Annotated in this window: 55 protein-coding genes (2 of these 55 running past the window's edge); 28 read left to right on the top strand and 27 right to left on the bottom strand. The window is 69.7% G+C overall.

Annotated features, from left to right (window positions below):
* Window positions 1-336, bottom strand: partial view of a DNA polymerase IV gene (locus tag ACWEIJ_RS19405; RefSeq protein WP_449838548.1) — the beginning only. The gene continues 726 nt to the left of window position 1, outside the view; only the first 336 of its 1,062 coding nucleotides appear in the window; it begins with the start codon at window positions 334-336; its stop codon lies beyond the left edge, outside the window.
* Between the two features lie 10 nt (window positions 337-346).
* Between ACWEIJ_RS19405 and ACWEIJ_RS19400 the strand changes: the two genes are divergently transcribed.
* Window positions 347-799: an NUDIX domain-containing protein gene (locus ACWEIJ_RS19400; RefSeq protein WP_449838547.1), complete on the top strand. Its 453-nt coding sequence runs from the start codon at window positions 347-349 to the stop codon at window positions 797-799.
* Here ACWEIJ_RS19400 and ACWEIJ_RS19395 read toward each other — a convergent pair.
* The 3 genes from ACWEIJ_RS19395 to ACWEIJ_RS19385 form a co-directional block, all read right to left on the bottom strand.
* Complete coding sequence (locus ACWEIJ_RS19395; protein ID WP_449838546.1) at window positions 780-1,913, bottom strand: endonuclease; 1,134 nt, start codon at window positions 1,911-1,913, stop codon at window positions 780-782. The genes ACWEIJ_RS19400 and ACWEIJ_RS19395 overlap by 20 nt on opposite strands.
* A 71-nt stretch (window positions 1,914-1,984) precedes the next feature.
* The gene (locus tag ACWEIJ_RS19390; protein WP_449838545.1) at window positions 1,985-2,896 is read right to left on the bottom strand and encodes an NADP-dependent oxidoreductase; all 912 of its coding nucleotides are present in this window, start codon (window positions 2,894-2,896) and stop codon (window positions 1,985-1,987) included.
* Window positions 2,897-2,978: 82 nt separating this feature from the next.
* Window positions 2,979-3,488: a DinB family protein gene (locus tag ACWEIJ_RS19385; protein WP_449838544.1), complete on the bottom strand. Its 510-nt coding sequence runs from the start codon at window positions 3,486-3,488 to the stop codon at window positions 2,979-2,981.
* 49 nt (window positions 3,489-3,537) lie between these two features.
* Here ACWEIJ_RS19385 and ACWEIJ_RS19380 point away from each other — a divergent pair, with 49 nt between their 5' ends.
* Entirely contained in the window at window positions 3,538-4,674 is a 1,137-nt protein-coding gene (locus ACWEIJ_RS19380) for a GNAT family N-acetyltransferase (protein WP_449838543.1), read from the top strand.
* Here the strand turns inward: ACWEIJ_RS19380 and ACWEIJ_RS19375 are convergent.
* The gene (locus tag ACWEIJ_RS19375) at window positions 4,671-6,890 is read right to left on the bottom strand and encodes a glycosyl hydrolase family 95 catalytic domain-containing protein (RefSeq protein WP_449838542.1); all 2,220 of its coding nucleotides are present in this window, start codon (window positions 6,888-6,890) and stop codon (window positions 4,671-4,673) included. The two genes, ACWEIJ_RS19380 and ACWEIJ_RS19375, sit on opposite strands and share 4 nt — an antisense overlap.
* Window positions 6,891-7,021: 131 nt before the next feature.
* On the opposite strand from ACWEIJ_RS19375, the gene ACWEIJ_RS19370 reads away from it, so the two are divergent.
* Window positions 7,022-8,164: a cysteine desulfurase-like protein gene (locus tag ACWEIJ_RS19370; RefSeq protein WP_449838541.1), complete on the top strand. Its 1,143-nt coding sequence runs from the start codon at window positions 7,022-7,024 to the stop codon at window positions 8,162-8,164.
* On the opposite strand, the gene ACWEIJ_RS19365 is transcribed toward ACWEIJ_RS19370, so the two are convergent.
* On the bottom strand, window positions 8,157-9,770 hold the full coding sequence (locus ACWEIJ_RS19365) for a hypothetical protein (protein WP_449838540.1): 1,614 nt from the start codon (window positions 9,768-9,770) through the stop codon (window positions 8,157-8,159). The two genes, ACWEIJ_RS19370 and ACWEIJ_RS19365, sit on opposite strands and share 8 nt — an antisense overlap.
* A gap of 80 nt (window positions 9,771-9,850) precedes the next feature.
* On the opposite strand from ACWEIJ_RS19365, the gene ACWEIJ_RS19360 reads away from it, so the two are divergent.
* Complete coding sequence (locus ACWEIJ_RS19360) at window positions 9,851-10,036, top strand: hypothetical protein (RefSeq protein ID WP_449838539.1); 186 nt, start codon at window positions 9,851-9,853, stop codon at window positions 10,034-10,036.
* Window positions 10,023-10,958, top strand: coding sequence for a YihY/virulence factor BrkB family protein (locus ACWEIJ_RS19355; RefSeq protein ID WP_449838538.1), 936 nt, complete (start codon window positions 10,023-10,025; stop codon window positions 10,956-10,958). Before ACWEIJ_RS19360 ends, ACWEIJ_RS19355 begins: the two co-directional genes overlap by 14 nt.
* Here ACWEIJ_RS19355 and ACWEIJ_RS19350 read toward each other — a convergent pair.
* Window positions 10,929-11,297: a hypothetical protein gene (locus ACWEIJ_RS19350; protein WP_449838537.1), complete on the bottom strand. Its 369-nt coding sequence runs from the start codon at window positions 11,295-11,297 to the stop codon at window positions 10,929-10,931. The two genes, ACWEIJ_RS19355 and ACWEIJ_RS19350, sit on opposite strands and share 30 nt — an antisense overlap.
* A complete protein-coding gene (locus ACWEIJ_RS19345; RefSeq protein WP_449838536.1) occupies window positions 11,294-11,731 on the bottom strand; it encodes a nitroreductase/quinone reductase family protein in 438 nt (145 codons plus the stop codon). Before ACWEIJ_RS19345 ends, ACWEIJ_RS19350 begins: the two co-directional genes overlap by 4 nt.
* A gap of 62 nt (window positions 11,732-11,793) precedes the next feature.
* On the opposite strand from ACWEIJ_RS19345, the gene ACWEIJ_RS19340 reads away from it, so the two are divergent.
* Window positions 11,794-12,516 (top strand): GNAT family N-acetyltransferase, encoded by a 723-nt coding sequence (locus tag ACWEIJ_RS19340; RefSeq protein WP_449838535.1) that lies wholly within the window; start codon window positions 11,794-11,796, stop codon window positions 12,514-12,516.
* On the opposite strand, the gene ACWEIJ_RS19335 is transcribed toward ACWEIJ_RS19340, so the two are convergent.
* The 3 genes from ACWEIJ_RS19335 to ACWEIJ_RS19325 all read right to left on the bottom strand — a co-directional run bounded on the left by ACWEIJ_RS19335 (window position 12,496) and on the right by ACWEIJ_RS19325 (window position 14,350).
* Entirely contained in the window at window positions 12,496-12,666 is a 171-nt protein-coding gene (locus ACWEIJ_RS19335; protein ID WP_449838534.1) for a hypothetical protein, read from the bottom strand. The genes ACWEIJ_RS19340 and ACWEIJ_RS19335 overlap by 21 nt on opposite strands.
* Window positions 12,667-12,761: 95 nt before the next feature.
* Window positions 12,762-12,923 carry a hypothetical protein gene (locus ACWEIJ_RS19330; RefSeq protein WP_449838533.1) on the bottom strand — a complete coding sequence of 54 codons (162 nt, stop codon included), beginning with the start codon at window positions 12,921-12,923 and terminating at the stop codon, window positions 12,762-12,764.
* An 83-nt stretch (window positions 12,924-13,006) separates the two neighbouring features.
* The gene (locus ACWEIJ_RS19325; protein ID WP_449838532.1) at window positions 13,007-14,350 is read right to left on the bottom strand and encodes a helix-turn-helix domain-containing protein; all 1,344 of its coding nucleotides are present in this window, start codon (window positions 14,348-14,350) and stop codon (window positions 13,007-13,009) included.
* A gap of 259 nt (window positions 14,351-14,609) precedes the next feature.
* Here ACWEIJ_RS19325 and ACWEIJ_RS19320 point away from each other — a divergent pair, with 259 nt between their 5' ends.
* Window positions 14,610-15,365, top strand: coding sequence for an EI24 domain-containing protein (locus ACWEIJ_RS19320; RefSeq protein WP_449838531.1), 756 nt, complete (start codon window positions 14,610-14,612; stop codon window positions 15,363-15,365).
* Here the strand turns inward: ACWEIJ_RS19320 and ACWEIJ_RS19315 are convergent.
* Both ACWEIJ_RS19315 and ACWEIJ_RS19310 read right to left on the bottom strand, forming a co-directional pair.
* Window positions 15,362-17,305, bottom strand: coding sequence for a beta-propeller domain-containing protein (locus ACWEIJ_RS19315; protein WP_449838530.1), 1,944 nt, complete (start codon window positions 17,303-17,305; stop codon window positions 15,362-15,364). The genes ACWEIJ_RS19320 and ACWEIJ_RS19315 overlap by 4 nt on opposite strands.
* Before the next feature lie 62 nt (window positions 17,306-17,367).
* On the bottom strand, window positions 17,368-18,174 hold the full coding sequence (locus tag ACWEIJ_RS19310) for a S1 family peptidase (protein WP_449838529.1): 807 nt from the start codon (window positions 18,172-18,174) through the stop codon (window positions 17,368-17,370).
* Between the two features lie 169 nt (window positions 18,175-18,343).
* Here ACWEIJ_RS19310 and ACWEIJ_RS19305 point away from each other — a divergent pair, with 169 nt between their 5' ends.
* The 7 genes from ACWEIJ_RS19305 to ACWEIJ_RS19275 all read left to right on the top strand — a co-directional run bounded on the left by ACWEIJ_RS19305 (window position 18,344) and on the right by ACWEIJ_RS19275 (window position 26,621).
* On the top strand, window positions 18,344-18,718 hold the full coding sequence (locus tag ACWEIJ_RS19305) for an FKBP-type peptidyl-prolyl cis-trans isomerase (RefSeq protein WP_355436317.1): 375 nt from the start codon (window positions 18,344-18,346) through the stop codon (window positions 18,716-18,718).
* Window positions 18,719-18,867: 149 nt separating this feature from the next.
* A complete protein-coding gene (locus ACWEIJ_RS19300; protein ID WP_449838528.1) occupies window positions 18,868-19,392 on the top strand; it encodes a YbaB/EbfC family nucleoid-associated protein in 525 nt (174 codons plus the stop codon).
* A gap of 34 nt (window positions 19,393-19,426) precedes the next feature.
* Window positions 19,427-19,732, top strand: coding sequence for a type VII secretion target (locus ACWEIJ_RS19295; protein ID WP_449838527.1), 306 nt, complete (start codon window positions 19,427-19,429; stop codon window positions 19,730-19,732).
* A complete protein-coding gene (locus tag ACWEIJ_RS19290) occupies window positions 19,732-24,132 on the top strand; it encodes a hypothetical protein (RefSeq protein ID WP_449838526.1) in 4,401 nt (1,466 codons plus the stop codon). The genes ACWEIJ_RS19295 and ACWEIJ_RS19290 overlap by 1 nt, the downstream gene beginning before the upstream one ends.
* Window positions 24,125-25,015, top strand: a complete 891-nt coding sequence (locus tag ACWEIJ_RS19285; RefSeq protein WP_449838525.1) for a hypothetical protein — start codon at window positions 24,125-24,127, stop codon at window positions 25,013-25,015. Before ACWEIJ_RS19290 ends, ACWEIJ_RS19285 begins: the two co-directional genes overlap by 8 nt.
* 78 nt (window positions 25,016-25,093) lie before the next feature.
* Window positions 25,094-25,996 carry a hypothetical protein gene (locus ACWEIJ_RS19280; RefSeq protein ID WP_449838524.1) on the top strand — a complete coding sequence of 301 codons (903 nt, stop codon included), beginning with the start codon at window positions 25,094-25,096 and terminating at the stop codon, window positions 25,994-25,996.
* 79 nt (window positions 25,997-26,075) lie between these two features.
* Window positions 26,076-26,621: an HdeD family acid-resistance protein gene (locus ACWEIJ_RS19275; RefSeq protein ID WP_449838523.1), complete on the top strand. Its 546-nt coding sequence runs from the start codon at window positions 26,076-26,078 to the stop codon at window positions 26,619-26,621.
* Here ACWEIJ_RS19275 and ACWEIJ_RS19270 read toward each other — a convergent pair.
* Window positions 26,563-27,732 (bottom strand): glycosyltransferase 87 family protein, encoded by a 1,170-nt coding sequence (locus ACWEIJ_RS19270; protein ID WP_449838522.1) that lies wholly within the window; start codon window positions 27,730-27,732, stop codon window positions 26,563-26,565. The two genes, ACWEIJ_RS19275 and ACWEIJ_RS19270, sit on opposite strands and share 59 nt — an antisense overlap.
* A gap of 156 nt (window positions 27,733-27,888) precedes the next feature.
* On the opposite strand from ACWEIJ_RS19270, the gene ACWEIJ_RS19265 reads away from it, so the two are divergent.
* From ACWEIJ_RS19265 to ACWEIJ_RS19250, 4 genes are read left to right on the top strand one after another with little or no spacing between them, the layout of a single operon-like run.
* The gene (locus tag ACWEIJ_RS19265) at window positions 27,889-28,473 is read left to right on the top strand and encodes a DNA-binding protein (protein ID WP_449838521.1); all 585 of its coding nucleotides are present in this window, start codon (window positions 27,889-27,891) and stop codon (window positions 28,471-28,473) included.
* Window positions 28,474-28,501: 28 nt separating this feature from the next.
* Window positions 28,502-29,158 carry an RES family NAD+ phosphorylase gene (locus tag ACWEIJ_RS19260; protein WP_355436287.1) on the top strand — a complete coding sequence of 219 codons (657 nt, stop codon included), beginning with the start codon at window positions 28,502-28,504 and terminating at the stop codon, window positions 29,156-29,158.
* A gap of 4 nt (window positions 29,159-29,162) precedes the next feature.
* Window positions 29,163-29,510 (top strand): hypothetical protein, encoded by a 348-nt coding sequence (locus ACWEIJ_RS19255; protein WP_449838520.1) that lies wholly within the window; start codon window positions 29,163-29,165, stop codon window positions 29,508-29,510.
* A 42-nt stretch (window positions 29,511-29,552) separates the two neighbouring features.
* Window positions 29,553-30,914: an NAD(P)/FAD-dependent oxidoreductase gene (locus ACWEIJ_RS19250; protein WP_449838519.1), complete on the top strand. Its 1,362-nt coding sequence runs from the start codon at window positions 29,553-29,555 to the stop codon at window positions 30,912-30,914.
* On the opposite strand, the gene ACWEIJ_RS19245 is transcribed toward ACWEIJ_RS19250, so the two are convergent.
* On the bottom strand, window positions 30,904-32,763 hold the full coding sequence (locus tag ACWEIJ_RS19245; RefSeq protein ID WP_449838518.1) for a S9 family peptidase: 1,860 nt from the start codon (window positions 32,761-32,763) through the stop codon (window positions 30,904-30,906). The two genes, ACWEIJ_RS19250 and ACWEIJ_RS19245, sit on opposite strands and share 11 nt — an antisense overlap.
* Window positions 32,764-32,852: 89 nt before the next feature.
* Here ACWEIJ_RS19245 and ACWEIJ_RS19240 point away from each other — a divergent pair, with 89 nt between their 5' ends.
* Complete coding sequence (locus ACWEIJ_RS19240; protein ID WP_449838517.1) at window positions 32,853-34,058, top strand: amidohydrolase family protein; 1,206 nt, start codon at window positions 32,853-32,855, stop codon at window positions 34,056-34,058.
* Here the strand turns inward: ACWEIJ_RS19240 and ACWEIJ_RS19235 are convergent.
* Window positions 34,055-35,056: a TerC family protein gene (locus tag ACWEIJ_RS19235; RefSeq protein ID WP_449838516.1), complete on the bottom strand. Its 1,002-nt coding sequence runs from the start codon at window positions 35,054-35,056 to the stop codon at window positions 34,055-34,057. The two genes, ACWEIJ_RS19240 and ACWEIJ_RS19235, sit on opposite strands and share 4 nt — an antisense overlap.
* A gap of 370 nt (window positions 35,057-35,426) precedes the next feature.
* On the opposite strand from ACWEIJ_RS19235, the gene ACWEIJ_RS19230 reads away from it, so the two are divergent.
* Window positions 35,427-38,249, top strand: coding sequence for an alpha/beta fold hydrolase (locus ACWEIJ_RS19230; RefSeq protein ID WP_449838515.1), 2,823 nt, complete (start codon window positions 35,427-35,429; stop codon window positions 38,247-38,249).
* Between the two features lie 374 nt (window positions 38,250-38,623).
* Complete coding sequence (locus ACWEIJ_RS19225) at window positions 38,624-39,550, top strand: ABC transporter permease (protein WP_449838514.1); 927 nt, start codon at window positions 38,624-38,626, stop codon at window positions 39,548-39,550.
* Here ACWEIJ_RS19225 and ACWEIJ_RS19220 read toward each other — a convergent pair.
* A complete protein-coding gene (locus ACWEIJ_RS19220) occupies window positions 39,547-39,939 on the bottom strand; it encodes a VOC family protein (protein ID WP_449838513.1) in 393 nt (130 codons plus the stop codon). The genes ACWEIJ_RS19225 and ACWEIJ_RS19220 overlap by 4 nt on opposite strands.
* A 56-nt stretch (window positions 39,940-39,995) precedes the next feature.
* Between ACWEIJ_RS19220 and ACWEIJ_RS19215 the strand changes: the two genes are divergently transcribed.
* Window positions 39,996-40,376 carry a VOC family protein gene (locus ACWEIJ_RS19215; RefSeq protein ID WP_449838512.1) on the top strand — a complete coding sequence of 127 codons (381 nt, stop codon included), beginning with the start codon at window positions 39,996-39,998 and terminating at the stop codon, window positions 40,374-40,376.
* Here the strand turns inward: ACWEIJ_RS19215 and ACWEIJ_RS19210 are convergent.
* The 7 genes from ACWEIJ_RS19210 to ACWEIJ_RS19180 all read right to left on the bottom strand — a co-directional run bounded on the left by ACWEIJ_RS19210 (window position 40,373) and on the right by ACWEIJ_RS19180 (window position 47,902).
* A complete protein-coding gene (locus tag ACWEIJ_RS19210; protein ID WP_449838511.1) occupies window positions 40,373-40,720 on the bottom strand; it encodes an MmcQ/YjbR family DNA-binding protein in 348 nt (115 codons plus the stop codon). The genes ACWEIJ_RS19215 and ACWEIJ_RS19210 overlap by 4 nt on opposite strands.
* A 7-nt stretch (window positions 40,721-40,727) precedes the next feature.
* Complete coding sequence (locus ACWEIJ_RS19205) at window positions 40,728-41,159, bottom strand: MarR family winged helix-turn-helix transcriptional regulator (protein ID WP_449838510.1); 432 nt, start codon at window positions 41,157-41,159, stop codon at window positions 40,728-40,730.
* Window positions 41,160-41,209: 50 nt separating this feature from the next.
* A complete protein-coding gene (locus tag ACWEIJ_RS19200; RefSeq protein WP_449838509.1) occupies window positions 41,210-41,644 on the bottom strand; it encodes a hypothetical protein in 435 nt (144 codons plus the stop codon).
* A gap of 177 nt (window positions 41,645-41,821) precedes the next feature.
* A complete protein-coding gene (locus tag ACWEIJ_RS19195) occupies window positions 41,822-42,442 on the bottom strand; it encodes a hypothetical protein (RefSeq protein WP_449838508.1) in 621 nt (206 codons plus the stop codon).
* A gap of 131 nt (window positions 42,443-42,573) precedes the next feature.
* On the bottom strand, window positions 42,574-43,809 hold the full coding sequence (locus ACWEIJ_RS19190) for a S8 family serine peptidase (RefSeq protein ID WP_449838507.1): 1,236 nt from the start codon (window positions 43,807-43,809) through the stop codon (window positions 42,574-42,576).
* A gap of 771 nt (window positions 43,810-44,580) precedes the next feature.
* The gene (gene uvrB / locus ACWEIJ_RS19185; RefSeq protein ID WP_449838506.1) at window positions 44,581-46,743 is read right to left on the bottom strand and encodes an excinuclease ABC subunit UvrB; all 2,163 of its coding nucleotides are present in this window, start codon (window positions 46,741-46,743) and stop codon (window positions 44,581-44,583) included.
* Window positions 46,744-46,798: 55 nt separating this feature from the next.
* Window positions 46,799-47,902 (bottom strand): DUF5685 family protein, encoded by a 1,104-nt coding sequence (locus tag ACWEIJ_RS19180; RefSeq protein ID WP_449838505.1) that lies wholly within the window; start codon window positions 47,900-47,902, stop codon window positions 46,799-46,801.
* A 14-nt stretch (window positions 47,903-47,916) separates the two neighbouring features.
* On the opposite strand from ACWEIJ_RS19180, the gene ACWEIJ_RS19175 reads away from it, so the two are divergent.
* Window positions 47,917-48,462: a DUF402 domain-containing protein gene (locus tag ACWEIJ_RS19175; RefSeq protein ID WP_449838504.1), complete on the top strand. Its 546-nt coding sequence runs from the start codon at window positions 47,917-47,919 to the stop codon at window positions 48,460-48,462.
* An 88-nt stretch (window positions 48,463-48,550) separates the two neighbouring features.
* Window positions 48,551-49,069, top strand: a complete 519-nt coding sequence (locus ACWEIJ_RS19170; RefSeq protein ID WP_449838503.1) for a DUF402 domain-containing protein — start codon at window positions 48,551-48,553, stop codon at window positions 49,067-49,069.
* Here ACWEIJ_RS19170 and coaE read toward each other — a convergent pair.
* The 3 genes from coaE to rpsA all read right to left on the bottom strand — a co-directional run bounded on the left by coaE (window position 49,045) and on the right by rpsA (window position 52,573).
* Window positions 49,045-50,193, bottom strand: a complete 1,149-nt coding sequence (gene coaE, locus ACWEIJ_RS19165; RefSeq protein ID WP_449838502.1) for a dephospho-CoA kinase — start codon at window positions 50,191-50,193, stop codon at window positions 49,045-49,047. The two genes, ACWEIJ_RS19170 and coaE, sit on opposite strands and share 25 nt — an antisense overlap.
* A gap of 10 nt (window positions 50,194-50,203) precedes the next feature.
* The gene (locus ACWEIJ_RS19160; protein WP_449838501.1) at window positions 50,204-50,821 is read right to left on the bottom strand and encodes a hypothetical protein; all 618 of its coding nucleotides are present in this window, start codon (window positions 50,819-50,821) and stop codon (window positions 50,204-50,206) included.
* 258 nt (window positions 50,822-51,079) lie between these two features.
* Entirely contained in the window at window positions 51,080-52,573 is a 1,494-nt protein-coding gene (rpsA, locus tag ACWEIJ_RS19155; protein WP_355436231.1) for a 30S ribosomal protein S1, read from the bottom strand.
* 179 nt (window positions 52,574-52,752) lie between these two features.
* On the opposite strand from rpsA, the gene ACWEIJ_RS19150 reads away from it, so the two are divergent.
* The 4 genes from ACWEIJ_RS19150 to ACWEIJ_RS19135 form a co-directional block, all read left to right on the top strand.
* Window positions 52,753-53,586 carry a class I SAM-dependent methyltransferase gene (locus ACWEIJ_RS19150; RefSeq protein ID WP_449838500.1) on the top strand — a complete coding sequence of 278 codons (834 nt, stop codon included), beginning with the start codon at window positions 52,753-52,755 and terminating at the stop codon, window positions 53,584-53,586.
* Between the two features lie 11 nt (window positions 53,587-53,597).
* The gene (locus ACWEIJ_RS19145) at window positions 53,598-54,521 is read left to right on the top strand and encodes an N-acetyltransferase family protein (RefSeq protein ID WP_449838499.1); all 924 of its coding nucleotides are present in this window, start codon (window positions 53,598-53,600) and stop codon (window positions 54,519-54,521) included.
* Window positions 54,522-54,599: 78 nt separating this feature from the next.
* The gene (locus tag ACWEIJ_RS19140) at window positions 54,600-55,232 is read left to right on the top strand and encodes a hypothetical protein (protein ID WP_449838498.1); all 633 of its coding nucleotides are present in this window, start codon (window positions 54,600-54,602) and stop codon (window positions 55,230-55,232) included.
* Window positions 55,229-56,642, top strand: partial view of a YhgE/Pip family protein gene (locus ACWEIJ_RS19135; protein WP_449838497.1) — the 5' portion only. Its footprint extends 512 nt past the window's final position; 1,414 of the gene's 1,926 nt are visible here — the first part of the coding sequence; the start codon lies at window positions 55,229-55,231; its stop codon lies beyond the right edge, outside the window. The genes ACWEIJ_RS19140 and ACWEIJ_RS19135 overlap by 4 nt, the downstream gene beginning before the upstream one ends.

The following is a 56,642-nucleotide window of genomic DNA, read 5'->3' as shown; positions in this document are numbered from 1 at the left end:
CGCCCCGACGAACGCCTCGTCCCAGCCCATCACCTCGACGACGACCGGGAACGACCGCAGCACGGCCATCACGTCGGAGGACGCCGCCTCGTACAACGCGTGATCGGCGGGCAGGAACACCGCGTCCGGCAGCTTCTTGAACGCGGTCCGCAACGGCATCCCCGAGTGCACGCCGAACTCGCGCGCCTCGTAGGACGCCGTGGCCACGACCGCGCGCTCCGTCGGATCGCCGTTGCCGCCCACCACCACGGCCTTGCCACGCAACGACGGGTCGCGGAGGACCTCCACGGCCGCGATGAACTGGTCGAGGTCCACGTGCAGGACCCAGTCCGCCATGCTGGACAGTATGAAACGCAGCGCCGGAATCCTGCTGTTCAGACGAACCACCCAGCTCGAAGTGCTGCTGGGGCACATGGGCGGCCCGTTCTGGGCCCGCAAGGACGCGGGTGCGTGGTCCGTGCCCAAGGGCGAGTACACCGACGACGAGACGCCCGAGGTGGCCGCGCGGCGCGAGTTCACCGAGGAGCTCGGGCTGCCGGTGCCCGACGGCGAGCTGATCCCGCTGGGCGAGGCCAAGGGCTCGGGCAAGGTCATCACGGTGTGGGCGCTCGAAGGCGACCTCGACCCCGAGACGGTCACGCCCGGCACGTTCGAGCTGGAGTGGCCGCCAAAGTCGGGGCAGAAGAAGACGTTCCCCGAGGTCGACCGCGTGCAGTGGTTCGGCGTGGAAGAGGCGAGCGCGAAGATCGTCTCCGCGCAACGCCCCTTCCTCGAACGACTCACGGCCAGATGGAGCTGACCCATTCCGGGTGGTCGATGAACGGGTTGCGGTTGTGCTGGTAGCTCTTGTAGATCACGTCGTTGCGCCGCTTCTCGAACGCGTCCGGCGGGTCCTGCAGGCTCCACTGCTTGAGCACTGACAGCTTGCCCATGTACGGCGCGGTGCCGTTGTTCACCACGTTGTCGAGCTCCAGGTTCGGGAAGCCGTCAGTGCCCTCGTAGCGCACGGCCATGTAGAAGATCATGCGCGCGACGTCGCCCTTCACGGCGTCGCGCGGCTCGAACGAGTCGCTGTCGCACTTGCTGCCCGGCGCCTCGGGAACGTCTGAACCACCCATGTCGAAGTCCAGGTTGCCGCGCTTCGCGTTGACGTTCACGTCCTCCGGCCGCAGGTGGTGCAGATCGGTACCGGGACCCGTGGCGGTGCCGAAGTCACCGTGCGACTTGGCCCAGACGTGCTCGCGGTTCCAGTCGTCGTTGCCACCGCCGTTCGCCGACTTCGCCCGCGACATGCCGCTGTACACCAGGATCACGTTGTTCGAGTTGTTCGGGTCCTCGTCGGTGTCCTTCAGCGCGTCCCAGACCGCGTCGTAGCTGATCTTGGTCTGGTTGCTGATGATGGTGTTCAACGCCGACTTCAACGCCGCACCGGACTTGCCGCAGGCAGCCGTGTAGTAGGTATCGCAGGTCGGCGGCGGTGTCGAGGTGGGCGGCGGTGTCGAACCGGCGAACGCGAAGGCCGTCGGCGAGATCAGACCGGGGTGCGAGAAGTACGCGCTCAACGTGCCCGTGACGTCGATCTGCTTGCCCAGCAACGACGGGTTCGACTGCATGCCCCACGAAGCGCGGAACGCCGACGGGATCTGCACGTAGAGCATGCTCGACGTGCTCGTCTGGGAGGCCGAGTCAGCCAGTGCCAGTGCGTAGTCGTTCGGGTAGTTCGAACGTATGACGGTGTTCGTGGCGGTGGGCTGACCGACGACGTAGCCGCGAACGGTCGCCGACGCCCCGGACTGCTGACTGATCGCCTGGGCCACGGTGAGCGGACCTGCTGCAACAGCGGCGGTCGACCCGTACAGGCCGACCGCCGCCAACAAACCGATGACTAACGCCAGTGGACTCCACCGCGCCATGTGCCCTCCCCGATCGTGTGAATGTTGCGCACACGATCGATGGACATGGTCAACGCGCGGTTAACGATCGATCACGGCACCAGGACGACCTTGCCCGTGGTCCTCCTCGACTCGACGAGCTCGTGCGCCTTCGCGACGTCCGCGAGCGGCACGATGTGGTCGAGCTGCACCCTGAGCTGCGGCAATGCCGCGAGGTCTGGCCCGGAGGCGGCGACGCTGCCGAAGAGCTCGAACCGGACGCCGAGGTCCACAGCTCGGTCAACGTCAAAACCCGGATTGCCCGGGATGATCGACACGAGCACGCCACCGGGCTTCAGCACCTTGGCGGAGCGCTCGGCGTACTCGCCGCCGATCAGGTCGAACACGACGTCGACCGGGTCGATCTCGGTGAAGTCCTGGTGCCGGTAGTCGATGACCTCGTCCGCGCCGAGGGAGCGCACGAAGTCGTGCTTGGCCGCCGACGCGGTGCCGATCACGTACGCACCGCGCGCCTTGGCGATCTGCACCGCGACGTGCCCGACGCCACCGGCCGCCGCGTGGATCAGCACGCGCTGACCAGCGGAGACACCGCCGCGCCCGACGAGCGCCTGCCACGCCGTCAGCGCCACCATCGGCACCGCGCCCGCCTCCTCGACGGTCAGGTGCTCCGGCCGCGCCGCCAGGTCGGCGGCGTTCGCGACGACGTACTCGGCGTAGGCACCGCCCGTGCCGGGGAACGGGAGCAGCCCGTACACCTCGTCACCGACCGCGAACCCCGCGCCCTCACCGGCCTGCTCGACCGTGCCCGCGACGTCCCAGCCCAGCGTGAACGGCGGCTCGCCGAGCGCGGGGAAGCCACCGGCGCGGATGTAGGTGTCGACCGGGTTCACACCCGCCGCACCCACCTTGACCAGCACCTGGCCTGGTCCGGGCACGGGCTTCGCGGCCTGGGCGACCTCCAGCACGGACGCGGCCCCGACGGTCTTCTGCGTGATGACTCGCATGATGGTGATCCCCTCCGATGTTCTCAATGGACACCATCTTGCAGTTAGCGCCAACTTCTGGAAAGTAGGCACTTGTTGGTAACTAACTCTCCCTCAGATACAGGTCGCGCAGCAGCGAGATCTCCGCACCGTGGTGGATGACCTCGCGGTTGATGTGCAGCACGAGGGTGGCCATCGGTTCTTCGGCGAACGGACCCTCCGCCGGACCGACCGCAAGAGAGAGGTCAGCCTTGCGCACACCCTCCATCCACGCCGCGTAGGCGTCGTCCAGCTGTTTCAACGCCTCGTCCGCAGTCACCGCGTACGGCCACGTCGTGTAGTCGGCCGGCGGTCCGCCGAAGTGCGAGGCCACCCGCATGCTCAGCACGCCCACGATGACGTGCGCCATCCGCCACGCGATCGTGGTGACCGGAGCCGGGACCGGCTGCGGGTACTCCCAGTCGATCGAGCCGTCCCGGCGCACGTTCCAAGCGCCGGGCACGGGCTCCCAGAAGTACTCGTCGTCGGTCATCCCCTCCAGCCGCGGCCGCAACTGCGCGTTCCAGTGGAAGTCGAGCTGGTCGGTCAACTGCTTGTTCCAGTCCATGCCCACGACGGTAAAACCCTTTGCGGACAACCACTGCCCTGGAAACACTCGGCCGGTGGAGATTCGCACCTCGCGGCCGGAGGACCTCGACCAGATCGAGAAGCTCGTCGTCTCACGCATGGACCCCAGCGACGGCGTCGACGCGCGCCTGCTGATGACGGACCCGGACGCGGGCTGCGAGTGGGTCGCGGTGGCGGCCGACGGTGACCGGATCGTCTCCACGGTCACGTTGATGGACGAGACCGTGACGCTGGCCGGCCTCGACATCCCGGCAGGCCAGGTCGAACAGGTCGCCACCGACGTCGAGTACGAGGGCCGCGGCCTGGTGCGGCAGCTGATGGGCTGGGCGCACGACCGGTCCGCCGACCGCGGTCACCTGGTCCAGGTGATGATCGGCATCCCGTACTTCTACCGGCAGTTCGGCTACACCTACTCGATCCCGGTCAAGCAGACCCGGCGGCTGGTCGCGAAGCCGGAACCCGTTGCGGGGCACGCGATCCGGCGCGCGACCGAGGCCGACGTCCCGGCGCTCGCCCGCCTTCAGGACGAGGCACAGCGGGGCGCCGAACTGCGCATGGGCCACTCCGCGCCGTGCTGGCGGTGGCTGATCAACCGCACCGGTTCGACCACGTGGGTCGTCGAACGCGACGGTGTCCCGGTCGCCACCGGCCGCAGCACGCCGCCCGAGGAGGGCGACGTCGTGCTGGGCGAGATCGCGGGCGACGACGACGCCGTCAAAGCGCTGGTGCACCTGGTGAACCCGGATCACGTCGTCGAGCGCCCGCCGGTGCTGGAGGAGCACCTGCAGCCGCGGCGCCCCGGCCTGGAGCAGTACCTGGTGCGGATCCCGGACGTGCCGAAGCTGTTCGAGCACCTCCGCCCGGTCTTCACGCAACGGCTGCGGGGCCAGGAACCCGCGGATGTGCTGCTCGGCTTCTTCCGCACCCACGTCCGCTTCCACTGGGACGGCACCGGGATCGGACCGTACCGGTGGGGCGGCACGATCAACCCGGCCGAGGAGGGCGGAGCGGGCATCGCCCCGGACCTCCTCGCACCGCTGCTGTTCGGCCCGCACGGGATCGACGGGCTGCGCCGCTGGTACACCGACGTCTTCCCCGGCCGGAACTTCGACCTGATGAACGCGTTGTTCCCGCCGGTGACCAGCGACCTGCTGACGTTCTACCTCCCTTAGGGCAGACCCCAGAACCGTTTCGCGTTCACCCCGGACGGCGCGATCACCAGCTCCGGCGACGTGCCGCGCGTCGTGATCACCACGTCGTCGTTGCGCGCCAACGTGATCGTCAGCGTCCCGTCGGCGTTGGCCTGGAACGGCACCGCGGTGCCGTCGAACCGGCGCACGTCGAACGGTCCGGCGAGGTTGCCGGGATGCAGCCGCAACGGCTCCCCCGCCAGCGACTTCACCCGCACGAACTGCAGGCGACCGGCCTTGCGCACCGCGCTGACCAGGAACGCGCCCTCGGTGCGGACGTTGTGCACGGTCACGCTCGCCCACGCCGCGGGTACCGCGGGGAAGACCCGCACGACGCCGCCCCAGCTCTGCACCAGCATGTCGTGCACGGTCTGCGCGCCGGACAACGGTGTCTCGATGACCGGGCCGGACTCCTTGTACATCGTGTTGGGCTGCACGTACTTGTCGAGCAACGTCACGAGCTGCCCGCGTGCCTTGTCGCCGTCGCCGAGCAACGCGTACATGGACCCGGAACCCGTGAAGGTGTAGCCCTGCAAGGCTCCCGTGAAGCTCAGCCAGTGCTGCAACGACTTCTGCAACGCGTCGCGGTTGGCCGGCACGGCCGGATCCAGCGTGTACAGCGGGTAGAACCACAGCAGGTGCGAGTAGTGGCGGTGCGACTTGGTGAGCTTCAGGTCGGCGCCGATCCAGAAGCCCTGCGTGGCGTCCTGCGGCGGTTTCACCAGGTTGTCCAGCACGTCACGCCACTTGGCCAGCAGCGGGTCGTCCAGTCCCAGCCGTGCCTGAGCCCAGATCAACGTCCGGCAGCCCCAGTGCAGCAGCGCGAGGTCGTAGTTGCAGTCCTTCGTGGACCCGTACTCCGGCGAGAACGTCTTCGGCAGGTGGTAGACGCCCTTCGCGTCCTTGGTGAGGAAGTGCAGGTGGTAGTTGACGGCCCGGCGCAGCAACGGGAACACCAGATCGCGCAGCACGGTGTCGTCCATCTGGTGGCGGTAGGTCAGGAACGCGTTGTGCAAGGCCCACAACAGGTTTCCGCACTCCGGATCACCGTCGGCGCCGGGCTGGGCGACCCCTCCGCGAAGATCCTCCTGCGTCGTGCGGGCGATGCCCGCCGAGTCGGACCGGTACTGCGACGGCGTGTTCTGCACCAGCGCGTCCTGGCCGCGGTCCAGCGACGCCGTCAGCGAGTCCAGCTCCCAGTGGCTCGTGGCGTTGAGGATCCAGTACTCCAGCTGCACGTTGAGGTTCCACCACGTGCCCGGCCACGGCGTCGGCTCCAGCCACGGTCCGCACGTGCCGAGCACCGGGCGGTCGCGGCGGGTCGCGCAGGCCAGTTTGTAGAGCTGGATCCAGTAGAAGCTCTCCAGGCGGGTGTCGGCCACCGACACGAAGCTCTTGGGGTAGAAGGAGTTCCACCACGAGCGGTGCTCCGCGCGGAGCTGGTCGTCAGTCAGCGCTGAAGCGTTCGTGAGCGTCGCGGACGACATCGAGTCGGCGTTGCGCGCCGGAAAGCTGTGCGCGACCGTGACGAGCAGCGTGCCGGACCTGCTCTGCCACCGGGTCGCGGTCTGCCCGCCCGCCGCCAGGTCCTGGATGCAGGCGGTGCCGCTGACCTGCGGATCCGGGTTGGTCTTCAGCCCGGACGGCGCGGGCTTGAAGTCCAGCCGCGGGCTGCGCGCCTTGGCCGGCACGAACGTCCACCGCACCCGTTCCGCACCCGAACGGACCGACGCCGAGACGAGCAGGACGTCGCGCGTGGCGTGCACGAACGCCTGGATGTCCAGCACGCCCGCGGAAGTCGTCACGGTGCCGGTGAGTTCCGCGTTCCACAACGAAAGACGCAGGTCCACGCCTGTTATGTCGCCGGCCGTGTCGAAGAGGAAGTGGCCGACGGGCAGCCGCGCGTTGCCGAAGTTCGTGCCGCCGGTGCCCTGGTGGTCGCGCACGCGCGTGTCGCCGATCTTGAACGCCAACCGCTTGCCGATCCGGTACACGGCGGCGCCCAGACCTCCGTTGCCGAGGAACGGGCCCTCGTAGAAGGTCGTCGGCACGGACGCCCACACCGGGTCGAGCCCGCCCAGGTACGACGGCCAATCGACCCGATCTTCCAACCCCGCCGCGGCTGAAGCGGCGGGAACTCTCGACAACGCGACGGCACCGGCGGTGCCCGCGAAGAGGGTGCGACGGGAGAACAGCACGACGACTCCATCCCTCGACATCGGAGGCGGCGGCCGATTCATCGGATGTCTAGTCCTCCACAGCGTTTCCTGTCAACAAACCGGACGGTTGATCCTTTCGCGGCTCACGGGTGCTCAAGCACCATGAGGTCATGGCTTACGACGTCGCAGCGGTCCGCGCCCACTTCCCCGCGTTGCGCGAGGGTGCCGCGCACTTCGACGGACCGGGCGGCTCGCAGACGCCGGACGTCGTCGGCGAGGCCGTTCGCGAGGCCCTGACCTCGGCGATCTCGAACCGTGGCAGCGTGACGGCGTCGGAGCGGCGGGCGGAGGAGATCGTCCGGACCGCGCGCCGCACGATGGGCGAGTTCCTCAACGCCGGCAGCATCGTGTTCGGCCGCAGCATGACCCAGCTGACCTACGACTTCTCCCGCACGCTGGCGAAGAACTGGCGGCCGGGCGACGAGATCGTCGTGACCCGGATCGACCACGACGCGAACATCCGGCCGTGGGTGCAGGCGGCCGAGGCGGCACGGGCCACGGTGCGATGGGCGCCGTTCGACCGCGCGACCGGCGAACTGCCCGTGGAGGCCGTCACGAACCTGCTGTCCGACCGCACCAGGGTCGTCGCGATCACGGCGGCGTCGAACCTGCTGGGCACGCGTCCGGACGTGGCGACGATCGCGGCGGCGGCGCACGAGATGGCGGCGTTCGTGTACGTCGACGGCGTGCACTACACACCGCACGCACCAGTCGACGTCGAGGCGTTGGACGCGGACTTCTTCGTCTGCTCGCCGTACAAGTTCCTCGGCCCGCACCTCGGCGTGCTGGCGGCCGCGCCGGAGCTGCTGGAGACGTTGCGGCCGGACAAGCTGCTGCCGTCGACGAACGCGGTGCCGGAACGGTTCGAGCTGGGCACGCTGCCGTACGAGCTGCTGGCCGGAACGACCGCGGCGGTGGAGTTCATGCGCGGGCTGGAGGGGCTGGAGGAGCACGAGCTGGGCCTGCGCGACCGGCTGGAGGCCGGGTTGCGCGAGCTCGGCGTGCGGATCCACAGCAAGGCGTCCCTGCGCACGCCGACCGTCCTGTTCTCGGTCGACGGGCTGGACCCGGCCGAGGTGTACCGCCGGCTCGGCGCCGAGGGCGTCAACGCTCCCGCCGGCCACTTCTACGCGATCGAGTGCTCGCGGTGGCTCGGCCTGGGCGACAAGGGCGCCGTGCGCGCGGGCATCGGGCCGTACACCGACGAGTCCGACGTGGACCGTTTGCTCAAGGCCGTCGCGAAGCTCAGATGAGCAGCAGGAGCACGACGTAGGCGAGCCCGACGAACACGCTGACGTTGAACTTGCGGCTGACGTGCTCGCCGGGGTGGTCGGCGATCAACGACCGGGCGCGCGCCCACATCAGCTTCTCGCCCGCCTGCCGGTCCGGCAGCTGCGGTGTCGTGATCACGTCGCCGTGCGGGCCGAACGCGAGCATGAGCTGCGGTCCGGCGCGACGGACCCCGTGCAGCTCCGCCCACGGCACGCGGTAGGTCCAGATGCCGGTGTAGAGCACGACCGACCGGTGGTCGAGGCGCAGCAACGGCTGGAACCGCGTCACCGCCGACAGCACGCACTGCACGCCGATCAGGCCGAGGATGATCAGGTCCGGGTAGTACTTCAACGCGACCAGCGCACCGGCCGCGCCGAGCAGCAGCAACACGCCCTCGCTGCGCCGCCGGTCGCCCGGCCAGATCGCGTGCGGCAGCTCGACCGGCGTGCCCGCGGTGACCGGTTCGCCCGGCAGATGTGCACTGTGGACGGTGTGCCGGGGCCGCACCCTGGACAGCGTGCTGGTGGCCACGACCTCGCCCTCCACCAGCAGCGCGACCTGGCCGCCGTGGTGCCACTCACCGGCCACGAGGATCTCGGCGGGGTCGAGCTGCACCGGTGGGTCCTCCTCGCCGCGCCACACCCGGCCGAACTGCTCGGTGTCGTGGTAGAGCGGCTCCTCCAGCCCGAGGTCGGCGAGCGTGGCGACCGTCGCGATGTCGTTCTTGTTGTGCCGCAAGAGGATCCGCCGTGGTCCGACGGGATGCGCCTGGAGCCTGATGGCCTTGACCGGACCGGTCCACAACGCGCGCCGGCGACGTTCGCGGACCGCCAGCATGATCGCGAGGAACACCGCCGCGCCGCCGAGCGTCAGCCACCACGTGACGTCCTCCGGCTCGTTGACCATCTGCACCCACGAGCCGTCCGTCAGCACCGGCACCTTGTCGCCGACCCGGTACGTCTCCGGCGCGAGCGGCTGGAACGAGGCGCGCTGCCGGTCCGGCAGCTGCACCCACACGTCGTAGGTGTCCTTGACGTCGACGACCTCGGCCTCGACCCGGCTGGCCTTCGCGACGTGCTGCTCGATCTCGCCGTTGGTGAGGTCGTACTGCACGAACGTCAGGAAACCGAAGAGGACGAGCAACACCGCGATGATGCGCAGCACGCCGCGTGGCGGCGGCATGTCCGGCAACGAGACGATGGTGGCGCCCGCCGCCGAGTGCTGGTCCGCACGTGACCTCATGGTCCACAACGCCACGATGGCGCATGCCGCACCGTGCAGCCCGAACGCGAGGTTGGCGGTCGCCGAGCCGTCGAGCACGATGTCCAGCACGCCGAACAGCACACCCATCGCGCAGCCGGTGAGCACACGACCGAACACCAACAGCAGCGGCGTGGCCAGCAACGGCACGACGGCGATCGAGAACAACGGGTCCGGCTCGCACGGCTGTGCGGCCGTGCAAGGCACCTCGTTCGCGCTCGCGGCGAAGTAGAAGGCGATGATCCAGCCTCCGACGAGCCCGACCTTGGTCACCCACCACGGAACCGCGGCCGCTTGCCACCGCTGGACGTCCATGACGCGGATCATGGCACGACCATTGCTCCGAACGGTGCGGTTCCCCGCTAACGAAGTGGGTATCCGCAGGTCATCGACTACGGAGGTGGAGAATGCTGGCCCTCATCGCCGCAGTGGCGTTCGGCCTCGCCCTGATCCTCGACCTGGCGAAGACCGCGCTCGGTGACGTGATCACCGCCAACACGCTCGTGGTGCTCGGGCTGCTGCTGATCGCCCTGCACCTCGCCGGCATCGGTTCGAGCGCGCGTTCGTGGAGCTGGCGCCGTGCCCGCAGGTGACAACAACAACACCGTGGATCGCCCCACCGAGCTGCCCCGGCAGGCCTGGTGGGGCGTTCTCAAACGGACGGTCAAGGAGTTCAACGACGACAACCTGACCGACTGGGCCGGTGCGCTCACCTACTACGCGGTGCTGTCGTTGTTCCCCGGCCTCATCGTGCTGACGTCCGTTCTCGCGCTGTTGGGCGACTCGACGACGCAGGAGCTGCTGAAGTACGTCGACCAGGTCGCCCCCGGTCAGGCCGGTGACCTGGTCAAGTCGTCGATCGAGGACCTGCGGAAGGGCCAGGGCGCGGCCGGGCTGCTCGGCATCATCGGCCTGCTGACGGCGTTCTGGACCGCATCGGGCTACCTCGGCGCGTTCATGCGCGCGTGCAACGCCGTGTACGACGTCGAGGAGGGCAGGCCGTTCTGGAAGACCGTGCCGCTGCGGCTGCTGCTGACGCTCGGCTCGGTGGTGCTCGTGTCGCTCACGCTCGGTGCCCTGGTGCTGACCGGCGGGATCGCGGACACCGTCGGCGACTGGATCGGGCTCGGCGACACCGTCGTGACCGTCTGGGACATCGCCAAGTGGCCGATCATCCTGCTGCTCGTGAGCCTCGCGTTCGCGGTCCTGTACTGGGCGGCGCCGAACGTGCGGCAGCCCGGCTTCCGCTGGGTCACCCCCGGCAGCCTGCTCGCGATCGTGCTGTGGGCGCTCGCCACCGTCGGCTTCGCGGTCTACGTGGCGAACTTCGCCTCCTACAACAAGACCTACGGCTCGCTCGGCGGCGTCATCGTCTTCCTGGTGTGGCTGTGGATCTCGAACATCGCCGTCCTGCTCGGCGCCGAGTTCGACGCGGAGCTGGAGCGCGGCCGCCGTCTCGCGGAGGGCGAGCCCGAGGAGAAGGCCTCAGCCGAGCCGCGTGATCTCCCCCGGTAGCTCGGCCTCGGCCGCCTGCCACACCCCGTCCGGGCCGGCCTCGACGCGCTCGCTCCTGCGGTCACCGGGGACGAGCACCCACAGCTGGTCCTCGGTGGACAGCCACACCACACCGATGCCGTCGTTGCGGTAGCTGGTCGCGTACTCGTAGGACTTCCGGAACACCTCACCGCCGTTGCGATCGGTCACCTTCACCTCGCTCGCGCTCTCGGCGTGCGCGACGAACTTCCCGCTGGGCGACGCCTTGGGCGCCCCGGGCCGGGCGAACCGGTCCTCGCGGTCGCCGCCGCAGCCGGTGAGGACGAGGAGCAGGGCGACCAGGGCCGCCAGGACCCTCACGACAGCACGAAGACGGGGTAGTCACCGGCCCGCGCCAGCAGCTTCTCGTGCGGCGTCGAGGCGTCGAGACCGGGGAAGAACCGCTTCACCTGACCGTGCCAGCGCTGCAGGTAGGCCTGGATGATCACCGGCTTGGCCTCGTCCGGCAGCTCGACGGCGGTGAACGTCTCGACGGACCGGCCGCGGCGCAGCTCACCGGTGCCGGCCACGCGCAGGTTGCGGACCCACCCGGTGACGCCGCGCGGCGCGAGCAGGTAGCGGGTGCCGTCGAGCTCCAGCAGGTTGACCGGCGCGCTGTAGAGCTTGCCGCTCTTGCGGCCGCGCACGGCCAGGGTGCGCATGCTCCTGGGTCCGGCCCCGAGCTTCACCAGCACGCCCACGAGGCGGTTGACGACCTGTTCGAACCCGGTGGGACGGGAATTGCCGTGCGTCATGCCGCACAAGGTAGCTAGCGTGCTCGTCCGTGTGGGACGTTCTTGAAGAGTTTTACGACTCCGTGCCCCGAGCGGGAGCTCGCGTCGAGGAGCACGGCGAACTGGTGCTGTTCCTCCAGGCCGGCGACGGCTATCCGTACTACGCGCGGCCGCGGTTCCCCGGCGGCCGGCCGACGGTGGCCGACGTGCTGAAGATGCGGGCACGGCAGCGCGAGCTCGACGTGCCGGAAGCGCTGGAGTGGGTGCACGAGACCACGCCGGAGCTGCTCGACGCGGCCGTCGCGGCGGGCATGGAGGTGCTCCAGGCGCCGCTGATGGTCCTCGACCCCGAGAAGCTGCCGGAGCCTCATCCGCACGTGCGCGTGCTCGACACCCGGCCGGTGGAGGTGTCGGTGGTGGCACAGCTGGCGTTCTCGTCGCCGGGCACCGCCGCGGGCGACGTCGGTGTCGCCGAACGGGACGCGGCACTGGCCGGTGCGACCCCGATGAGCACCCGGCACCGTCACGCGGTGGCCGACCCGCCAGGCGAGGGCGTGCTGGCGGTGGGAACAGCGCAACGGGCGGGCGACGTCGTCGAGATAGCGGGGATCGGCACGTTGCCGGCGGCACGGCGACGTGGCCTCGGTGGTGCGGTCACTGCGGCGCTCGCGCGAGACGCCGTGGAAAGGGGCGCGGAGCTGGTGTTCCTGTCGGCCGGAAGCCTCGACATCGCGCGGGTCTACGAACGGGTCGGGTTCCGGCGCGTCGGCACGGCCTGCATCGCCTCACCAGTCGTGGGCGTTTAGCCCTCCGCCGCGCGGCATCGGCACTCTGAAGAGACAGCCGACGCACGGCATTCCGGACGGCTGGGTGAGCAGCTCGGCCTCACCGCGGTGGATGAGCTCGCCGCAGTAGGCGGTCAACGCGAGCGGCGTGCGGCCGTCGTCTTCTGGCATGGGTACGAGGTGACACGTGCGTTGTGTCTCTCCTACGACACCCGCACGCTTGCGGACCAGCAACACGGGCATGCGCGCTTCCGTTTCCTGAATGCTCATGCCTTCACCTCTGCGTCGTCGACCACGCACACGACGGCGTGCGTGGTCGCGTAGAACTTGAGCCGGTAGGGGCCCGCGTTCCGCTCTGCCACTGCCGCGCAGAACCTGTCGGCGCTGACCTCTTCCGATCGCGGCGTTCGTTCGGCTAGGTCGATCACACCTAGATCGTGCGTGGTGCGACGCGGAATGGGGAGGGTTACATACGATTTACAGGCCGCGTATGCGGAACTCGCATACGTGCTCAGCGCAGCTGGGTCACCTCGGCCGCGAGCTCCGCGATCGCCGGCGTCCCGTGCCACGGGTCGAGCCGGTCCAGCTCGTTCACGATCAGCTGCGAACCGGTCGCACGGGCCAGCTCCAGCGCCGCGAACCCCAGGTCGACGGCCTGCTCGACGTCACCGCTGGCGGCGTGCGCGTAGGCGAGTCTGGCCGTGTGGACGCCCTGCTCCCATTGGCAGATGCCACCCCATCTGGGCATGAGGTCCGTGTACGCGTTGATGGCCCGCTGGTGGTCGGCGAGGTCGACCATGCTCGCGGCACGCTGCATCTGCACGTGCAGCTCGGTGAAGCAGTAGCCGATGGAGTACTCGTCGGACTGCGGCCGTTCCGCGTTCACCACCAGCGACTGCGCGAGGTCGAACCGCGGCATGCACGCGTCCTGACCCGCACGCGCGAGACCACGGGCTTCCTGCCGCAACGCCATCGCGCGCACGATCGGGCTCACACCGGTCTCGCGCTGGGCCGCGCGTGCCAGGCCGATGACGCGGTCGTCGTCGCCGTCGACCTCGGCCAGCTGGCTCATCCGCACGTAGCAGTACGCGACCACGTCCCGGTCGTCCGCGGCCTGCCCCTGCTCCAGCGCCCGGGACGTCCACACCCCGGCGCCGCGCATGTCGCCGATCTCCTCGTGCAGCCAGCCGTAGAACTCCGCGTACATCGCGCCCGTACCGAGCAAACGGCGACGGACGTCGCCACGCGCGTTGCGGCGCAGCACGTCGATGAAGTCGTACATGTTGCGGACGGCGGGCATCAGCGCACCGGTGCCGCGCCAGTTGTGCGCGTCGTTGACGATCCGGCGCAGCACGAGCAGCTGGCTCACGGCGTCACTGGCCAGCACGCCGTTGCCGTTCGCCGAGCCGAAGACCGCGGAGGCGCACAACGCCATCAGCGCCTTGCCCTCCATGCCCACGACCAGGTCTTTCGCGATGCCGTCCAGCCCGGCGAACGCCGGCGCCCCGGCGGCGAGGCGGCGTGCCTCGCCCGAGCGCATCGGCACCGTGCGGTCGGTCAGGCCGAGCAGGTGGGCGGGGATGCCGAGCAACCGCTGCAGCGTCCTGAGCACGCGCATGTCGTAGGCGATGTTGCTGCCAGCCTCCAGGCGCGAGATCGCCGACTGGGAGAACCCGGCCAGCGTGCCGAGCTCGTCCTGGCGCAGGCCGTGCGCCTTGCGCGCGATCGCGACCACGGCACCGGGCGAGTCCGCGGCCACCGCGTCCCGCACTTCCTTCGACTCCCAGATCGCGGGCGGCAGCATGGGCAGCGGCCCGTCCGGGACGACGACGGCGTTCTCAGCCGGTGTGCTCACCCTCAACGCCTCCCGCAGTCAGCTCGCATGGTCGCAGCGGCTTCACGTGCACAACGACCGCCATCCGGGCTAGTGGTGTGGCTCGGAACGTTGCCGGGGGATTCGCGGTCAGACGGGTGCATCGTGGTGCCTGCTGAGCGTGGATCACCTCGCCAACGTTCCGAGACGCACCACCAGCTGCCCGATCATGCCCGCCCGAACGAGCTCGTGCTCGCCCGTATCTCATATGGGCCGCGTGCGAAACGACTATCCTGCGCGCGTGATCAAGGACTTCGGGGCCGGTGTCGCACTGCTGCTGCGCGGGTTCAGGCTGGTGTTCAGCTCGCCCAAGCGCGTGCTCGTCGGAGCGCTGCCCGCGGTCATCACCGCCGTGCTGATGATCACCGGCTGGATGCTGCTGTTCGTCCACATCGACTCGGTCGCCGAGTGGCTCACCGGGTTCGCGGACTCGTGGAGCGAGACCTCGCACAAGATCGTCGAGGTCGCCGTCGGCATCTCGGTGATCGCCGCGACGCTCGGCCTGAGCGTGCTGCTGTTCACCGCCATCACGCTGATGATCGGCGGGCCGTTCTACGAGTACATCGCCGAGGAGGTCGAGGACGAGCTCGGCGGCGTCCACGAGGCCGAGCAGGTCGGCTGGTGGCGCGGGTTCGTGGTCGGGCTGCGCAGCACGATCCTGCTGGTCGGCATCTCGGTGCTGTTCGCGGTTCCGCTGTTCTTCTGCGGGTTCATCCCCGTCGTCGGGCAGACCGTGGTGCCCGTGCTGGCCGCGTGCGTCAACGGGTACCTGCTCGGCATCGAGCTGACCGGCATCCCGTTCACCCGTCGCGGCAGGTCGTTCCAGGAGCGCAGGAAGCTGCTCGCGACGCGGCGGTCGATGGTGCTCGGGTTCGCCGTGCCCGCGTACCTGCTGTGCCTGATCCCGCTGGCCGCGCTGATCGTGATCCCGGCCGCGATGGCAGGCGGCACGGTGCTCGCGCACCGCCTGCTCACCGCTGAGCGTGCCCAGGCCTAGAAGGGCAGCCAGGCCTGCTGCGCCAGGCCGTTGCGCGCGTTGACCTGCACCCCGGCCTGCGAGATCGACCACAGCTGGTCGCCGATCACCATCGTGCGCCTGGCGCCGCCGTAGTTCTGGCTCGACGGTTCGACGATCTTGCCGGTCTCGCGGATCTGGTTGCCCTCTACGCGCAGCACCAGCGACGAGACCTCGTAGTTCGTCTTGTACTGCGCCACTGGGATGACGAGCGTGCCGTCGGGTGGCCAGAACAGGAACGCGTGCGGGTCGAACTGGGCCTCCGAGTTGGAGTCCGGCAGGTGGTACTGCGCGAGCCGGTGCGGTGCCGCGGGGTTGCTCACGTCGAACAGCGACACCTGGGTTCCCGTGACGCGGCCCTGATCCGTCGCCTCCTGACCGACGCCGATCAGCCTGCCGTCGCCCGCGGGGTGCAGGTAGGCGGAGAAACCGTTGATCTTCAGCTCGCCGGTCACCCTGGGCTGCTTGGGATCGCTCAGGTCCAGCGTGTAGAGCGGGTCGGTCTGCCGGAACGTGACGACGTAACCCATCTTGCCGATGAACCGCACGCTGTAGATGCGCTCGCCCTTGCCGAGCCCGCCGATCTGGCCTTCTTTGGTCAGCTCGTTCCCGTTGCGGCGCAACGTGGTGACAAGGCTTTCCGACGGTGGTGGTTGTTGCTGCTGCGGCACGACGTCGCTGGGCATGCGCCAGCAACAGGGCGCGACCGTGCCCGTCGTGGTGGCGACGCGCAGGACACCGTCGTGTTCGGACAGCGAGTACTGGTTCAGCAGCGACCCGTTGACCTCACCGGACGCGACGTGCTTCGGCGGGCCGGCCTGGCTGATGTCGAACTGGTGGATCGCCGTCGTGACCGGAAGCGCAACCGTTGGCCTGCCGGGAAGTTCGGGCCGGAGGTGGTGGTCGTCGGCGATGTAGAGGCTGCGGTCGGTGCCGTAGACGGTGTCGCCGTCGGCCATGATCGAGACCGCCTGGCCCGTGCCGAGCTGACCGGACAGCTCGAACGTGAGCACGGTCAGCATCGACGTCGCCGAGTGCGCCGCGGGGTGGCTGACGTTCGCGCAGTCGACCAGGCTTCCGCTGCTCTTCGCGCCGTTCTGGTCCAGCTCGTAGCGCGGCAGCCACGAGGTGATCGGCTCGCTCTGCAGGATCTCCCTGTTGCGGCGCAAGGATCCTGCTTCGTTGGTCGTCATGTCCGGGTAGACCCACGGCAGGCGCGGCTGCGAGCGGACGACGACGCGGGCGGTGCCGCCGACCTGGCGGGCGTCGAGGTAGAACCCGTCGGTGCGGAGGCTGCCGATCTGCTTGAGCGCCTTGAGGTCCACGAGGATCAGCTCGGTGCCGAACTCGGGGGCGAACTGGCGGTCGGGCACCACCTTCTCCATGATCGCGCCGGAGTTCTGCGCGACCACCAGCGCGCGGTCACCGGAGACCAGCAGCTGGTTGGCGTAGCGCTGACCGAGGTCGACCGTGCCGGTGACGCTCCGGCTCGCGACGTCGATCACCCGCAGCTTGCCGTCCGCGACGGAGACGACGCGTTTTCCGTCCGTCTTCACGATGTCCGGCTCGTCGATGCCCTGCTCGTGGACGTTCGTCGTCGAGTGGTCCTGCTGCTGCGCGGGCGGCGTGGCGGCGCTCGTCGCGTCGGGCACGGCCTTCGGTGCGACGCCCGCGCTGTTGTTGGCGTCCTCCATGGCGAAGATCCGCGGCCGACCTCCAAGGCCGTACGCGGTGACGTACGGGGCGATGGCGTTGCGCAGTTCGGTCAGCGCGTGGTCGCACGAGTCGAACGCGACGAGACGCACCGGCCCGTAGTCCACGATCGGTGGTAGCGCGGGGGTTTCGTCCCGCACCGCGGAGCTCACACACACTCCGGCGACGGCCAGCACGGCGGCGCTGGCCAACAGCTTTCTGCCGTTCATGCCACCAGGACGTAAACAGGGCCGGGAAGGGTTGCGCGCAACCTTCCCGGCCCTGACACCACTTACAGCTGGGCCTGGATCTGCGCCGCGTAGGTGGCGACGCGGGTGTAGACGCCGGGGACACCGGCGTCGGCGCAGCCGTCACCCCACGAGGTGATGCCGATCAGCTTGCCGCCGGCCACGAGCGGTCCGCCGGAGTCGCCCTGACAGGTGTCGGTGCCGCCCTGGGAGTAGCCGGCGCACACCATGGCCGTGGCGATGAAGCGGCTGCCGTACGCGCTGGCGCAGCTGGAGTTGCTGGTCAGCGGCACGGTGGCCTTGAGCAGGTAGCGCGAGTCCGGACCGCCCGCGGCGGTGTCGCCCCAGCCGAGGATGGTCGAGCTGGTGCCCGCCGCGTACAGCGCGCTGTCCGCGCTCGTCGCGAACTTGAGCGGGGTCTGCGACAGGTTGCGGTCGAGCGTGAGCACCGAGACGTCGTAGCCGCGGGTCACGTCGGTGTAGCTCGGATGGATCCAGATCTTCGTGACACGGGCGACGGTGCCCGCGGTGGAGTTCTTGTCGTCCCGGCCGGCCACGACGCGGACCGCGGACGCCGAGTCGCCCACGGTGCAGTGCGCCGCGGTGACGACCTTGTTGGCAGCCACGAGCGTGCCGCCGCAGTACTGGAACCCGCTGCTGGTCGCCAGGTAGACGACCCACGGGTAGGTGGCCGTGCTCGCACGCGTGCCGCCGACGACCTGAGTGCCGAACTCGCCGTCGGTGGTGGGGGTCGGAGCTGCTTCGGCCACGCTGACGCACGCCATTGACAGCGTCGCTGCTGCCAATGCCGCGCCGAGCCATGACCGGAGGCGGTGCAGGGTTGCCGCCATGATCATCTCCTTCTTCTGTTGTGTACTCCCGGTGCAGGGTCGGGAGCCCTTACAGATCAACACGGCATTTCGAGACCGGCAAGGGCTGGTCCGCGTAGGCCATTCGGCCGCGCCGGGCCGCACGTGATTGGATCGAGCACGAACAATCCCGTTCCGAGAGGAAGTTGTGATGGCCCCCACGAAGCCCGAGGTCGACCCGCACGACGGTCCGGCGCCCGCCGACCTGGTGATCGAGGACATCACCGTCGGCGACGGCCCGGAGGCCACGGCAGGCCAGTTCGTGTCCGTGCACTACGTCGGCGTCTCCCACTCGACGGGCGAGCAGTTCGACGCGTCCTGGGACCGCGGCGAGGCCTTCCAGTTCCCGCTCGGCGGTGGCCGGGTCATCGCAGGCTGGGACCAGGGCGTCCAGGGCATGAAGGTCGGCGGCCGCCGCAAGCTGGTCATCCCGCCGCACCTGGGCTACGGCGCGCGCGGCGCCGGTGGCGTGATCAAGCCCAACGAGACGCTGATCTTCGTCGTCGACCTGCTGGGCGTGAACTGAACCGTCAGCACTGACCTCGCGGCGTTCCACTGGTCCGTTCAGTGGAACGCCGCTGGTCTGCGCGGCCGATTTGCTCCATTGGTGGAACTGGATCACCACCGGCTGCGTCATCCTTTGAGTCCGCTGCCGCTGTGGGAGGGAATTTTTCGGTGCCCGAGGACATCGCCGGGTCGGAGCAGATGCTCGCGAACTGGAACCAGAACATCCAGGAACGCGCCGCTCGCTACCAGGAGATGGCGACGCGCGTGCAGGGCATGACGATCTCCGAGCGGTCCTCCGACGGTTCCGTCGAGCTGACCATCGGCTCCAACGGCATCCTGCAGAACCTCGTGATCAACGAGTCGGCCGCCGGCCGGCGCATGGCCGAGATCAGCGGCGAGATCATGAAGCTGTTGCAGCGCGCGCAGTCGAAGATCCCCGCGCTGCTGCAGGAGGCGATGGCCGAGACCATCGGCACGCAGGACGAGACGGCCAACGTGCTCTTCAACGAGGCCAAGAAGAACTTCCCGGCGCCGCCCGCGGACGACCCGCCCGCGCGTTCGCCGTACGACAACAACGAGATGAACTTCCGCGTGGACGACGACACCCCGCCCCCGCCGCCGCCTCCTCCCGTGCGCCGCCGCCGATCGTCGGATGACGACGACGACTTCGGCGGGCAGTCGGTGCTCCGCTGATCTTCTGTCCGTTGCTCGAACTTGAGGGGGTTCGATGACCGCCGGTGGTTTCAACGTCACCTCGGACGTGCTGGAAGCGCCCGCCAAGGCCCTGGAGGGCCTGCACGGACGGTTGCAGGCGGCCGTGGACGCGGCCAACACCGTGTCGATGCCCACTGACGCGTACGGGATCATCTGCCAGCCGTTCCGCATGCTGCTCGACCCGGTCGAGAACTGGGGCCTGAACGCGCTGAAGGGCGTGGCCGAGGCGATGGACTCCACCTCCAAGCGCGTCACCGAGACCGCCAAGCACTACCAGGCCGTCGAGGACCAGATCGCCACCACGCTGAAGGGCTTCTGATGTCCACACCGAACCCGTTGGTGGCTCAGGAGCCCAAGGAACCGTCCGGTTTCTTCAACGCCGGTACCGGTGACAACGGCTGGGCGACGGGTTTCTCGATCGCCGACTCCGCGGTCGACGCCTACAAGGGCATCTCCGAGGGCAGCTGGATCGAGGGCGGCCTCGGCGTGGTCGGTCTCGTCGCCGACGCCGCCTCGATGGCCATCGACCCGTTCGGCACGCTGCTGTCCTCCGCCGCCTCGTTCCTGATGGAACACATGCAGCCGTTGAAGGACGCCCTCGACTGGCTGGCCGGCGACCCGCCGGTGATCCAGTCGTACTCCACGACGTGGGGCAACGTCTCGCAGGAGCTCGGCAAGGTCGCGGCCGACTACAAAGCCGCCGTCGACGCCACCGCCTCGTGGACCGGCGCCGCCGGTGACGCCTACCGCAAGGCCGCGGGCGAGCAACTGGACGCGTTGTCCGGCGCGGCGTCCACCGCGGGTTCGGTCGGCACCGTCGTCGGCGTCATGGGCATGGTCGTCGGCTTCGTGCGCGAGATGGTGCGCGACCTGATCGCCGACCTGGTGGCCAAACTCATCACGTGGGTCCTGGAAGCCGTGTTCTCACTGGGCTTCGGCACCCCGGTGATCGTCGCTCAGGCCGTCACCGCGATCTCCAAGTGGGCCACCCGCATCGGTGAGCTGATCCAGAAGCTCATCAAGACCATCAAGAAGGTCTCGCCGCTGCTCGGCCGCCTGACCGAGATCTTCACCAAGATCATGAAGGTCGTCGGGAAGCTCGCCGGCAAGGCGACCGGCCTCGACGTGATCTCCACGAAGTCCATCAAGCCGGGCGGCCTCTTCCACCGCACCGACACCCCGGACCTCTCGCCTTCCGGCGGCCACGGCACCCATTCGTCCACACCGGACTCTTCACCGTCCACTCCGGACGGACCGTCCCGCACCCCGGACAGCTCTTCACAGACCCCCGACAGCTCGCCCGACGGACCGTCGCGAACGCCGGACAGCTCATCTCCGTCGTCCTCGCACACGCCCGACACCTCGGCACCGTCGCGCACGCCTGACAGCTCGGCACCGTCGCGCACGCCTGACAGCTCGTCGCCGTGGCGCACTCCCGACAGCTCGTCGCCATCGCACGCGCCCGACAGTTCGGCACCGCCGTCGGCGCCGTCTCCCTCACGAACCCCCGACAGTCCGCCGACCCCGACGCGCACGCCGGACAGCTCGTCCCCCGACGCACCGACCCCGTCGCGGGCCCCGGACAACACCCCGCACACCGCCTCCACCCCGGACACCCCGCCCCCGCCGCGCAACACGGGCCAGACCGTCTCGTCCTCGGTGGCACCCCCGGTCGAGGCCCCGACCCGGCCCGACGCCCCACACGCCCAGTCCCGCACCCCGGACACAGCGTCGACGCCACCCCAGGCGGCCCCGATGGGCGGCGGTGCCCCGAACGCCGGCGGCAACACGCCGTCCACCCCACCCGCAGGCCGCCCCGCACCCGGAGGCCAGGGCTGGACCGGCACTCCGGGCAGCCGAGGCGACCTGGGCTCCAGCACACCCGCACCACGCTCCCCCGACCTGTCGACGTCCGCCTCCCGCGCCGACGCCCCGTCCCGCCCGACCTCAGCGCCATCGGCACCCGCGGCCCCGTCCTCGATGCCTTCGCCCCCGAGCGCTCCCGCCGCAGGCACACCACACGCCCCGTCCACCCCGAACGCACCCCGCAGCGACGCTCCGATGCGTCCGCAGCCGTCGACACCAGGGGCCCCGCACACCAACGGTCCGACCGCCCCCTCCCGACCCAATGCGCTTCAGGGCGGCCCGAACGCCCCTTCGCGCCCCGACACGCTGTCTCGCCCCAATGCGCCGAACAGCGGCACCACGGCCCCGTCGTCACGACCAGACGCACCGCACGCCCCGTCGCGCCCCGACGCTCCGGGTCCCAACGCACCACACGGCGGCCCCCAGGCACCGTTCCGTCCTGACGCACCGCAGGGCGGCCCCAACACGCCATCGCGACCAGACGCACCACACGGCCCGAACACACCGTCACGACCCGATGCACCGCAGGGCGGCCGCACCGCCCCGTCACGGTCCGACGCACCACACGGCCCCAACGCGCCGTCACGTCCAGACGCACCACACGGCCCCAACACGCCATCGCGCCCCAACGCGCCACAAGGCGGCCCCAACGCGCCGTCGCGACCCGACGCACCACACGGCCCCAACACGCCATCGCGCCCCAACGCGCCACAGGGCGGCCCCAACGCACCGTCACGTCCAGACGCACCACACGGCGGCCCAGCCTCCCCCTCCCGCCCCGATGCACCGCACCGCCCAGACGGCCCGTCCCGCCCCGACGGCCGCGGCCCCGCCAACCGTCCCGACGGCTCAAGGCCGCACAGCCCGGACGGCACCCGCCCCCGCGCCCCCGAAACACCCCTGCCCGCGCACCGAGGCCCGAACACCGACGCACCCCACCGCGACCCAGGCGCCGACACACCTCACCGCGGCCCCGACGCACCCCACCGGAACCCGGACACCGAAGCACCCCACCACGGCCCGAACGACAAGCACGACGGCACCCCGGACAAGCCGCACGACCCCGACAAGCCCCACGACGGCGACCCGAACGACCCGAACGGCGCGCACGACCCCGATGCCCCGCCCGCGGACCGCCCCTCCCCCGAGGAGGCGCACGCCCGCCACGCGGAGAGCACCCCGGCCGGCGTCTCCCACCACGGCGGCGACACCGACATGGGCGACCTGCCGCACCGGGTGCCCAACGACCCTCGCTACTTCACCGCCGACGTCCACATCACCCCGGACGGCCGCGCGCGCATCGGTGGCCACGACTACACGGCCGCCGAGTACGCGGACATGTTGCGGCGCAGCGGTTACGACGGCAGCCGGCCGGTCAGGTTGATCGGGTGCGACGCGGGCAGCAACGACTTCGCGCAGCAGTTGTCCCGGCACCTCGACGCGCCGGTGCTGGCGCCCACCAAGCCCGCTTGGACCGACGCCCACGGCCGGGTGTTCACCAGTGACGTGGAGGTCCACCCGGACGGCACCCGTCAGCCGCGGATCCCACCGGACGGCCAGTGGGAGACGCACCACCCGGACGGCACCAGGACCCGTGCCGGCGAGGACGGTTACGCGCCCGGCAGCGAGCACCACGACGGCACCGACGCCGACGGTGCGCAGGACCGCGCCGCGCGGCCGGGCGACCGGGAAGTTCCGACGCACCAGGACATCGACTGGCGCGAGCCGGAGTACGACCACTCCCGCCCGCGCACGGTCAACCCCGGTGAGCCGTTCTTCGACCCGCCGCGGCACACGCCCGACCTCGAACCGCGCACGAGGTACGAGGTCACGGACGCGAACGGGCGGCAGACGCACGTCTACACCGACGGGTCCAACCCGCCGCGCGTCATCGCCATCGACGCCCACACCAGCAACACCCGCACCGGGTACGACGGTCGCATCGACAACCCGGACGCCAGCTACACGCAGCCGGACGTCGACTACCGGGTGCACGCGGGCGGCGAGCCGTTCACGTTCCACACCGACGCCAACGGCAACCCGCAGTTCGACATCGACAACTTCAACGCACCGGACGGCCCCGACTGGCAACCCGGCGGCGCGCACTACCGCACCGACACGTGGGATCCGAACGGCCCGCCGTTCAGCCGGCGCACGGACCTCGAACCCGACCGCGTCTACCACGTCACCAACTCGGAGACCGGCGACTGGCACGGCGACTTCTACACCGCACCGGAGCTCACCCCGGACGGCAGGTCGCAGTTCACGCACATCGACACGTGGACCGACAAGAACCCGGAGCTGGGCGACGCCAGCACCAGGCGGGCGGTCGACGTGCGGCCCACGGACGGTCTTCCGCTCCCGGAGACCCGCTACCAGGTCGACGACCGCTCGTTCCACACCAACTCCTACGGTGCCGGCACGGTCTCGTACCCACCGGACTACTCCCCGCAGAACCACCCGCCGCGTTACGGCGGCGTGCAGACCCCCGTGGGCAAGATGGGCGAGTACGACGTGCCCACCGGCGGCGGGTACCGCGGCGGACACACCCAGGCACACGCCGAGGGCGGTATCAACGAGGCGCTCGGCGTGGTCCCGCAGAAGTGGAACGAGAACAACATCAGGCTGCCGGAGAAGGACCCGACGAGCCCCTACGAGAACAGCTGGGCACGGGCGGAGAAAGACCGCCTGGAGGCCCACACGAAGCACAACGAGGACGTCACGCGCGTCCGGGTGTTCCCGTCGCAGCAGTCGACGGGCCTCACGCCGCATCGTGTTTACTGGATTGATCAACGGGTGCACCCGGTGACCGGACAGCCAGTCGTCCACTACAGGAGCCACGACAATGTCTGACCCCCGGCCGTCCCAGGCCGAGCGCTACGAGATCGCCGGCCAGATCCTCAACTGGGTCGGCGGCAAGCTGCTCGAGGACATCGGTCCGGACTGGGCACGCGTCGACCTCAAGGTGTCGATGGCGGCGAACGTGGACGACTACCAGTTCGCCACGCTGAACCAGGACGGGTCGGTGCGGGAGCGGGAGCTTCCCGTCGACCAGTTGCGCCGGCCGTTCTCCGACCTCCGGGAAGTGCTGTGGGAGGAGGAGAAAGGCACCTGGTTCTCCATCCGGTACACGATCGACCCACCCGGCAACTCCCAGACCGAGTACAACTTCGAGGTCGACCCGGTGTGGGATCCGCCGATCTCACCGGACGTGTGGGCGAAGGACCTGGAGATCTTCCCGCGCGCGGAGAACTGGCGGCCGCGCTGGCTGCTGCGGGAGCTCAACCCCGGACTGGAGCTGCCGAGGGTGGAATCGGGGGATGTGCCGGTCAACGTCATGTACTCCAGGCACGTCGGGCAACAGGTCAAGCAGACCGCGCCGACCGGGTGGACGTACGCCCAGGTGCAGTTCCGCGAGATCGGGGACCACGCCGAGTGCACCGCGCTGGTGCGCGACCTCACGGGCCGGATGTTCCAGTGGGCGCCGCCGCAGGCCGTGACCGAGCGGTTCCGGGAGTTCCGCGCCTCGATGGAAGGCCCGCAGACCACCTGGTGCACCGCGCGACTCGACGTCGAGTACACCGGCCGGGAGAACCTGAAGTTCGACCGCACCGCGGAGCCGCAGTGGATCACCCCGCCGCCACCCGAGGCGTACCTGGAGGAACTGCGCCGGGCCGGCTCGGCCGACGTCCTGCCCGACTGGCTGCGCGCGCGGCTGGACGAACTGGGCCTCTGAGTTCCGGTCCACCCACGCGAACATCGGCCGCCCGATAAGATCAGCGGGGTTTGCACGGGGAAGAGGGGCGAGGACCACATGAGCCAGCCGGCGACACCGCTGAGCGAGCAGGACCAGCAGCAGTTGGTGCGGCAGATCGGCCGTGCCATGCTCCCTGCCGTACCGCAGGGCTGGCAGCGCATCCGGGCCGAGTACCGCGCCGCGGGCAGGCACATCGAGGTCGACCTGGCGTTCTCCGGTCCCGACGGCCAGCTGCGGCCGGTGCGCCCGCCGATGGACGTGGTGCAGATGTTCGGCCAGCTGCGCGGTGGCATGTACCACCCCGAGCGCGGCACGTGGCTCAGCGCGACGTACGAGATCGAGGCGCCCGCGGCGTTCACGGTCGACTTCAACGCCGAGGACGAGCCGCGCTGGCGCAACGTGCCGCCACCCATCGGTTTCCGCGACGAGCTGCAGACGTTCCCCCGTCCCGACCGGCTGATCCCGGACTGGTGGCGCCAGCGCGTCGGCCTGCCGCCGCTGCCCGCGCCGGAGCCGGAACCCCAGCCGCAGCAGGAGTACCAGGTCCCGCCGCCGAGCCAGGCACCGCAGCCGGACCAGCCGCAGACGGGCGAGCTGCGGACCGCGCGCGTGTACGACGGCAAGAGCGACGACGGCCGGATCGTGGTCAACCGCCAGCCGATCGACCCGCAGCTGGTCGACGGGCTGCTCGCCTACCTGGAGTCGGCGCCGGTCGTGCTGGCCGCGCGCAGCTACGACCTCGACGAGTTCTCGCAGAGCGGTGAGCAGGACGTGCCGCTCAACTTCCGCACCGACGGCACCTGGATCTGGGCCGGCGCCGTGCCGCACTACCTGCGCAAGTACGGCCTGCCGCCGGAGCCGGAGCTGGTCGCGCACGTGGTGGCGCGCGGTTTCCAGGTCGGCGAGGTCAGCGACCAGACGCAGGACCGCGCGGTGTCGATCATCACTGGGCAGTCCTGAACGGATCAGCCCTGAACAGATCAGCACCGGACGAGGGGTTCGGGTTGCCGACCCCACCGGCAGCCGAGACGATCCAGCCATGCAACGGTGGTGGCTCTTCACGGTGCGCGGAGTGTTCGCTGTCCTGTTCGGCCTGGCGGCCCTGATCTGGCCCGGCCTCACCCTGCTCGTGCTGATCATCCTGTGGGGCGCCTACGCGTTCGTCGACGGCGCGATGATGCTGTACCTGACGCTGACCCACAAGGAGTGGCCCGCCCGCTGGGCGCTCGGCCTGATCGGCCTGCTGGGCCTGGTCACGGGTCTGGTCGCGTTGTTCTGGCCGGGCATCACCGCGACCGCGCTGCTGCTGCTGATCGCGGCGTGGGCGCTGGTCACCGGCGTGCTGCAGATCGTCGACGCCATCCGTCTGCGCAAGGTGATGACGAACGAGTGGTTCTACGTCGTCACCGGTGTGCTGACGGTGCTGCTCGGCATCATCCTGGTCGTGAACCCGGCCGCGGGCGCGCTCGCGTTCGTGATCACCATCGGCGTGTTCGCGATCCTGTGGGGCGTGGTGCTGGTGCTGTTCAGCCTGCGGTTGAAGCAGCTCGACGGCGGTCTCGCACAACCCGCACCGCGAGTGTGACCAGCACGGCGACCCCGACGAACACGTAGAGGTTGCCGATCACCTGCTGCCACCACGCCCAGCGCTGCTCGACGTCGTTGTCGCGCGGGAACAGCCAGTGCGGCCCGATCGCGAACACCGCCACGACCGCCCACGGCGCCCAGTGGCGGCGCAGCGGCGCGCGCGACAGCAGCACGAGCGCGGGCGCGATCCAGATCCAGTGGTGCCCCCACGACACCGGTGAGATCAGCAGCCCGCCGATCGCCACGACGAAGAACGCCTCGACGTCACCGAGCTTCGAGGCGAGCCACCACACCGTCAGCACGACCACCAGCGACAGCACGGCCCACACCGCGACCTGCGTGCCGTTCTCCAGCCCGAAGCGCGCCAGCGTGCCGCGCAACGCCTGGTTCGACGCGTAGGTCAGGCGCCCGACGCGGCTGGGGTCGAGCAGCGCGTGCGTCCAGTACTCCTTCGCGTCGCCGAACGCGATCACGAACCCGAGCACCCCGAAGACCAGGAACGACGCGATCGACACGAGCACGGGCCGCCACTGCCGGCGCGCCACGAAGTACAACGCGAAGAACGCCGGCGTCAGCTTGATCGCGGCCGCCAGCCCGATGAGCGCGCCGCGCGGCCACCACCGGGCCCGTTCCAGCAGGCAGTCGGCCATCACGAGCACGCCCAGCAGCAGGTTGATCTGCCCGAACCAGAGCGTCTCGCGCAGCGGGTCGAAGAACGACGCCACCGCCGCCGCGCCCAGCCCCCACTTCACGGCCTCCGGCCCCCAGCCGAGCACGCGCTGGGCTGCGATCAGGCACAACGCGGTGAGCATCGCCAGGTTCGCCGCCGCCACCACGAAGATCGCGACGACCAGCGGCACGAGCGCCAGCAGGCTGAACAGGGCCGCGGCCGTCGGCGGGTAGGTGAACGGCAGGTCAGGACCACCGAGCGGCTTCGCGAAGCCCTCGACGTAAAGGGGCAGGCCCTGCAGCAGCGCGGCCCCGCCGTTGCGGTAGACGCGCAGGTCGAGCGACCACCCCGGCGGGCGAACCATCACGTACGCGAGCGTGGCGACCATGACGGCGGCCCACGCGAAGACGACCCGCTTGGCGCCCCGGTCCAGCTGCATCGGGAAATGGTAGCGATGTGCCAGATGAGGCCCACGTCACCGTTCTGGACCGCAAAAACCCACGTAGCGTCATTGCGTGACCGCGCACCGTCGAACGTTCAGGGTCAATGCGCTCGCAAGGCGCACAAATGCGCACGCGCGAGATATTCTGTGCGCATGAGTCCCGCGCTGGAGACAGTGCTGGCCAAGGCCGGCCTGCAGGTGAGCCCTGACGAGTTCCTGGCCCTCGTGACCGACGCGGCGCGCAGGCTCGCTCCACCACACCCGGAACCGGCCACCTACTTCACGCCGGACCAGCAGGCGGCACTCGCCGACGTGGGCCTCGACCTGTCCCCGGCCGACCAGTCCGACGCCCGCCCGCGCACCCGGACCGTCGTGGCGCACGCCGTGCTGCGCGACTCGGCGCTGACCGTCAACGAGGCGGCGCGCCAGCTGCAGGTCGACACGAGCCGCATCCGGCACCGTCTCGGCGTCGGCAGGCTCGTGGGCTGGAAGGACAGGGGCAGCTGGCGGCTGCCCGCGTGGCAGTTCGCGGGCACCGGAGTCCTGCCGGGCCTGGAAACCGTGCTGGCGGCGATCCCGTCAGACCAACCGGCACTGGTCGTCGCCGCGTTCATGACCACCCTCCAGGAGGACCTGCCCGTCGACGGCGAGCCCGCGACCCCGCGCGACTGGCTCCTCGCCGGAGGAGACCCGCGCCGCGTCGCCGACCTGGCCTCCGTGCTCGGCACCCCCGCCTGAGCGCTCCCGAACACCCGACAGGACCCGAATGTCACGGCTTCCGCAGCCGCCTGCCCCTGCCGTGCTGCAAGCGCACCTGCGCCGCACCGAGGACGTGGTGGCCGTCCACCGCGCCACCCGTCTGGTCCGCGTCTTCACGGCCAAGGGCTCCCACCCCCAGCGCTGGAACACGTTCCGCTACACAGGCCCGCTCCCCCACGCCCGCTTCGACGCGCAACAACCGGCCGAAGACGGCAGCCCGGTCCAGGACCACGAAAACGGCGTCCTCTACTTCGGACTGTCCGTGCGCACCTCGATCGCCGAGGTCTTCCAGGCCACGTCGATCGTGGACCGCCGCACCCGCAGTCCCTTCCTGGTGGTGCTGCGTCCCCGGCGCACTCTCCGGTTGCTGGACCTGGGCGGCCTGTGGCCCACGCGGGTCGGTGCGTCGCAGGAGATCTCCACCGGGCCGAAGCTGGTGACCCAGGCCTGGTCGCGCGCCATCCGGGCGGCTTATCCGGAGCTGGACGGGCTCTGGTACCGGTCGTCGATGGACTCCGGTGACCCGGCCATCTGCCTGTGGGACCCGCCTGGCGCCTCCGGGCTGCCGGCCGCGCCGGACGTGCTGCTGCCGTTGGACCATCCTGGGCTCGACCTGCCGCTGGCGCGGGTGTGCGAGGAGCTCAACTACACGCTGCTGGGGTGATCACGTGAAGATGCCGGAGAACACGGCGCGAGCACACCGGCTCGAAGCGTGGACCACCGCAGGCGACCTGCTCGGCACCTGGGAAGGCGCCTCGGCGACCGCGACTCTGGAACTGGTGGCGTCCTTCCCTCCGGGAGAAGGCATGCGGTGCTTCAACCCCGGCTACGCGATCTGGGCCTGCACGGCGGACGACGAGCTGCTGTTCGACCTCGAGTTCTGCTACCGGTGCAACTGGGTGGGCGTGCGGGAGCCCGGCCAACGGCAGCACCTCCTGCCGTTCGACCCGAACTCCGTGCCGGCGAAGGAGCTGCTGGCCCGCTTTCAGGCTTTCGAGCTGTCCACTCGGGACTGAAGGCCCTGGTACTCCGATCGGCCGCATACCTAGCCTGAGCGGATGCGGTTCGCGATCGCCGGGGGTGGTGTGGCCGGGCTGGCCGCCGGCCTGGCGGTGGCGCGCGCCGGGCATCGGGCGGTCGTGGTGGAACGCGACCACGTGACCGCGCAGGACGGGCCGGAGGACGCGTTCGACGTCGTGCGCAAGGGCATCCCGCACTTCCAGCAGCCGCACACGTTCCTGCCGCGCGGGCGCAAGGTGTTGCGCGAGCTCGCGCCGGACGTCATCGACACGCTGCTCGACGCGGGCGCCGAGGAGCAGGACCTGGCCGCGCGGCTGTCCGGTCCGCGGCGGTCCGGTGACGAGGACCTGGTCTACCTCTGGGTGCGCAGGCCGATGGTCGAGTGGGCGCTGCGGCGCGCCGCCGCGGCCGAACCCGGCGTGCAGCTGGTCTCGGGCAGGCAGATCACCCACCTGGTGCCCGGCGCGAGCGGGTTCCACCTCGACGACGGCGAGGAGATCTGCGCGGACGTCGTGGTCGACGCGCTGGGCCGGTACCGGTGCCCGGCCGGCTGGCCGCGCGCCCAGGCCGAACCGACCGAGTGCGGCTCGATCTACTACTGCCGCTACTTCGAGCTCGTGCCCGGCGCCGAGCACCTCGCGGGGCCGTGGCTGCTCAACCCGCGCGGCGACCTCGGGTACATGGGGTTCAACACCTTCCGCGGCGACAACCGGACCTTCGCGGTGATCTTCATCGTGCCCACCGCGGACCACGAGCTGCGGGTGCTGAAGGACAACCGCGCGTGGGAGGCCGCCGCCAGAGCGTGTTCGCCGCTGGACGTGATGACGTCACCGGACCACGCGCGGCCCATCACCGACGTCATGCCGATGGGCGGCCTCGCCAACATCGACCGCACGAGAGGTTCCGGCGTGCCGGGGCTCGTGCCCGTTGGTGATGCGCTGTGCCACACCAATCCCATGTTCGCGTACGGGCTGTCGTTCTCGTTGGTGCACGCGCAGGCGCTCGCCAAAGCCAGCGCGCACACCACACCGCGGGACGTCTCGGAGGCCTACCTCGCCGACGTCGGTCCGGAAGCCCGTGAACGCCACGCCTTCTCGCTGGAGTTCGACGCGGCGCGCAACGCGGCCTGGAGCGGCACGCCGGTCGACGTCAGCCGCCGCGACGGCTGCTATCCCCTGTTCTCCTTCGCCGCGGCGCTGGCCGCGGCACCGCACGACGACCACGTGCTGCGCCGGACCGTCGGCCGCATCGGGCTGCTCGACCGGCTCTCGGTCTTCGACACCGACAGCGACCTGCACGACCGCATCGAACGGATCTGGCCGCGGCTCACCCGCACGCCGGCCGGGCCGCCGCGCGAGGAGCTGCTCCGCCTCGTCAGCGCGGACCTGGTCAGTCCTTGAGGTGGCGGTCCCACCACTCCAGCACGGCGTCGAAGCGCTGCTTGCGGTGCCGCGGCTGGCCGGAACGGGTCAGCTCGTGGCCTTCGCCGGGGAAGATCAGCATCTCGGCCTCGACGCCGCGCCGCCGCAACGCCACGAACATGCGCTGCGCCTGCTCCAGGGGGCAGCGCCAGTCCTGTTCGGAGTGGACGACCGCGAACGGCAGGTTGATCTTCTCGGCGTAGGTCAGCGGCGACATCGCGCGCTGGACCTCGGGATCGGGGCCGCAGTAGGCGTCGGCGAAGAAGTAGCCGATGTCCGAGGAACCCGAGAAGGAGTCCCAGGCGTTGACGGCGCGCTCGCTCCAGGCCGCGCGGAACCGTTCGCCGTGGTGCGCGGACAGCCACGACGTCATGAAGCCGCCGTACGAGCCGCCCATCACGCCGACGCGCTCGGAGTCGCAGTCGGGACGGGCCAGTGCGACGTCCAGAAGGGACAGGACGTCGTCGACGTCGACCGTGCCGAACCTGCCGATCACCGCCTGGCCGTGGGACTGCCCGTACCCGGCCGAGCCGCGCGGGTTCGGCAGCACGACGGCGTAGCCGGCAGAGGCGTAGACCTGGGCCTCGTCGAAGAAACCCCAGCTGTGGTACATGAACGGACCGCCGTGCACGGCCAGCACGACCGGGTGCGGGCCGTCGCCGTCGGGCAGCACGAGCCAGCCGTGCACCGGGTAGCCGTCGGAGGCCGAACCGGACAGCTCGACGACCCGGCGCGCGGCGACCGACGGAAACGCCGTGCGCACACCGGTTCCGACGAACTCGACCTGACCAGGACTGTCCGGGGTGGACACGACGGCGATCACAGTGGACCCGTCGGTCGCGAAGGACTTCACCGCGGCCGAGGCACCGGCCAGCACCTCGCCGGGACCGCCGTCGAACGGAATCCGCCGCAGCTCCAACGCGCCACGGTTGCGCACGACGAGCAGCACACCGGAGGCGTCGGCCACGGGCTGACCGGAAAGCCGTTCCACGTCAACGGTTTCGGCATCGGTGAGGCGGACGGGAGAAGAGCCGTCCAGCTCCGACCGCCACAGCCCCTGGTTGCGCGCCACCGCGTCGATCCCGGTGAACTCGGTGCCCAGCCAGTACAGCGAGGACCCGGCGACGAACGGCATCGAGACCTCGCCGGGGCCGCGCACGAGCAGCGAGACCTCGCCACCGGCAGCGGGAACGGTGTACAGGTCGCCGTGCAGGGTCTCGACCGCGCCGAGGTCGCGCGGCGCCACGAACACCAGCGTCGACTCGTCGATCCAGGCCGGGTCGGAGACGTCGAACGACCCGTCGGTCAGCTCGGACACCGCGCCGTCCAGGTCCACGACGTGCAGGCGGGTGCGGCGGTCGGCGAGGAAACCGACGTCGTCGACGCGGTAGTCCAGGCGCGTGATGCGGCGCGGCGCCTCGGCCTCCGGGCCGTCGTCGGTCGTGCCGTAACGACCGGCCTCTGGCACGCGCGCCACGAACGCGATCCGCGACGAGTCCGGCGACCACACGGGAGCACCGGCGCCGAGCGGCAGATCGGTCAGGCGGCGGGGTTCGCCGCCGTCCACCGGGGCGACGTACAGCTGCGGCTTGGACTTTCCGCTGACGCGCAGGAACGCGACCGAACGACCGTCCGGCGAAATGCGCTGCGCATTGTCGCGATCACCGTGTGTCCACGGCGTCGTGGTGCCGTCCGGGAACACCCGGTGCAGGCCGCCCCGGTAGGTGTTCGAGTCGAGGTCGGGCGTGGCGATGCTGACCAGCACCAGGTCCCCGGACACGGCGAGGGTGCCGGGTGTGGTGAGCAGCGACAGGTCTTCGGGGCGCACGACCAGGACGCTAACAGAGCTTGTTAGCAAAGCTCAGCACCGGTTGTTGACCGATCACAAAAATTGACTCGCCGCATAGATTTCCGCGTATGACGCGCATCGTGTTCTCCGGGGGCAGGGTCTTCACCGGCCGGGCGAGCGAGCCCGGCGACGTGGTGGTCGAGGGCGACCGGATCGTCGACGTGGGCATCGGGCTCGACGGCGACACCGTGGTCGACGCGACCGGCCACACCGTGCTGCCCGGGCTGTTCGACTGCCACGTGCACTTCATGTTCAGCGGCGCCGATCTGGTGCGGTCGCTGAACACGCCGTTCTCGCTGCCGTTCTACGAGGCGATCGGGAACATGAAGGCCACGCTGCGGTGCGGCATCACCACGGTCCGCGACGCGCTCGGCGCCGACCTCGGTGTCGCGGAGGCGGTCCGGCGCGGCCTGGTGCAGGGACCACGCATGCAGATCGCGGTCAACATGGTGTCGCAGACCGGCGGCCACAACGACGACTGGATGCAGTGCGGCGCGCACATCTCACCGCCGCTGCACCCCGGCCTGCCGAACACGGTCGCCGACGGTCCCGAGGAGCTGCGCAAGGTCGTCCGCACGCTCGTCCGGCACGGCGCGGACATCATCAAGATCGCGTCGAGCGGCGGCGTGATGTCACCGCGCAGCAACCCTCGCCACGCGCACTTCCGCGACGAGGAGATCGCGATGATCGTGCAGGAGGCGAACGCCGCGGGCATCGCGGTCATGTCGCACGCCATGAGCGGCGACGGCATCCTCACCGCGGTGCGCAACGGCGTCCGGTCGATCGAGCACGGCGTGTTCCTCACCGACGAGGGCGTCGAAGAGATGATCAAGAACGGCACGTGGCTGGTGCCGACGCTGATGGCACCGCGCATGGTGCTCGACCAGGCCGCGGCGGGCGTGGCGATCTCGGACGTCATCCTGGACAAGGCTAAGTCCGTTGTCGCGCAGCACTTCCAGGCGTTCCAGAAGGCCCACCAGGCCGGTGTGAAGATCGCGATGGGCACCGACTCCGGCGTCGGGCCGCACGGCGACAACCTCAACGAGCTGACGCTGATGGTCGAGTACGGCATGTCGCCGGCCGAAGCGCTCTACGCGACCACCACGTCGGCCGCCGAGCTGATGCGCCTCGGAAACGAGCTCGGCGAGCTCGCACCGGGCAAGCTCGCCGATCTCGTTCTCGTGGAGGGTGACGCCGAGCAGCACGTGAAGGCCGGCACGCTGAAGCAGGCGATCCGCGCCGTCTACCAGAACGGCGTCAACGTGCTCGGTTAGTTGTTTGCGCCCACGTGCTTCGCGGCCTCCGGGTCGCGCTTCACCTTGAGGAGGCTGGCGATCGTCGTGATCGCCAGCACGCCGACGATCACCGACAGCGAGACCTCGATGCCGATCGTCGGCACGTGGAAGGGCTCGCCGCCGTTGAGGAACGGCAGGGTGTTGGTGTGCAACGCTTCCAGGATCAGCTTCACGCCGATGAAGCCCAGGATCACCGACAGGCCGATCGAGAGGTAGACGAGCTTCGACAGCAGGCCGCCGAGCAGGAAGTACAGCTGGCGCAAGCCCATCAGCGCGAACGCGTTGGCCGTGAACACCAGGAACGGCTCCTTGGTGAGGCCGAAGATCGCGGGGATCGAGTCGAGCGCGAAGAGCAGGTCGGTGGAGCCGATCGCGACCATCACGATGAACATCGGGGTCACGAAGCGCTTGCCGTCGATCTTGATGAACGACTTGGCGTCGTGGAAGTCGGGCGTCACCGGGAAAACCTTGCGCACGATGCGCAGCATCAGGTTCTCCTTGAACTCCTCGTCCTCGTCGTCGTGGTTCTCCCGCGCCAGCTGCCAGCCGGTGTAGATCAGGAACGCGCCGAAGATGAAGAACACCCAGCTGAACTTGCTGATGAGCGCCGCACCGGCCGCGATGAAGATGCCGCGCATGACGAGCGCCAGCAGGATGCCGACCAGCAGCACCTTGTGCTGGTGGATCGCGGGCACCTTGAACGTCGTCATGATGATCAAGAAGATGAACAGGTTGTCGACGCTCAGCGAGTACTCGGTGATGTACCCGGCGAAGAACTCCGTGGCGTACTGGCCACCGGAGAAGTACCAGATGCCGAGACCGAAGAGGGCGGCCACCGCCACGTAGAAGACGACCCAGCGGGCGGCTTCACCGATCGTCACCTCATGGGGCTTTCGATCGACGATGACGAGGTCCACAGCCAGCAGAACGAGCAGACCTGCGATCGTCGCGATCCACATCCATGCGGGGACGTTCACAACCCAACCTCCGGGATTCTCGGGCGCACGCCAAATAAACCCGGAGGTCTCCTCCGCCGCCGAGACGATCTCGCTGAGACCCTCTCGCACGACCGACGGCACCGGAAGCTCCACGCCGAGCTCCGTACTGACGACACCGCCGCTTAGGGAGTACTCCCCTCCATGCTGCGTCAACATTGTGCTCCACGGACACCGGTTAGCGCCACACAGGGTGAGCAGACCCACGCAAGCAGGACGAATGGGAATACGGAGCGTGTCGTTCGGGTTGGAACCGCCGCTACCTGAAGGCCCGCTGAAGATCGACTCATGCTGAGACCGGGAGCGGATCCCGACAGGCCGTTCTCAGCAAAACTCGCATATCGTCAGCGCTGTGTCCCGCCTCTCCCGCCTTCGCGGCAGGTGGACGATCCCCGCATTGATCGTGGTCCTCGCCCTCGTCGCAGGTGGCGTGTACTTCACTCGATCCGGGGACGACCCCGTGGCCGTTCCCTACAAAGAAGCGAACATCGACGCACCTGAGAGCCCCGACAGCACTCAGACGGTGACGATCGAGACGCGTCTCTACCTCCCCCAGCACACGCCCGCGCCCGCGATCATGCTCGCGCACGGTTTCGGCGGCAGCCTGCGCAGCGTGCACACCCAGGCCGAGGAGTTCGCCCGGCGCGGCTTCGTCGTCCTGACGTGGTCCGCGCGCGGTTTCGGCCGCAGCACCGGCCAGATCGCGCTGAACTCGCTCGACCGCGAGGTCCGCGACGCCCAGAAGCTCCTCGACTTCCTCGGCACCCGTGACGAGGTGCAGAAGGACAGCGCCGGCGACCCCCGCGTCGGCGTGACCGGCGCGTCCTACGGCGGCGCGCTGTCGTTGCTGCTCGCCGGTGTCGACAAGCGCGTCGACACGCTCGTGCCCGTCATCACCTACAACGACCTGGCCCAGGCGCTGCTGCCGAACTCCGCGTCGGCGTCGGACCGTTCGGACACCACCCCGGCCACCACCGCGTTCGGCGAGGACGGTGTCTTCAAGCGCTCGTGGGCCGGCATCTTCTTCTCGGCGGGCATGACGTCGATCGACCTCTCGTCCCCCACGGGTGAGGCACCGGAGACGGGCCAGACGGAGTCCCAGCAGCCCGCCGGGCAGCCGGGCGGCTCAGGCGCCGCGGGTCAGCCGCCCACGCCGTCGTTGGGCGCGTGCGGCCGCTTCACCCCCGAGGTGTGCCGCGCGTACACGGAGGTCGCCACGACGGGCCGCGCGTCGCAGCAGACGCTGGAGCTGCTGCGCAGGTCGTCCCCGGTCGCCGTGACCGACCAGATCAAGCAGCCGACGATGCTGGTGCAGGGCGAGCAGGACACGCTGTTCGGCCTCGACCAGTCCGACGCGACCGCGCGCCAGATCAACGCGGCCGGCGGCAAGGTGAAGATGGTCTGGTACGCGGGCGGCCACGACGGCGGCAACCCCGGTGCCTCGCTGCGCGGTGAGATCGCCGACTGGATGGCGTTCCACCTGCAGGGCAAGGGGAACGACCCCGGCACCGGCTTCGAGTACACGGTGCAGGGCGCGTTCCGCTCGTCCGGCGCCCCCTCGTTGCGCACGGTCGTCGCGCCTTCCTACCCAGGTCTCTCCGGCGGTTCCACCGAGCGCAGGACCGTGCAGCTCAGCGGCCGCGAGCAGGTGGCGGTGAACCCGGCAGGCGGCAACCCGGCCGCGATCAGCAACCTGCCGGGCCTGGGTTCGGCGCTGTCGCGCTCGGCGGCGATCTCGTCGCGGTTGTCGCTCGACCTGCCGGGTCAGGCGGCGGTGTTCACGTCGGACGCGCTCGACTCGCAGCTGCTGCTGACCGGTTCGTCCACGGCCAAGCTGCGCGTCGCGCGCGGTGACCAGGCGTCCGGCGAAGCGATCCTGTTCGCGAAGCTCTACGACGTCTCGGCCGACGGCACGCGCGTCCTGCCGGGTTCGGCGGTCGCGCCGTTCCGCGTGGCGCTGCCGCCGGACGGGTCCGCCGCCGAGGTGACCGTGACGCTGCCGCCCGCGGTGCGCCCGGTGGAGAGCGGGCACAAGCTCGCGCTGGTCGTGTCGACCACGGACCAGGCGTTCGCGAACGCCGCACAACCCGCCGCGTACCGGATCTCGCTGGCGTCCGACTCGCTGTCGGTGCCGGTCGTGCCGGGCCGCAACGTGACGACCGGCTTCCCGGTGGGTGCCCTGTGGGGCATCTTGATCGCGCTGCTGGTGCTGATCGGCGCCGGTGTCATCGCGATGTTCCGCCGCCGGCTCGCCCAGGACTCGGACCCCGAGCTGTCGTCGGTGCCGCTCGTGATCTCCGGTCTGACCAAGTCGTACCCCGGTGGTCTCACCGCGGTCCGCGACCTGTCGTTCCGCGTGGAGCACGGTCAGGTGCTGGGGCTGCTGGGTCCCAACGGTGCCGGCAAGACCACGACCCTGCGCATGGTGATGGGCCTGATCCATCCCACCGAGGGCAACATCCGCGTCTTCGGCCACAAGGTGACGCCGGGCGCGCCCGTGCTGTCGCGCATCGGTTCGTTCGTCGAGGGTTCCGGCTTCCTGCCGCACCTCTCCGGCGCGGCGAATCTCCGGCTCTACTGGGCGGCGACGGGCCGGCCGCTCGAAGAGGCGCACGTCGAGGAGGCGCTGGAGATCGCGGGCCTCGGCGACGCCGTGCACCGCCGCGTGCGCACGTACAGCCAGGGCATGCGGCAACGGCTCGCGATCGCCCAGGCGATGCTCGGTCTCCCGGACCTGCTGATCCTGGACGAACCGACCAACGGCCTCGACCCGCCCCAGATCCACCAGATGCGCGAGGTCCTGCGCCGCTACGCCGCGGCGGGCCGCACGGTGCTGGTGTCGTCGCACCTGCTGGCCGAGGTGGAGCAGACCTGTTCGCACGTGGTCGTGATGCACAAGGGCAAGCTCGTCGCCGCGGGCGAGGTGGCCGACATCGCGGCGGGAGGCGGCGAGGCGACGTTCCGCGTCGACTCCCCCTCGAAGGCGGCCGACGTCCTGCGGGGCCTCGAAGGCGTGCACGACGTGCACGAGGACGAGGGTGCCGTGCACGCGTCGATGAACGGCGTCCCGCGCGCCGCAGCACTTTCGGCGTTGGTCGCCGCGGGTGTGGCGGTGGACCAGGCGGGTCCGCGACGCAGGCTGGAAGACGCTTTCTTGGAGCTGGTCGGTGAATGACTTCCTGATGGCAGCGGCGTCCGCCACGGCGGGCGCCCAGGCCGAGGCAGAGGTCCCCTCGTCGAGCGCGCAGACGTTGCTCGCCGGCGAAGGGGGTCCCCTTGACTCAATTATCCCAGCCGGCACCGACAATTTCGGAGCGGAGGTGAACCGGTGACCGAGCACGCTCCCGCAGGCGTCCCCTCCGAACCGGCGCAAACGCCGCCCACTCGGCAAGGGGGACCCCTGGTTCCATTCTCCCAGACGACACCGACAGTTCCGGGCGGCAAGCGTCGCGAACGGACCGTTGACGCCGGCGTCCCGCACCCGGCGAAAGCGACCCTCACCGCGAACCCCAACCGCACGAAGGCACCGGCGCGGCAGGAGGTGACCAGGTGAACGAGCACGACGTCCACACCGACCCCGGCGCGATCACCGAGCTCACCGACGCCGCCGCCCACCAGCACACCGAGGTGGCCCCGGACGGCTCGGCGGTCGGCTACAAGGCCGGCCGGACGCTGCGAATCCGTGTGGAGCTGCAGCGGCAGATCCGCCGTCGCAGGACCCAGTTCGTGCTGGGCTTCCTGGTGCTGCTGCCGTTCATCCTCGCCCTGAGCTTCGAGATCGGCCAGTCCGACCCGAACCGGCGAAGCGGCGGATTCGTCGACCTCGCCACGGCCAGCGGCATCAACTTCGTGGTGCTCACGCTGTTCGTGAGCGGCAGCTTCCTGCTGCCGATGATCGTGGCGCTGTTCTTCGGCGACACGATCGCGTCAGAAGCGTCCTGGTCGAGCCTCAAGTACCTGCTGGCCGCACCGATCCCACGGCACCGGCTGCTGCGCCAGAAGGCGATCGCGTCCGGCATCCTCAGCTTCTTCGCCCTCGCACTCCTGCCGGCGGTCGCCCTCGCGGTGGGCGTCATGTGGTACGGCGCGGGCGAAGTGGTCAGCCCGACGGGCGAGGCGGCACCGTTCGCCGACGGCGTGGTCGGCATGGGGCTCGCGGTCTGCTACATCGCGATCAACCTGTTCTGGGTCGCGGGGCTGGCGCTGTTCCTGTCCGTGTCCACCGACGCGCCGCTCGGCGCGGTCGGCGGCACGGTGCTGGTGTCGATCGTGTCGCAGATCCTCGACCAGATCCAACCGCTCGAGGACCTGCGCAACTACCTGCCGACGCACTACGCGATGGCGTGGGCCGACCTGCTCTCGACCGATGTGGACTGGTCGGAGATGGCGCGCGGAACGTTCTCCGCGCTCGTCTACGGCGGCATCTTCACGTTGCTCGCGGCACGTCAGTTCAAGACGAAGGACATCACGAGCTAGCTGACGCAGAACTCGTTGCCCTCCGGGTCGAGCATCACGACCCAGTGGCCCGTCTGGCCCTTGTGCTCACGCACGCGTGTGGCGCCCAACGCGACCAGGCGGTCCACTGAGTCGAGCCCGGCCCGGACGTCCAGGTGCACGCGGTTCTTCGCGGTCTTGCCCTCGGGCACGCGCTGGAACAACAACCGCGGCCCCTGGCCGTCCGGGTCGATCAACGCCGCGTAGTCGTCGGCGGAGTCGAACGGGATGTTGTTCTTGGTCGCCCACTCCTCCCACGTGGCGAAGCCGGGAGGCGGCGGCTGCGTCACGTAACCGAGTGCCTGCGCCCAGAAGTCGGCGAGCTTCGGCGGGTTGTTCGCGTCGAAGGAGACCTGGAATTCAGTAGCCATGCGGCGACCGTAGAGACCAATGCGGACAACGAGTGTCCGGAGTAGCGTGCCGTCTCATGTCACGTCCTGTGCACTTCGAGATCCACGCCGCAGATCCCGAGCGAGCGCGGAACTTCTACTCCTCCGTCTTCGGCTGGAAGATCGAGCAGTGGGGCGACGCGCCCTACTGGATCATCACCACCGGCGACGACGACCAGCCCGGCGTGAACGGCGGACTGCTGCCGCGCCAGGGACCCGACCCAGCACCCGACGCACCCGTGCACGGTTTCGTCATGACGATCAGCGTGATCGACATCGACGCGACCATCGCGGCCATCGAGGTCAACGGCGGCACGGTGGCGCTGCCCAAGGACAAGATGCCCGGCGTCGGCCTGCTCGCCTACTACAAGGACACCGAGGGCAACATCTTCGGCATCCTGCAGCCGGAAGAGCGTTAAGCCGGTCTCTTCCGCTTCGGCAACCGCGCGACGACGGCCTCGTAGGAGGCGTCGACCAGCTCCAGCAGGTCGTCGTCGGGCACCGATCCCTTGAGCGCGATGGTGTTCCAGCCGTAGCGCCCGACGTACCCGCTGACCGTGATGTCATCGGGGAAGCGCTCTCGCCACGGCGCGGCGGCCTCGGCGTCGGCCCCGCACTTCAGCCCGACGGTGTGCACGTCGAGGCCGATGAACGCGAACGCCTTGCCTCCCACCTTGCACACCAGTTCGGCGTCGCCCCACGGATACGTCTCCTCCGCGCCCGGTTTGCCGGCGCAGTAGGCGATCAGCTCGTCCAGTGTCACAAGGGGATTATCGCGCGCCGAACACCGAGACGAAACGTGTGAGCAGCTCCGCGAACGTCACCCGTTCCTCGTCGGTCCAGTCCGCCATCGCCGTCGCGCACGCCGCCTGCCGCGCCCGGTGCAGCTCAGCCGAGGTCGCCCGGCCACGCGGCGTGCGGACGAGCAGCACCCGCCGCCCGTCCGCCTTGTCCGCGACCCGCGACACCAGCCCGGCGTCGACCGCGCTCGTGACGAGCTTGCTGGCCCGCGGCTGGTCGACGTGCAACGCCGAAGCCACACTGGACACCGTCGCCTGGGCACCGGTCCGCTCAGCCGTCTCCACGACGTCGAGCACGTCGAAAGCCGGTACGGCCAGCTCAGCGAGCGCTCGTCGGGACTGACTGCGCCGCATCGCGATCAGCGCCTGCTCCACCGCGGCGAGGTGGGTTTCCACGTCCACCGAGAGATCATGGCCGTTCTGCGTCCTGACGAAAGCTGTCAGCCGACATCTCACCCCAGAGGGCGATTTACGCCGTAGGCGCGGATCGTCTTCTGCTCAACGGAGTTACCCGCCGCATCCACCGCCTTCACGTTGAGCGACACGAACTCCACCCCGTCCGGATGCGGCACGAGCGCCTTCCAGCGCGCCCTGGCACCCACCACCGGCACGCTCCGCCACGTGGCGCCGTCGTCCACCGACGCCTGCACCGTGACGCTCCTGACCTCCGCCGCCCCGGCCGGTGCCCGGTTCAGGTCGTCGAACGCCCCGGAGATCCGCAGCGTCGGCACCGGCAGGTAGACGTTCCCTTCGGTCCTGCCCGACACGAACTCGAACCGCGCCGCCATCTTCGGCGCGAACGGCGTCCGCTTGGGGCTCCGCGCGGCCTCGACGTCCAGCACGTACCGCGCTTCCGCCTCCGGCAGCCCGGAGAAGCTCAGGAACACCCCCGTCGTTCTCCGCGAGCACCTTACCGTCCACAATGGACAATCGAGTCCGCGCCTGCACGTAGGGCGCCCCGAACACGAACTCGTCCGACGCGCCCGGCTCCCCCGGTGCGAACGGCCAGTGCTGGACGTACCCGTTGTTCCCGGACCGCATGAGCCCGTGGAACCCGCGCAGATTCAGATCCGTGGACGCCACCACGCTGTTCCACGACCGCACCCCGCTCCTCCCACCGGTGAACACCGGCCGTCCGGCGCTGATGTGCCCGAGGTCCAGCGGCGTCCCGAAGGTGACCGACTGCCCCTTGACGTAGAACGGCGAGGACGACCGCGACCCGTCCGCGGCGACACCCCGGTCTGCACCCGCACACCCCCGGCCGGGTACACCGCGTCGATCCCGACGAACTCCCGCACCACCGCCCGATCGAACCACGCGCCGACCTCTTCACCTTGCCGCGCATCGATCGTGATGGCCGTTGGCCGGTCGAGCACGATCTTCCCGGTGCTGGCCCACGTGTGCTCGCCGTCCCCGTGCACCAGCGCGTCGACCGAGTAGACGCCCTTCGGCAGCCGCAACGTCGTCACCGTCAGCTCGTACATCTCGGCCTCGGCGGTGAACCCCACCGCGACCGCGATGCCACCCACCACAACCCGTCCCCCGCCGGGAACCACGATCTCCTCGGCGCTCACCGTGATCGCCGCCTGGTCAACCGAAACCGGCAACGTCACCGCCGCCTCCGACGAGTTCCGAAACGACAGCTTCCTGGTGATCGGCGGCAGCTGCCGATGCGGGAACCGCAACACCCCGAAACTGAGACTCGATGCCGACGCCACAACGGGATTCGCCACCGCCGCCGCAACGTCGAGCCGCCCACTCCCCTCCTCGTACACGCTCCGCCCAACGGATCGCGCCGCCCCGGTGAGCGCAGCCTTCAGCTCCCACCCGGACCGCCCCGGATGAGCCTGCTCACCAACGCGGCCGCCCCCGCGACGTGCGGCGCGGCCATCGACGTCCCATCGGCCCGCGTGTGCAGGTCGTCAATCGGCTCACCCATGCTCGTGCCAGCGGCCCGCGCCGCCCCGATCCTTTCCCTGGGCGCCACCACATCGGGTTTGACCGCGAAATCCCCGACCCGCGGCCCCCGACCGGAGAACCGGCTCAACCGATCACTCTCGCCGACACTCCCCACAGCGAGTGCGGCATCAGCCGCCGCAGGAGAACTGACCCCGTCCTCCCCTCCGTTCCCGGCGGCGACCACGAACAGGGTGCCGTGCTGCTCGGAAAGGCGGTCGACGGCAAGGGACAGGGGATCCGCGCCGTCAGTCGCCCCACCGCCAAGACTGAGGTTGACCACCTCAGCCCGCGGCGCAGCCCACTCCATACCCGCCAGAACCGCAGACTCGTCACAGGTGTCCTCCACACACACCTTCCCGACGAGCAACCGCGCGTCCTTGGCGACACCCCCGAACACCCCGTCCCCGGCAACGGTCGACGCCACGTGCGTCCCGTGCCCGAAGGTGTCCCGCATCCCGCTGCCGGTGAAGTCGTCGGCCTCCAACACCTTCCCCTGCAAGTCCGGATGTCCGGGGTCGTACCCGCCGTCCAGCACCGCAACGGTGACCCCACGCCCGGTGAACCCACCCCGCCAAGCCGCAGGCGCCCCGACCTGCGCAAAACTCTCCGCGTCCAACAAACGAACGCGCCCGTCCAACCACAGCTTCCGATCGTCCGAGCCGCTCTTGATGCCCTCCTGAGCAACCCCGAGCGCACTCTTGGCGGGCGCCACCGCCCTCCGATCGAAGATCAGGGGCAACGTGTCCCGGCTACCGTCATCCCGCCCCTGCTCAACGAGCCCGGTGACGTCGAACAACCGCTTGTCGACCTTGCCACCGCGGATCAACGGCACAGCATCCTGCGGCACCACCAGAACATGCCCTCTGGCCGTACGCCGCTGGTGAAACAGCACGCCATCCCGCCCGGCTCCAGGCATGACGGTGACCCGATCCCCTTGCACAGCAACACGATCACCAGTGACAAGGGTGACCACCTTGGCAGCCGCAAGGACCGACGGAACGCGGGAAGGCAGCCGCTCAGTGCCCGCCGGAGGAACCACCACGCCCCCGGCAACCACAACGAAGACAGCACCCACCGCCACCCCGCGCAGCATGAAAGCCTCCCGCCCGCAACCGAACCCGGCAGCGCAGCGGCGAGTGCGCGAGATCGACAGTGGCCGGGAATGGGTTTTCCGTCAAGCGCCACCCGGCGTACACCCGCGCCGCCACGGGGGCGGAGGCCCGAGGGGGAACACGCAGAGCGCGACCGGATGCGGCAGGGCCGAGCGCGGCAGAGTGCAACAGATCCGGCGAAGGCGGAGGTCGACCGAGAGGAGCCGGCCGACCGCGGCCAGCGGCAATCTCAGATCATCCGCGAAGGCGAAGCCGAGCCGTGTTTTCCACAGGGGCCCGGTGGGGTGGTCCCGTCACGAGTCGTGCCACAGCTCTTGCCGCGCCCGAGGGGTCAGGTCAAGCCGACACGCTTTTCGTCGGCTTGACCTGACCCCTCGGGTGTGGCTCGCTCCTGGCGCGACTCGTGACGGGACCACCCCACACCGCTAGCACCAACGCAACCGGCAGCCGCCGTAAGCAACCGGCGTGCCATCAACCCGCGTAAGGCGCTGGCCGGTCCTTGATCAGATTGGCGGGGTCCGGGGCGGAGCCCCGAAAGCCAGAAAACCGAGCCAACGGTGCCAACGCACCCACCTACGGACGCGGAACGCGACCCGCCCAACGCGAGCCGACCACCCGCAAACCCGCGTCACGCAAGCCGACCACCCGCCCGGTCGCCTCTCGCAAGGCAACCGCCCACGGTGCCGCGTACAGCAAGGCAACCGCCCACGGTGCCGCGTACAGCAAGGCAACCGCCCGCGGTGCCGGCACGCTCACTTGACCCCGGCCGCGTCCATCCCCCGCAGCTCCTTCTTCAGGTCCTGGATCTCGTCCCGCAGCCGAGCCGCCAGCTCGAACTGCAGGTCCCGGGCAGCGTTCATCATCTGATCGGTCAACGACTGCACCAGGTCCGCGAGCTCCGACCGAGCCATCCCGGCCCGCTCGTGCGAGGCGACCACGCCGGAGGAGCGGCCGCCCTCGCCGGTGGCGCGCTTGCCGCGCGACTGGTTTCGGCCGGAGCCGCCTACCGGGACCTCGTCCTCGGCCTCGGAGTACACGGCTTCCAGGATGTCGGTGATCTTCTTGCGGAGCGGCTGCGGGTCGATGCCACGCTCCTCGTTGTACGCGACCTGCTTGGCGCGGCGGCGGTTCGTCTCGTCGATGGCGTGTTGCATCGAGTCGGTGACGCGGTCCGCGTACATGTGGACCTCGCCGGAGACGTTGCGGGCCGCGCGGCCGATCGTCTGGACCAGTGAGGTGCCGGAGCGGAGGAAGCCCTCCTTGTCGGCGTCGAGGATCGCCACCAGGGAGACCTCGGGGAGGTCGAGGCCCTCGCGCAGCAGGTTGATGCCGATCAGGACGTCGAAGTCGCCCAGTCGCAGCTGGCGGAGCAGCTCTACGCGGCGGAGGGTGTCGACCTCGGAGTGCAGGTAGCGGACGCGGATGCCCAGTTCGAGCAGGTAGTCGGTGAGGTCCTCGGCCATCTTCTTGGTCAGGGTGGTGACCAGGACGCGCTCGTCGCGTTCGGCTCGTTCGCGGATCGAGTGGACCAGGTCGTCGATCTGGCCCTCGGTCGGCTTCACGACGATCTCGGGGTCGACCAGGCCGGTCGGGCGGATGACCTGCTCGACGAACTCGCCACCGGACTGACCCAGCTCGTACGGGCCCGGCGTGGCCGACAGGTAGACGACCTGGCCGATGCGGTCGGCGAACTCCTCCCACGTCAGCGGGCGGTTGTCCAGGGCGGAGGGCAGGCGGAAGCCGTGCTCGACCAGGTTGCGCTTGCGGGACGCGTCGCCCTCGTACATGCCGCCGATCTGCGGGACCGTCACGTGCGACTCGTCGATGACCAGCAGGAAGTCGTCCGGGAAGTAGTCGAGCAGCGTGGCCGGCGCGGTGCCGGGGCCGCGGCCGTCGATGTGGCGCGAGTAGTTCTCGATGCCGTTGCAGAAGCCGACCTGGCGCATCATCTCGATGTCGTAGGACGTGCGCATGCGCAGGCGCTGGGCCTCCAGCAGCTTGCCCTGCCGCTCCATCTGGGCGAGCGTCGTCTCCAGCTCGGCCTCGATGTCGCGGATCGCGCGCTCCATGCGCTCCGGGCCCGCGACGTAGTGGGTGGCCGGGAAGATCCGGAGATCGGACACCTCGCGGACGACGTCACCGGTCAGCGGGTGGAGGTAGTAGAGCTTGTCGATCTCGTCGCCGAAGAACTCGACGCGGATGGCGAGCTCCTCGTAGGACGGGATGATCTCGACCGTGTCGCCGCGCACCCGGAACGTGCCGCGGGTGAACGACATGTCGTTGCGGGTGTACTGGACGTCGACCAGCAGGCGCAGGAACGCGTCGCGGTCGACCTCCACGCCCACCTCGAGCGGGATCGAGCGGTCGAGGTACGACTGGGGCGTGCCCAGGCCGTAGATGCACGACACCGAGGCGACCACGATGACGTCGCGCCGGGTCAGCAGCGACATGGTGGCCGAGTGCCTCAACCGCTCGACGTCCTCGTTGATCGAGGAGTCCTTCTCGATGTACGTGTCCGTCTGCGGGATGTACGCCTCTGGCTGGTAGTAGTCGTAGTAGCTGACGAAGTACTCCACCGCGTTGTGCGGGAAGAGCTCCTTCAGCTCGTTCGCCAGCTGCGCGGCCAGGGTCTTGTTCGGCGCCATCACCAGGGTGGGGCGCTGCAGCCGTTCGACCAGCCAGGCCGTGGTCGCCGACTTGCCGGTACCGGTGGCGCCGAGCAGCACGACGTCGCGCTCGCCCGCGCGCACGCGGCGTTCCAGCTCGTCGATGGCCGCGGGCTGGTCACCGGCCGGCTGGTACTCGCTGACCACGCGGAACTGCCCGCCGGTGCGGACGATGTCGCCGACGGGACGGTGCTCGGAGTGCGCCTTGACGGTGCTCTCCTCTGGCGGGAGCTCGGTTGCGAAAGCCACGGGAAGCACGTTACGCCGGGGGTCTGACAATTTCAGATCGGCCCTGGTCAGAGCACTAATCACACGGGCAACAGCCGCAGTCGCAGTCGCAGCAGTCACAGCAGCCGCTGTCGCACCCGTCGCAGTCGAACAGGTTCTCGCGGCGCTTGTCGCTCCACGGGCCGGGGAACGGGTCGCGACAGCAGAACTGGCACGTGCCGCACATGTAGAGGAACGCCCCGCAGCCCGTGAAGCACCCGCGCGGCTGCGGCTGCCAGTTCAGCCTCGGGTACGCCCACAGCCCGCTGCCCGGATCCGACCACCTCGGTTCGTCGGACGTCCGCTTCCCGAACACCCGGATGATCGACTCCTCCAGCTCGTGCACCAGCAGCTTGTGCACGAGCCGCGCGTCGGTGAACTCGGCCTCGTCCAGCGCCAGCCGGATGCCCGTCACGGCGTCCAGGCACAGCCGGTGCGCCTCGGCCACCGGCGTCCCCGTGGCCAGCAATGGGTTCCACGCCCCGGACGCGCGGTCCTCCTCAAGGTCCTCCGCGGCATCGATCAGGTGCGCCACCCGCCCGAACAGCCGCCCCACCTCGCGCAACGGCTCTACGTTGCCGGGCCGCCCGGCGATCACCGCGGTCTGCGCGACGGCGAACCCGGTCGCGGTCTCCGTCGGCTCGGTCACCACGAGCACCGAGCTGCCCAGCCCGGCCGCCGCCTCGACGACTGACTGCCGCCGCACCGAGTCGATCATCACCGAGGCGTCGAACCCGAGGTCGGACGCCGTCCCGACGCCCTTGGCTGCCCACCGCCGCGCCACCGCGCGCCCCGCCGGGCGGAACCGGCCGGCGAGCCCGTCCCCGTCGTCCACGTGGTCGTGGATCTTCAACGACGCCAGCACCAGCGACACCGACGCCGCCAGCCGCGCCCCGGCCCCCACGGCCACGTCCGCGGACTTCATCCCGCGCAACGCACACGGCCCCGCGGACCGCCGCGAGAGCCCGCTCTGCGCCTCCACCACCGCCGAGATCAACAGCCCGTCGTAGTTGGTCACGAGCCGCGCGAGATGACCGTGCTCGTCGCGCAACGACAGGCACATCCCGCACAGGTGCGCGAGCCACGCGGACCGCAGCTCAGCGCCCATTCTGTTGCGGCAGGGGCGGATGATCCCGAACATGCGCGGCATCCTAAGTGGCCGGACGCGCCGGTGATGGCAGTATCGGCGACGTGGCACACATCCATCCGCCGAAGATCGAGTACTTCGACCTGGACGCCAAGAGCAACACCGATCCCAAGGGGCAGTTGAGGAGCGTCGACGAGTACCGCCTCACCCCGACGGGCCTCTACATGTTCCGGCCGCTCGCGGGGCACCCGAAGATCAGCCACTTCGAGAGCTGGTTCATGCCCAAGCTCAACCTCCGCGTCACGCGCCAGTCCTGGCATCCCGGCCACCGGCTCGACTTCGACTTCTACGTCGACGTCGTGGAGATCAACGCGATCGGGAGCGTCTGGAAAACAACCGATCTGTACCTCGATCTGATCGTCCGAACGGGTCACAGCGTCACCGTTCTGGACACGGACGAGTTGATCACCGCAGTTCAGCACAACCTGATCACGCCAGAACGCGCGCAATGGGCGCTCGAAACCACCTACTCAGCGGTGTCGGGAATTTCAGCGCACGGTCACGATGTGGTCAGGTGGCTCACCTCTTCGGGTTGTCCCACCACCTGGCGTTGATACACAGAGTGTGGTCGTCATCTGACCGTGACGTAACGAATCGACCCGGCGTGTAACTGGGCGCACTTATTTGACTACCCTCAGCGGCGTGGGAGCGGTCACTACACCTCAGCTGGTCGACGTCATCGACACTATTTCGGGCGTGCGCACTTATTCGTCCGGTGGCACGCGGACCCTCAGTTCGTGCGACGTCGAACGGTGGGGTTTGCGGATCGAACATCCCACCCCGGAAGACCCGTTCTCCGACGCCGAGGTCACCTGGCTGCTGCCCGAACTGGGCCTGCGCCTCACGACCTACCGCGCCCGCTCCCGCCACGCCCGCAGCGGCCCGAGCGTGCTCTCCGCCGTGCGCGTCGAGCGCGACCACCGCCACTGGCAGACCACGGACCTGTTGCTGGGCCTGGCAGTTCCCGGCGGCACCACCGCCCGCATCGTCCGCAGCGAGGAGTTCGCCGCCGCCGTGGCGGGCCGGGTCCTGCGCCCAGGCGACGCCGACCAGGCCCTGCGCACGGTCCACCGCACCCTCGAAGAGCTCAGCAACGTCAACCACAACCTCACGAGCTGGCTGACGTGGCAGGGCATCTACGACGCCTGGCCACCCCTGTAAGCCGCAATGCGCGCGACGGCCGCCTCCATCCACGGCTCCTTCGCCTCGCTGTAGGCGAACCCGTTGCCGTCGGCCGCGAACCGCTGTGACAGCTCCAGCTTGAGCCCCGCGTACTCCTCACGCGCCGCGGCGTCGTGCCGCAACCAGTCGCGGAAGTCCACCGCCCACCGCCAGTTGGCAGCACCTTCGACCCGCAGGTGCAGGTTCACCCGCCGCCCCGGATCGGCGCCGGCGTGCAACCGCTTGCTCCAGTCACCCTCACCGCGCGGCGTGTCGACGTACGGCCCCACGTACGGAAACCCGGCCTGCCCCAACGTCTCCCGCAACGAGTCAGCGGTGGCCATGTCCTCGACGGCGAGCTGGAAGTCCAGCACGTCCTTGGCCGCAAGCCCCGGCACGGACGTCGACCCGATGTGCTCGACCCGCCGCCCACCGGCCGCCACGCTGATCCGCCGCGCGACCCGCCGAGCCTGAACGGGCCAGCGCTCGTCGTACGGCACCACGATCGGCGACCCGGCCGCGTACGACTGAGTCCGCACGTTCTTCTCGAACCCGACCAGCCGATCCCACAACCCGGTGACGTCCGGAACCTCACCGCTGTTGTCGAGCCACACGTCCGCAACGGCCCGCCGCTGCTCGTCCGTGGCCTGCGCGGCGATCCGGTTCTCGGCATCCCGCCGATCCATCCCACGACTGCCGACCAACCGCCGCAGCCGCGTCTCCACGTCCGCGTACACCACGATCACCAGGTGGTAGGCCGCCGCGATGTCCCGCTCCACCAGCAACGGGATGTCGTGGACGACGATCGCGTCCTCCGGCGCCTCGGCCATCCGCTGCCCGGTCAACGCCCCGATCCTCGGATGCGTGATCGAGTTGAGCGTCTGCCGAGCCTCGTCACTGACGAACGCCTTGGCCGCCAACGCCGCCCGGTTCAACGTGCCGTCACCGTTCAGCACGTCGTCCCCGAACGCCTTGACGACCTCCCGAAGCCCCTCGGTCCCCGGCTCCAGCACCTCACGCGCAAGCTTGTCCGCGTCGATCACGACCGCACCCTTGTCGGCGAGCAGCTTCGCGACCGTCGACTTGCCGGACCCGATTCCCCCGGTCAACCCCACCCTGAGCATGCCGCACAGGCTAGACCGGCGGCGTCATGGCCTGCTGAGCGAGTACCGGCAGCACCGCCATGAGCCGAGCCTGCGGCACGAAGTTGTTCCGGTTCCGCACCACGAACGTCGACTTCCCGAGCGACCCGATGAGCAACTGCTCGTCCTTGCCCTCGATCAACGTCCCCTTCTGCTTCCCGACGTCGACCTCGGTGATCTTCGCCCCGTCCTGCCGCTCGGCCTCAACGCTCTCAGTGACCCGAGTACGAGCCGTCAACTCGTCCACGTACGTCGACAACCCAATGATGATCTTGGCGTCGTCGAGCCCGCGCTTCTCGGGAATCCCGTAGTAACAGTCGATCTTCCCGGTCTTCCCGATCGACGGCTCCTTGATCCCGACGATGATCCGCGGCTCCCCGGGCAACTCCTGCCCGAGCGTCGCGTTCATGACCTCAACGGGCACCACGAGCTCGCAGTCGTCCGGCAGCGGCCGATCCACCATCACCGGCACCCGCGACGGCTTGGTGGGCGGGGTGATCTTCGGGATCTGCGGCGGCGGCGCCTGAGTCTGCGGCGCCGCAGACGAGCAGGCCACGCAGCCCGACAGCACAACCGCGCCAAGCACCACGACGAACTTGTTCCCACGCATAGGTTTGCCAACCTACACAACGAGGTTCGGCCTCCACCACAGAGTGAACGGGTGGCCTCCACCAACGGGACGAGCCAGATCATCCGCGAAGGCGGAGCCGAGCAGTCTTTCCAGAACAACCCGGTGGGGTGGTCCCGTCACGAGTCGTAGGCCCACACACCGCAACCCAACAACGCGACCCGCCCAAGCCGCGAACGGACAAAGGCCCCCGCACCGCGAGGGTGCAGGGGCCTGAGTCAGATCAAGCTAGGCAAGCACTCACATGCCGCCGGACAGCTTCTCCCGAAGCGCAGCGAGCTGCTCGTCCGAAGCCAGCGTGCCACCGGACTGAGCCGGCGCACCCACCGAGGTGGTGCCGGAAACGTCGCCACCCGAGGTGTAGTTGCCCGCACCCTCGGCGGACGCCTCCTCCTCGGCCTCGGCGGCCTTGCGGATCTGCTTCATGTGGGCCTCGTAACGAGTGTGGGCCTCAGCGTACTGACGCTCCCACTCCTCACGCTGCTTGTCGAAGCCGTCCTGCCACTCCTGGGTCTCCGGGTCGAAGCCCTCGGGGTAGATGTAGTTGCCCTGGTCGTCGTACTCGGCGGCCATGCCGTACTGGGTCGGGTCGAACTCGGTGTCGACCGTGAAGCCCTCGTTGGCCTGCTTGAGCGACAGCGAGATGCGGCGACGGTCGAGGTCGATGTCGATGACCTTGACCATGACGTCGTCGCCGACCTGGACGACCTGCTCCGGGATCTCGACGTGGCGCTCGGCCAGCTCGGAGATGTGGACCAGGCCCTCGATGCCCTCGTCCACGCGGACGAACGCACCGAACGGAACCAGCTTGGTGACCTTGCCCGGCACGATCTGGCCGATCGCGTGGGTGCGGGCGAACTGACGCCACGGGTCTTCCTGGGTCGCCTTCAGCGACAGGGAGACGCGCTCGCGCTCCATGTCGACGTCCAGGACCTCGACCGTGACCTCCTGGCCGACCTCGACGACCTCGGACGGGTGGTCGATGTGCTTCCAGGACAGCTCCGAGACGTGGACGAGACCGTCGACGCCACCCAGGTCCACGAAGGCACCGAAGTTGACGATCGAGGACACGACGCCCTTGCGGACCTGGCCCTTCTGCAGCTGGTTGAGGAACTCGCTGCGGACCTCGGACTGGGTCTGCTCCAGCCACGCGCGGCGGGACAGGACCACGTTGTTGCGGTTCTTGTCCAGCTCGATGATCTTCGCCTCGAGCTCGCGGCCGACGTACGGCTGGAGGTCGCGGACGCGACGCATCTCGACGAGCGAGGCGGGGAGGAAGCCGCGGAGGCCGATGTCGAGGATGAGACCACCCTTGACGACCTCGATGACCGTGCCGCGGACCGGCTCGTCCTTCTCCTTGAGGGCCTCGATGGTGCCCCAGGCGCGCTCGTACTGGGCGCGCTTCTTGGAGAGGATCAGGCGGCCTTCCTTGTCCTCCTTCTGGAGAACAAGAGCCTCGACCTCGTCACCGACGGAGACAACCTCGGCGGGATCGACGTCGTGCTTGATCGACAGTTCGCGCGAGGGGATGACGCCCTCGGTCTTGTAGCCGATGTCGAGCAGGACCTCGTCCCGGTCGACCTTGACGATCGTGCCCTCAACGATGTCGCCGTCGTTGAAGTACTTGATCGTCTTGTCGATAGCAGCGAGGAAGTCCTCCTCCGTCCCGATGTCGTTGATCGCGACCTGCTTCGGCGCAGCGGCAACGGGGGCGGTGGTGGTGTCGGTGGACATTAGGTAGGTGGCTCCGGTACGGATTGGCATTAATGAGTGGTAGTGGTGCGCGCGCAGCGTCGCAGCGACCTGGAATCCCGACCGTTCTGGATCATGGGCAGCACTAACCCACTACGCACGCGATATCGTACGCGGCCGCCAGACGCGCAAGCAAACCAGCCCCCATGTGAAGGAGCAGTGTGTCCAACCAGCACGCGAGCGCGGAGCACGCGCTCGGCACCGCCGGCATCGTCAAGCGCGGGGCGGACGCCGCCGAGTCACGCGCGGCGAACCGCGTCTGGTGGGACGCCGACGCCGACGACTACCACGAGACGCACGGCGACTTCCTCGGCGCGGCCGACTTCGTCTGGTGCCCGGAGGGCCTGCGCGAGGAGGAGACCGGCTTCCTGGGCGAAGTCGCTGGTCAGCGCATCCTGGAGATCGGCTGCGGCAGCGCCCCGTGCGCGCGCTGGCTCAAGGCCAACGGGGCGGACGTCACCGCGCTCGACATCTCCGAGGGCATGCTCCGGCACGCCCGCGAGAACAACGCGGCGACCGGCATCGAGGTCCTGCTCGTGCAGGCCAGCGCCGACCAGCTGCCGTTCCGCGGCGGCACCTTCGACGCCGCCTGCTCGGCGTTCGGCGCCGTGCCGTTCGTGGCCGACGTCGAGGAGGTCTTCGGCGAGGTCGGCCGCGTCCTCAAGCCGGGCGCGAGGTGGGTGTTCGCCGTGAACCACCCGATGAGGTGGATCTTCCCGGACGACCCGGGCCCGCTCGGCCTCACCGTCACGCAGTCGTACTTCGACCGCACCCCCTACGTGGAGGTCGACGCCGAGGGCCACGCCACCTACGTCGAGCACCACCGCACGCTCGGCGACTACGTGAAGGCCCTCACGAACACCGGCTTCGTCCTGGAGGACCTCGTCGAGCCCGAGTGGCCGAAGGGGCACACCCGCGTGTGGGGCCAGTGGAGCCCGCTGCGGGGCAGGCTGTTCCCCGGCACCGCGATCTTCCGCACACGCCTGACGTCGTAATCTCAACGCCCATGACCTCGGCGCGCGGACTAGTGGCGGCCCAGTCGGCCCGTTTCACCTCACTGGACCCGCTGCTCCCGGCCGCCGCCGAACCTCCGGCGGACGGGCACGTCATCACGGCGGCGCTCGCGGACGGCACGCGGGTGGCCGGGGTCATCAGCCACCGGACGTTCGACGAGCACTCCACCACCCGGCTGTGGTCGACGGCGCAGGTGTGGGAGCTGGTGCCGCTGGTCGGCACCTCGCAGGGCATGGACGCACTGCTCACGCGCTTCCGCCGGCACCTCGACGCGCACGAGCCGGGTGACCACGACAGCGCGTGCGTGGTCCATTGGCCGAGCCGCGACACCAGGGCCGCACGCGCGTTCCTCGACCACGGCATGGTGCCGCTGTCCGTGCTGGCGGTGCGCCTGCGGACTCCTCCGGCCCGCGTCCAGCGCACGCTGACGATCCGCCGCGCCACCCCGCACGACCTGGACAGCGTGCTGGAGCTGTCGCTCGCGGAACTGGAGTACTCGTCGTTCGTCGGCTCCACGATCGTCCGGCCGGAAGCGCGGGCCATCAAGCAGCGGGCCCTGGCCGAGCGCCTGGCCAACGCGAGCCCGATCTGGCTCGCCGAGCGCGACGGCATCGCGGTCGCGCTGGCCGAGTGCGCGATCGTGTCGTCCGAGCCCGGCTCGATGGCCGCGACGAGGCTGCCGCGCGGCCGCTGGGGCTATGTGAACTGCCTCTCCGTGCTGCCCGGCGCCCGCGGCACGGGCATCGGCCAGCAGCTCGTCGCCCACGCCCACCAGGAGCTGCACCGGATGGGCGCGGTCGGCACGTACCTCTACTACAACCCGCCGAACCCGTTGAGCAGCGTCTTCTGGCCGCGCCAGGGCTACCGGCCGTTGTGGACCGTGTGGGAAGTACGCCCGGCATCCGCCCTTAGGTGACCTATGTCCGACTTGCCAGCGGACCCGTCCTGCGCCAGAATTTGTACTGACCGGTCAGTTTAAACGGAAGGTGAACCCGTGGAGATCCGCGCAGAACGCGCAGGCGTCAACGGAGCACATGGTCCACTGCTCCGGCCGACCTCGCTGGTCGTGAAGCCGGGCGAGCTGACGCTGGTCGCGGGCGAGCCCGGGACCGGTCACACGGCGCTCGGCCTGCTGCTCTCCGGCCGCATGAAGCCCTCGACCGGCACCGTGTCACCGGACGCGAAGTCGCTGCGCAAGCAGGTCGTGCTGGTCGACGCCCCCGAGGTGAACGAGCCGGAGGAGGCGCTGACGCTGGCCGCCGTCGTCGGCGAGGAGCTCTCGATGAACCGCATGCCCTCCGGCAAGAAGGCGGTGCACGACTGGTTGGTCGAGCACGGCGCCGAAGAGCACGCCGCCAAGCGCTTCGAGCACGTGCCGGCGCACACGCGGTGCGCGGTGATGCTCGACCTGGCCGCCGCACGCCCCGGCGTCACGACGCTCGTCCTCGACTGCCCGGACCGCTACCACCCCGACCCGCGCGAGTGGTTCGCCCTGGCGCAGACCTACGTGACCCCCGAACGGTCCGTGGTCGCCCTGTGCTCGAACACCTCCGCCCACATCCTCGACATCCCGCACGCGCGCCTTGGTGAGGACAACGACGACACCAAGATGGAGATCACCGCATGAGCGCCCTTCGCATGGCCTTCAACGAACTCCGCCGGATCACGTCCGGCACCCTGCCCAAGCTCGCAGTCGTCGCGCTCTCCCTCGTGCCGCTGCTCTACGCGTCGCTCTACCTGTACGCCAACAAGGACCCGTACTCGAACCTCCACAACGTCCCGGCCGCGCTGGTCGTGAAGGACAAGGGCACCAAGGACCTCAACGCCGGCAAGAGCGTCGCGGACGAGTTGCTGAAGGGCAACAAGTTCAACTGGCACGTCGTCGACACCCTCGACGAGGCCGACGAGGGCGTGCGCAAGGGCAAGTACATCTTCGCCCTGACGCTGCCGGAGGACTTCTCCGAGGCGCTCACGTCCGCCGAGCAGAACAAGCCGCGCCAGGGCGTGCTGACGCTGACCACCAACGACGCCAACAACTACCTGGGCAGCACGATCGCGAACCAGGTCGTGGCGGAGGTCCGCCGCGCCGTGACCGCGAAGGTCTCCACCGAGGCCGCGGACAAGTTCCTGCTCGGTTTCTCGACGATCCGCGAGGAGACCACCAAGGCCGCGGACGGCGCGACGAAGCTCGCCGACGGCGCCGCCCAGCTGCGCGACGGCGTGAACGAGCTCGACAAGGGCCAGCACCAGCTGCTCGACGGCGCCACGCAGGCCGCGAGCGGTGCCGCGCAGCTGCGCGACGGCACGCACCAGCTGCGTTCGCAGACCGCGCCGCTGCCCGACAGCACCCGTCAGCTCGCGAACGGCGCGCGCCAGGTCGCGAACGGCAACGAGACCGCGGCACGTCAGGCCGAGGAGTACGCGCAGAAGGCACAGGCCCTGGTCGGCGTCCTCGACCAGGCGAACGGCGACATCGCGAACCGCTTGCGGGCACTGGGTTTCACCGAGGACCAGGTGCAGCGCGTGATGTCCACGATCGGCCAGGTCCGCAAGCCGGTCGACGACGCCAACGGCAAGGTCCAGGGCGCGTCGAGTGATCTGCGCAAGCTCGCGAACGGCGCGGACCAGGTGGCCGACGGCGCCGAGCTGCTCGCGTCGAAGATGCCCGCGCTGGTCGACGGCATCGGCAAGCTCGACGACGGTGCCACGAAGCTCGCGGACGGAACCGCGCAGCTGCGCGACGGCGAGCAGAAGGCCGTGGACGGCACCACCAAGCTCAAGGACGGCGCGAACCAGCTCGCCGACGGCGCAGCCCAGCTGCGCGACGGCCTCAACGGCGGCGTGAACAAGATCCCGAACGCCGACGACCCGACCCGCGCGGCGATCGCGCAGGCCATCGGTGACCCGGTGGCCGTGAAGGGCCTGTCCCAGACGAAGGCCGCGACGTACGGAGCGGGCCTGGCGCCGTTCTTCCTCGGCCTCGCCACGTGGATCGGCGCGTTCGTGCTCTTCCTGCTGCTGCGTCCGTTGTCACGCC

This window comes from Lentzea sp. NPDC004789, from assembly GCF_053601075.1.
Note: the sequence above shows the minus strand (reverse complement) of the source record. Positions and strands in the feature narration are given on the sequence as shown.

Coding starts and splice junctions, on each gene's coding strand:
- ACWEIJ_RS19400 (WP_449838547.1), top strand. CDS start 347: ATGAAACGCAGCGCCGGAATCCTGCTGTTCAGACGAACCACCCAGCTC.
- ACWEIJ_RS19395 (WP_449838546.1), bottom strand. CDS start 1,913: ATGGCGCGGTGGAGTCCACTGGCGTTAGTCATCGGTTTGTTGGCGGCG.
- ACWEIJ_RS19390 (WP_449838545.1), bottom strand. CDS start 2,896: ATGCGAGTCATCACGCAGAAGACCGTCGGGGCCGCGTCCGTGCTGGAG.
- ACWEIJ_RS19370 (WP_449838541.1), top strand. CDS start 7,022: ATGGCTTACGACGTCGCAGCGGTCCGCGCCCACTTCCCCGCGTTGCGC.
- ACWEIJ_RS19365 (WP_449838540.1), bottom strand. CDS start 9,770: ATGATCCGCGTCATGGACGTCCAGCGGTGGCAAGCGGCCGCGGTTCCG.
- ACWEIJ_RS19360 (WP_449838539.1), top strand. CDS start 9,851: ATGCTGGCCCTCATCGCCGCAGTGGCGTTCGGCCTCGCCCTGATCCTC.
- ACWEIJ_RS19345 (WP_449838536.1), bottom strand. CDS start 11,731: ATGACGCACGGCAATTCCCGTCCCACCGGGTTCGAACAGGTCGTCAAC.
- ACWEIJ_RS19335 (WP_449838534.1), bottom strand. CDS start 12,666: ATGCCAGAAGACGACGGCCGCACGCCGCTCGCGTTGACCGCCTACTGC.
- ACWEIJ_RS19315 (WP_449838530.1), bottom strand. CDS start 17,305: ATGAACGGCAGAAAGCTGTTGGCCAGCGCCGCCGTGCTGGCCGTCGCC.
- ACWEIJ_RS19310 (WP_449838529.1), bottom strand. CDS start 18,174: ATGGCGGCAACCCTGCACCGCCTCCGGTCATGGCTCGGCGCGGCATTG.
- ACWEIJ_RS19305 (WP_355436317.1), top strand. CDS start 18,344: ATGGCCCCCACGAAGCCCGAGGTCGACCCGCACGACGGTCCGGCGCCC.
- ACWEIJ_RS19295 (WP_449838527.1), top strand. CDS start 19,427: ATGACCGCCGGTGGTTTCAACGTCACCTCGGACGTGCTGGAAGCGCCC.
- ACWEIJ_RS19290 (WP_449838526.1), top strand. CDS start 19,732: ATGTCCACACCGAACCCGTTGGTGGCTCAGGAGCCCAAGGAACCGTCC.
- ACWEIJ_RS19285 (WP_449838525.1), top strand. CDS start 24,125: ATGTCTGACCCCCGGCCGTCCCAGGCCGAGCGCTACGAGATCGCCGGC.
- ACWEIJ_RS19280 (WP_449838524.1), top strand. CDS start 25,094: ATGAGCCAGCCGGCGACACCGCTGAGCGAGCAGGACCAGCAGCAGTTG.
- ACWEIJ_RS19275 (WP_449838523.1), top strand. CDS start 26,076: ATGCAACGGTGGTGGCTCTTCACGGTGCGCGGAGTGTTCGCTGTCCTG.
- ACWEIJ_RS19270 (WP_449838522.1), bottom strand. CDS start 27,732: ATGCAGCTGGACCGGGGCGCCAAGCGGGTCGTCTTCGCGTGGGCCGCC.
- ACWEIJ_RS19265 (WP_449838521.1), top strand. CDS start 27,889: ATGAGTCCCGCGCTGGAGACAGTGCTGGCCAAGGCCGGCCTGCAGGTG.
- ACWEIJ_RS19260 (WP_355436287.1), top strand. CDS start 28,502: ATGTCACGGCTTCCGCAGCCGCCTGCCCCTGCCGTGCTGCAAGCGCAC.
- ACWEIJ_RS19250 (WP_449838519.1), top strand. CDS start 29,553: ATGCGGTTCGCGATCGCCGGGGGTGGTGTGGCCGGGCTGGCCGCCGGC.
- ACWEIJ_RS19240 (WP_449838517.1), top strand. CDS start 32,853: ATGACGCGCATCGTGTTCTCCGGGGGCAGGGTCTTCACCGGCCGGGCG.
- ACWEIJ_RS19220 (WP_449838513.1), bottom strand. CDS start 39,939: ATGGCTACTGAATTCCAGGTCTCCTTCGACGCGAACAACCCGCCGAAG.
- ACWEIJ_RS19215 (WP_449838512.1), top strand. CDS start 39,996: ATGTCACGTCCTGTGCACTTCGAGATCCACGCCGCAGATCCCGAGCGA.
- ACWEIJ_RS19190 (WP_449838507.1), bottom strand. CDS start 43,809: ATGCTGCGCGGGGTGGCGGTGGGTGCTGTCTTCGTTGTGGTTGCCGGG.
- ACWEIJ_RS19180 (WP_449838505.1), bottom strand. CDS start 47,902: ATGTTCGGGATCATCCGCCCCTGCCGCAACAGAATGGGCGCTGAGCTG.
- coaE (WP_449838502.1), bottom strand. CDS start 50,193: ATGCTCAGGGTGGGGTTGACCGGGGGAATCGGGTCCGGCAAGTCGACG.
- ACWEIJ_RS19160 (WP_449838501.1), bottom strand. CDS start 50,821: ATGCGTGGGAACAAGTTCGTCGTGGTGCTTGGCGCGGTTGTGCTGTCG.
- rpsA (WP_355436231.1), bottom strand. CDS start 52,573: ATGTCCACCGACACCACCACCGCCCCCGTTGCCGCTGCGCCGAAGCAG.
- ACWEIJ_RS19145 (WP_449838499.1), top strand. CDS start 53,598: ATGACCTCGGCGCGCGGACTAGTGGCGGCCCAGTCGGCCCGTTTCACC.